Consider the following 57,671-nt stretch of genomic DNA (forward strand, 5'->3'; position numbering starts at 1 on the left):
GCAAAATCCATTATCGGATTGTTGAAGATAAGACTGAAACTTAAATGGAAGTTGAAATACAACGCTATCATGTGTGCCACTACTAATGTTTGTTATTGAATCACATCGATAAGCTCATCAGGATAAGCCGCATATCAATGGTGAAGGGTCAGGTAAGTTTACCCTCGCCATTGATATGCGGCTTTTTTTCATACATATTGCTCATTCGTGTTATATCTGTTATACTTGATATATAACAGATAACAAAAAGAAGGTGAACCCTTGATTATTCAACTGGATATGCAATCCGAACTTCCCATCTATTCGCAACTTGTTTATCAAATTATTGAAGGCATTGCTAGTGGTGAGTTACAGCTAGGTGAGGCGTTACCTTCGGTTCGGAATTTGGCAGCAGATATCGGTGTTAACCTTCACACCGTCAATAAGGCTTATACCCTACTCAAGCAAGATGGATACATTCTGGTTCATAGACAAAAGGGAGTTGTAGTGAACCCTGATGGAATGCCTGGTTTAACGGATGATTTTTTGAAAAAGCAGCAAAGAGAATTAAGACCGATTATTGCCGAAGCGATCTGTCGCGGAATGACCAAAGAGGAACTATCTGCGGTGTTAGACCAAATGTATGACGATGTAAAGATGGGTCACAACAAAGAATAAAGAATCAAGGGAGTGTGTTATGTATGCAGCTATTTAATATATTACCTATCATTTTAATCTTTGCCCCATTAGCCTTACTTCTATCCTTTGCACCATATCTGACAAGGGAAACCATTAGCTTTGGGGTTACGGTAAGTCAATATAATTACTACACACCCACCTTACGTAAGCTAAGGAGTACGTTTGCTAAAGTAAGTCTGATCGGAAACGGGATGATTATACTTATCTGTCTGTATTTTCTCCGATCAGCTAATGAAGATTCTACTGCAATGATTACCGGTGTTAGTACAATGATATTTATTGTGTACTGGGCAGCACTACACATCTTATTCCATTTCAAGATGAAAAAGATCAAAGGAACACTTACAACTGTAGAAGCACCTCAAAGAGTTAAAATCGATACCACCTTCCGCCAAAATAAACTCACCTATTCCAACTATTGGTTTCTCGTTCACATGGCTATTATTGTAGCTATTGCAATCATTACGATCCTGAATTATAAGGCACTCCCTAACGCCATTCCCATAAAATATGATCTTCAGGGCCATGTCACTTCCAGTGTACCTAAAACCTACCTCTCGGTACTGGCTATTAATCTTGTACAGCTAGGAATCATTGCACTTCTGATGTTGGTGAACTGGAGTATTAAATCAAGCAAACAACAGCTTACTACGTCTAATCCTGGCCAATTTGCTGCTGAGAATATTCAATTCCGCCGTAAATGGTCCCTATTTACGCTTGTAACAGGCTTACTTCTTACCATTTTATTTGCCTTCATTCAGATCAATATGTTCGTCCCTAATCTGGTCTTGTTAACAGCTATTAGCCTCATCACTCCTGTGGTGATCGTATTAGGTGTTGTATGGCTGTCTCTCACAGGCAGACAAGGCGGTGGGAAAATTCGTAATCAACAAAAGGATCACGAACGATCTAAGGAGCAGCCTGTGAATGACGATGATTATTGGAAGCTTGGGTTTATTTACTTCAATGCCAATGATCCTTCTTTAACCATAGAAAAGCGTTATGGAATAGGTTGGACGATTAACTTCGCTCGTCCACTATCTTGGGTCCTGTTGTTATTCATCATTGCTATTGTTGTTATAAGTATAGTTCTGAGCCAATAAATGCTCATAGATCTATGCATATGATAGATAAAATGATTAGGAGGAATTATTACAATGAACAATTGGAAAAAGCTATTACTTTCTCTTACTTTCGTAGGTCTCATCCTTCCGGTGACACCCATCTCAGAAGCTGCTGAAAAATCTGCTGGTAGTGAAAATCTTGTTCCTATTCGTGAGATTGCAGAAAAGAATGGGGCAGAGGTATCTTGGCAACAAAAGACAGGCGAAATCACAATACGAAAAAGTGAGCTTACGATTATAGTTAAGGTAGGAGAGAAACAGGCGATGGTGGATGGGCAAGCCATATCCTTAAACAATCCTGTTCAGTTAACGAAAGGAACTACCTATATGGATGGGGCATTTCTTTCCGAGACGCTGAAGGCAGCACCTGAGGACAGATTCATTTCACTTATTAGTGAGGGCGATGGCAAGGAGGCTGCCAAGTATGTTCATACCTCTGTGAGTGGAGTGTTGTCACCCACGTTGTTGAGCCAGCTGTGGGGAGCTTTAGAAGGACAAAATGGCAAAATTACAAGTGAAGCCATAGCTATGCATGTAGAAAATAATACAGTGCATCGCAATGTTACCTATACGTTCAAAACAGAGCTGACTCGTTTGAATATTACGGTCAGAATGAATCATAACGGACTTGTGGATGATTTGCATATTGCCGCCGCTACGCCAGATGTGTATCAAAAACCAAGCTACGACGACCCATCTGCCTATACAGAACAAGCCATTACGGTTGGTCAGGGTGATTTGGCTTTGCCAGGGACATTAACTTTGCCCAAGGGAGAGGGACCTTTCCCGGTTGTCATTCTGGTACACGGATCTGGGCCTAACAATCAAGATGCTGCCATTGGTGGTGCAAAGCCATTTCGCGATCTTGCGGTAGGTTTAGCTTCACAAGGAGTTGCTGTATTAAGATACGATAAGGTCACGTATGAGCATACCTATAAGGTGGCTTCACAGCCTAAATTCACATTAAAACAAGAGAGCGTAGATCAGGTAAATGATGCAGTGGAATTCCTTAAAAAGAATGCACATATTGATTCTACAGCGATTTTTGTAGCTGGACATAGTCAAGGCGGGTTTGCAATGCCATTAATCATTGCTGAGGATAAACAACATGATATTGCAGGAAGTATTCTACTTGCTGCACCAAGTAGTAGCTTCGTGGATGTGCTTACCGAGCAGCAGGACGAATTGGTAGAGCGGATGAAGCAGCTTGGTTTAGACACGGAGATGATTCAAGGACAAGCCGATTTTTATAAAAATGTGACTGCGATGGTTAAAGATCCAAAATACTCTGTAGATCATCTTCCTGAGGCGTTTCCACTTCAACCTGCTTATTGGTGGTTTGAGCAGAGAGATTATGTGCCTGCGGAACTGGCTAAAACACAAAATAAACCTATGCTTGTTATACAAGGCGAAAATGATGTGCAAGTGTCTATGGATCAATTCCAAACCTGGAAATCGTCGCTTCAAGGTCATTCCAATGTAACGTTCAATAGCTATCCAAAGGTAAATCATCTTTTATCCAGCTATGATGGACTTTCAATCGGTCAAGAGTACGCTGAGCCATCTAATGTCTCCAAAGCCATTATCGATGATATTGCAAAGTGGGTATTAAAATCTAACTAAAAACGGGAGTTCCATTCTTGGTTGAATGATAAATTGGAGAAGTGTCGGATGGGGCGAGATATATAAGAAGAGCACTTACCGATATAGGCAAGTGCTCCTTTTCTTTTTTTACAAATTTGCTTTATTTAGACCAATTGGACTCTTTCTCGTCTTCATCGGTATAATCAGACATGGTCAGTGGTTCCTTGGGAACAACGGCCACTTTGTAGAACCGATTTTTATCTTTTTCCAGCAAAACAAAAATTAGATTCTCGAACTCATATTCTTCCTGTTCGTTCATCTCGGGACGATGGCTGTAGAGCCATCCACCAATGGTGTCCCACTCATCTGCATCCAGGCTGGACATAAACATGTCGTTCACCTTCGATAAGGAAACCTTACCATCCATAATGACATAGTTCTCATTGATGACTTGAATATCTTCCACTTCGTCTGCGTCGAACTCGTCGCGAATCTCACCAACAATCTGCTCAAGTACATCCTCGATGGTTACAATTCCGGAAGTTCCGCCATATTCATCGACCAGCACGGCGATATGTACGCCATCCTTCTGCATTTTCTTGAGCAAGTCCTTCACAGGAGTTGTTTCGTGAACAGCCGATACAGGCTGGATCAGGGAGGATAGATCGACAGGTTCATCGTTTCCGTAAAGTTCCAGGAAGAATTGTTTCGTATTAATGATACCGATGATATCGTCTTTACTCTCATTAACTACCGGAAAACGGGTATATTGTTCCTCACGAATGATCTCCAGGTTTTCCTCATTTGTTCTATTCACATAAAGGCAGACCATATCGGTCCGGGGTACCATGATTTCTTTGGCTAACATCTCATCAAAGGCAAAGATCCGGCTTACATAACCGAACTCGGCTTGGTTGATTTTACCACTTTCAAAGCTCTCATTAATAATGATCTGCAACTCTTCTTCGGAGTGTGCATCTTCATGCTCGGAAGCAGGTTTGATTCCGAACAGTTTCACCAGTTGGTTCGCTGAGCCGTTTAACAGCCAGATAAAAGGATACATAATTCGGTTAAACCAGATGATAGGTGTAGACGTCAGCAGTGCAACAGTCTCGGCTTTCCGGATTGCAATCGTTTTTGGAGCGAGTTCACCAACCACAACATGCAGATACGTGATGGAAGCAAACGCGATAACAAACGATAAGAATGAAGAAACCGCCTCAGGAATTTGCAAGCTTTCAAACACAGGGTGGAGAATCTTCTCTACCGTCGGTTCACCCAGCCAGCCCAGTCCCAGAGATGTGATCGTGATTCCAAGCTGGCAGGCAGACAAATATCCGTCCAGATTGGCAACAGCTTGTTTAACAGCCAGCGCACGCTTGTTTCCTTCTGCAATCATTTGGTCGATCCGGCTCGGTCGAACCCGCACTAGAGCGAATTCCACTGCAACAAAAAACGCCGAAAGTCCTATCAAAAAAGCAACCATTACTAAATTTAACGCATACCTCTCACTTTCCATTCACTGCTCTTCTCCTTTAGGTAATAAGTTTTTAACGATTATTATATCTAATTTTACGTAAGAAGACCACCTCCAGACAAAGAAATGAGGAAGAGTCTGGAAGGTGGAATGAGCAGATTGGCGTCACAAAGCGAATCTGCTCCATCATTAAACTGATATGTAGAAGGTAACACAGTCAAAATATACAATGAACAAAGTAGAAATCTGAATTTCCAGAATCAAGTATTCCGTCTGCTTATGTAAAGTTTTATCTAAGTAAACGTTACGAATAGGGGGTACAATGGGTATCTATGATTAGCTGATTACATAATCGTCAAAGCTGTGTAGGTGAGAGAAGGGCAAGGTCATGAAGCTTGCTACTTGAGGAGGAAGCCAAATGTTCTGGCTGGTCATTATATTACTCGTATTTATTTTCCAGGCAGCCACAATTCTACTGCTGGAATTTCGTAATCCGGCTAAAGCTGTGGCTTGGCTGTTTATTTTGTTCTGCGTGCCTTTGATCGGTTTTGTAGTGTACTATTTCGTAGCGCAGGATTATAACAAACGAAAAAAACTTCGCAAAGGTGGATCGCGGATCTTCCGTGAAATGAAGGAAACGATCTGGGAACAAGCCCACATCATTGGAGATGTCGAACATATGCCTGGTGATCGTTTCAGCCACCAGCATCGATTGTTTAACCTGTTATCCCATCTGTCGGAGAGCCCGATTACAGGTTGTAATAACAGTACGGTGCTCACAAATGGTGAAGAGGCATTTGCGGCAATGCTGAGCGAAATGGAAAAAGCAAAGCACCATCTGCATGTGGAATTTTACATTTTCCGTGATGATGTGATCAGTACGAAGTTTCAGGATGTCATGATTCGCAAGGCACAGGAGGGCGTGAAGGTTCGGTTTATTTGTGACGGTCTCGGCAGTCACAAGATGAGCTGGAGTTTTATCCGCAAACTGCAGGATGCAGGTGTGGAGTTTCATTATTTTCTACCGCCACTGATTGCAACGATTGACCGAAGAGTCAACTACCGGAATCACCGTAAAATTGTTGTTGTGGATGGACAGGTTGGCTTCGTGGGTGGCATTAATGTAGGCGATGATTACCTTGGACGATATCCGGAGGTGGGTTTCTGGCGGGATACACATGTGCAGATTGAGGGAGATGCCGTATATTTCCTGCAAAGTACGTTCCTTAACGACTGGAAATTGGCTTCCGGTGAGCGAATTACCGAACCCCAGCTTGTGGAATTGTTTCCACCTCATATCTGTAGCGGGGAAGAACGAATTCAGATTCTGGCCAGTGGGCCGGATCAGGACTGGGATGCCATTCAGGAAATGTGTTTTGGAGCCATTTCGGTAGCCTGTGACCGGATTTACATTACCACACCTTATTTTATTCCTGATCCTGCCCTGTATGAGGCACTCAAAACAGCCGCTGTCAGTGGCGTTGATGTGAAAATTATCATTCCGTATCAATCCGATTCAAAGCTTGTTCATTTGGCATCCCTTTCATATGTAGAGGAACTTCTGCGAGCAGGTGTTGAGTTCTTCCAATATCGCAAAGGTTTTGTACATGCCAAAGTGATGATTGTGGATGAGTTGCTTGCAACGGTAGGCACGGCCAATATGGATATGCGCAGTTTTTTTTGCAATTTTGAGTTAACGGCTGTCCTGTTCGAGTGCTCTCCGATTCGTCGTTTGATCACTGACTTTGAACGTGATCTCGGGGAATGCAGTCAGATCAATGGGGAGGTATTTCAGAGGCGTTCACGACGGCAAAAAGGCGCAGAAATGCTTTCTCGGATGCTTTCTCCGCTTCTTTAGGCGATTTAGGGCAGATTTCTGAGGATAAGTTCACTTTTTGTGAATTTATCTTCTTTTTGCTAAGTATTTTGCGCAAATTTGATCTTTTATGATATAATAGATATATAATTTATGTCTTGGTGAAGGAGGGGAGTCTGCGGGAAAACAGGCTCCCTTTTGCTCTCTTTTGAAAGTGCAAACCGGGATGAAGACCATTTTGAATCCATTTTATATCGCCTTTAGATGCTTGTGCTTGTATAGCCAGGGTACATGTAGAACAGCAGTTTGCTGTTTTCTAGATGTAGATTCACCCTGAGTATTTAAATGATTTATAAAATGGATTCACACACTGATTTAACGGGGGGGATACCATGTCCAATGTAACGGTGAAAGAACTAACAGCCAAGCCAGCTGACCGCGGGGTCAAAAGCTCGGTGTTTACATTAAAGCTGCTGCAACGTATTGTGATGATTCTGATTGGTGCTGCACTAATGGCTGTATCACTTGAAATATTCCTTGTGCCCAATGGCGTAATTGATGGGGGAATTACAGGTATTTCGATTATGGTGTCAGAGCTAACACATCTGCCACTCGGAGTATTCCTGACCTTGCTCAACTTGCCATTCCTGATTCTGGGATACAAGCAGATTGGTAAAACATTTGCGTTATCCACGCTGCTTGGGATCGTGGTGATGTCCATCGGGACTGCGTTGTTGCACCGCGTGCCTGCATTAACACCAGGAGAGCCATTGCTCGGAGCCGTATTCGGCGGATTGATCCTGGGTGTGGGGGTTGGACTCGTGATTCGTTCAGGTGGTTCACTGGATGGTACGGAGATTGTCGCCATCTTGCTGAGTGAGAAATCACCGTTGTCTGTAGGACAGATCGTATTGTTCATTAACGTGTTTATTTTCGCAGGTGCAGGATTTGTATTCGGCTGGCCGAACGCCCTGTATTCCATGATTGCATATTATATTGCGATGAAGATGATTGATATTGTGAATGAGGGACTTGACCAGTCCAAATCAGTATGGATCATTAGTGATAAATATCGTGATATCGGTTCAGCCCTGACAGACCGTCTTGGTCGTGGTGTAACTTTCCTGGATGGAGAGGGCGGATTCAGCGGGGACGAGAAAAAGATCATCTTTGTCGTGATCACCCGTTTGGAAGAAGCGAAGCTTAAGACCATCGTTGAAGATTGGGACCCGCAAGCCTTTGTGGCTATCGGTAACATTCATGATGTGAAGGGCGGACGTTTCAAGAAAAAAGGTATCCATTAGCGATTGATATACGCATGAATGATAATAGCCGACACCCTTGTGATGAGGGAGTCGGCTATTTTTTCTTCAAATGTTTGAGAATGAGCTCCACCGGTTGGGGTTCAACAGCTGCGATTAAATCACCGGTTTGGTTCAAGCGTTCAATAATGTTCATCAGATGGTAATCCTGGATGGAGACGTTGCTTCTAACCTCGTCCCAGGTAAGGGGTGTAGAGACAGTGGCCCCGGATTTGGCACGTGGTGTATAGGGAGCGGCAAGGGTCTTGCCTCCATAATGCTGGAGATAGTCAAAATAAATGCGGTCTCCACGGTCCTTTTTGAGTCGTTCCAGTGTGAACAGATCCGGGTGCTTCTGAGTGACATATTTACCCACAAAATAACCGATCTCTCTCAATTCATCAAAGGTTACTCCTTGCACAATGGGAACGATGATTTGAACTCCTGTTGCGCCCGAAGTTTTGGGAATAGACCTCAGACCAAGGGAAGTCAGGGTTTCGCCAACGATGAGTGCAGCATGCATGATCCGCGGTTCATGTTCCTGAGAGGGGTCCAGATCAATCATCCATTCACTGGGCAGATGGCTTCCCACAGTATGCAGAGAAGGATGAAATTCAAGTGCGGCCAGATTGCCAAGCCATAACAATTCCGGAAGTCCATTCATGACCACATAGCGGATGCCGTCGTGAACTTCAGTCCGCACATAATCTGGTATAGGCTCAGGGGCATTCTTTTGATAGAAAAATGTCCCTCCAGCGCCGTGGGGATATCTTATCGTGGTGAGAAGTCGATTGCTCGTATACGTGAGCAGATAAGGAGCCAGAGCGGCCAGCTTTTGCAGATAGATGGCTTTGGTGACACCCGCATCCGGCCATAACAGCTTGTCCGGATTCGTTACCGTCAGTTCTGTGCCTTCTATTATGATGGTTCCCTGGATCTTGGGGGCCATATGTAACACCTCCTATACGTGTAATCAATCTTGGACTGAGTCATTGAAGAAGCTGGTTCGCCAGACAATCCTCACGGGTTACATCCGCGAAGGTCTGAATACTGGGATGGCGTAGAGTGTGATGATGAGTCAACTCCATATATTGCACTTTGACTCCTATTCGCGGTTCCACCCAGGTGGTCTCTGCACTGCGCTCGGGTACATTATGGAACGGTCTGTCCTGTCTGATCAAAGGCTCGACTTGATGGGTGAGTTCCCGCCACGTATTGGAGTTCAATTTGCCAGTCCCGACATGACCAATATAGACAAAATTAGGCCCATCATATACACCGACCGCGACGGCATTCACAATACCGCTCCGGTACGTGACTCCCCCGATCATGGCATATACATCATGCATGATTTTGACTTTCTGCCAGCGCTGGTCCTTGCCCTGTATGCCATAACTGCTGGTGAGATCCTTGCAGACAATGCCTTCCATCTGATGTTGTCTCATGACCGTAAGCAGGGAAGAGGCATCCAGCGTATTGGTGACCTCCTGAACATGGGGAGCGGTGTTAAGGACCTCGTGCAACAGGCGCTGTCGATCTGCCAAAGGCTGATCCGTCACCCATTTCCCCTCATAGAACAGGATATCAAATACCATATATGTGACCGGAATCTGATGTATGGCTTGGGCGATACCTTCGGGTCTGCTCATCCGATCCCGCCGAAGAACATGATAAAACGAAGGTTTTCCGGTGTCTGGGTCCAGCGCAATAACTTCTCCATCCAAAATATAAGAGGAGCCTGAACATAAATTGCGTGGTGTTACCAGCTCGGGATACTGTGCGGTTCGATCATGTAATCTGCGATTCACCAGGCGCAGCTCATGCCCGTCCTCATAGGCAAGCATGCGGACTCCATCCCACTTGACCTGGGCAATCCATTGCGGTCCTGTGGGTAAGGTATCTCTGGAGATGGGTTCGAATGGAATCAACGGTTTGAACATGGGGTACTCCTTTCTTGTCCGGAGCATTAGAGAAACGAACGCCCTAAACATCATGCGTCTTTTCGATCTCCATATTTTTTGAATTTAACTTGTCGGAGTAGTCGTTAGGATGCACTAATATGGACGGTCTTATAAAAAGCGAATGAAAAAGCCCGGGTATCCGATCTCTCTGTGATGTGGAGAAATCAGGTACTCGGGCTTATGTTATGAAATTATCCATAATGATCGTGTGTGTCCTAACAAAATCAATTGGCAGCGGTTAGACGTACACGGATGTTCTGTGGGTCTACCGTAAACCAGGCATCCTCCACTTGTGTAACGACTGCACCGGAATGACGCAATTGTTCAAGTGCCTGATCCAATTGTTCCTTTGAGGCGTACACAATGGTGAAGTAGTCAATTCCTGTAGCGTTATCTGGATTAGCAGGTGCATTCACTCCTGCCCAGATATTAAGTCCCAGATGGTGATGATAACCCCCAGCGGAAACAAACAGCGCAGACATGTTGGCGAAGTTGCCCACGATATCAAAACCGAGTATGCCGGTGTAATAGTTGCGGGCTTCTTCCAGGCTGCGGACGTGGAAATGTACATGACCAATAACGGTGCCAGCAGGCAGGCCATGCCAAGGTTCATTCTCCGATATGGCAAACAGGCTTTCCACATCTACAGGATCACTTGCCATTACGTAGTTATTGTCGCTATCCCGTTTCCAGGTATCACGTGCACGGTCCGCATAGATTTCAATTCCGTTCTGATCGGGATCGGAGATATAGAAAGCTTCGCTGACCAAGTGATCACCTTGGCCGATATCGATGCCGGATGCAGCCAGATTACGAAGAGCAAGACCAAGGGACTTGCGGTCCGGCAGCAAGATGGCGAAATGATACAAGCCAGCGTGTGAGCGTTCCGGCAGGGTAATTCCATCCGTGAGCTCTTCCAATCGCAGCAGGGACTGTTTTCCGTCGGCTGTCAACGTAGCCACTTTGCCACTCCGCTCAAGTAATTTTAATCCAACCACATCGGTATAGAACTTAATTGAACGCTCCAGGTTCATAATTCGGAGACTCACTTCACCCAGATGGGTTGTGGCAGGGATTTGATACGTTGTATTCATGATGGTTTCCTCCTGAGAATAGATAATATGGGTTCTCGTTTGATTGTGTATATGCGTTGAAAACGGATTATTTAATTGCATACTGTTGAAGCAGAATTAGAGGGTGACTGTATATTCATAAATAAGTTACTTTTCATAAGTTAATATAAAATATAAATCAGCTTTCGTCAATCGCATTTTGGAATTATAACTGGAGTTTTATTGACTAGTACTGCTTCAATCGTTCTGTAAAACAAAAAAATCCGACTGTGAAGCCGGATCGGAGTAGACCTCGTTACATGAGTCATATAACGGAATCGGTCTTGCCTTAGCGACATTCAAACTTTTGGTTTGGGTGTCGCCTTTTTTCTTTTGGCTGGTGCAGCAGGTGTATCGGATTCTCCTCCGGCAACCGCTTGAGCAGGTGTTTTTCGCGGTGCACGTTTCTTAGGCTTGGCCGTTGTTGTCCCAGGGTCAGCCGGAATAGGCTTCACAGCCTCGATACTTGCCTGCAAGGCAGCCATCAAATCCATCACATTGGCTTCAGGTTTGGCTGGAGCAATCTTGATTTCTTCGCCTGCCACTTTGTGCTGAATAAGATCCAGCAGTTTGCTGCGATAGTCATCGGTGTATTTACCGGGTTCAAAAGGTGTGGACAATTGATCAATCAGCAACTTTGCCATCGTGAGTTCCTTTTCATTCACGTTCTGCACTTCAGGCAAGTTGGGCACCTGGGAGACAGGACGAATCTCGTCCGGATAGAAAATCGTCTCCATGGAGAGGCAATCTTCCAGCACACGTATGGCAGCCAGACTGCTTTTGGAGCGAATGGAGATTTTGGCGATCCCAATTTTGCCGGTATCTCGCATCGCGTTCATCAACAACTGGTAGGCATTTCCCCCAGCCTGATCGGGCGATAGGTAATATGTTTTCTGAAAATAGATCGGATCAATCTCAGTCAAGTCGACAAAATCCAGTATGGTAATGGTTTTGCTGGTGGAATCATTCAACGCTTCCAATTCATCTTTCTCGAAGAGAACAAACTTTCCTTTTTCATATTCATAGCCTTTGGTGATCTCTTCCCACTTCACGTCCACTTCACAGGAGGGGCATTGACGAACATAAGCGAGTGGGCTGCCGCAGACTTTATGGATATAACGCATGGAGATGTCTTTGTCTTCGGTAGCCGAGAACATTTTGACAGGGACATGCACAAGGCCAAAACTGATTGCGCCTTTCCAGACGGTATGCATAGATCGGCTCCTTTCAAAAGGTTGTTCAAAAATTTCCGCTTTTGATTACGAATCATGCCTAGCGGCATGATCAGCATCGAATATGAAATTCAGCCGAAATGTCCGTTGCTCACGTAGTTTGCCTACGCTCCGCTACTCCATTTCTAGCTTTATTCCATCTTCTCGGTACTGAAAACCGGACTTTTTGAACACGGATTATATTCAATAGTATGGGCATCTGGTGCGAGGGATAATCGTCTTGTAGACGAACGAATTCGTATGGTTCGGCGAGACTCGGGGATGATAACAGAAACTTGTTTGGATTCCGACAGGAAGACGAGCATGGGATAGGTAGTTATTCTCGCAGCACATATGCCGGGAGGTGCAATATTGAAGAACAGACGTGATGAGGAAGAAGCACACAAGCATGCATTTTCTCCATATCCTCTTGCCGAAGCCGAAAGTGCTGAAGAATTCTATACACCTGCTACAGCTGTAAACTGGGAAGCGGTCACTTCGGAAGAATTGCCCCTTGATCGGGAGTCGTTCATGCTCGACATTGACCGGATGGTGAATGAAGGGTTAGGCGGGGGACAGGTTACGGAAGATAACGGTTATATTGGTGATAGCACAACAGACACCATGATTAGGGAAGACCACGAAGATCCGGAAGGGGAGTATGAATAAGATGATGGATGCAAAGCGGGCCAAAGCGATCTATGATTCGAAGGATACTATTGCTGTTACGCTGGAAGGTGATCCGGTCTGGATCGAGAGTGTGGATGAAGCCAATGGCATGGCAACCGTTCAGGTGGGCAGTAACCCGGGAAATACCCATACGGTACGTGTGGATCGTTTGGAGGAGTAGATACAAGTAGTATAGTTATTGAGGGATTTGAGAATGAATAAAAGCTGAAATTTATGCATAACACGGCCGGTACCGAGAGGTGCCGGTTTTTGGTTTTTCCTAGTGGGTGTCTGAAACTTCGAAGGAAGCGAGTTTTGTGACACGTCTAATAATGCATGTTATATTTCCGCTTGCCTCCTTGGATGTTGCGGGGGAAGAAAGGGACCGATATAATAAGGTTCAAAGTGAACTCAGGCGGCTGGACCGCCAAAGGTGGGGCGAATATTGAATCAGACGCACGAGCAGTGGGTGTATCAATCCCATGGCATTGCAGATACAGAAGCACTCGCTTCCGCACTCGCCAGACAGGCAAACGCCGGCATGGTGGTTGCTTTGGATGGTGATCTGGGCGCGGGTAAAACGGCATTTTCACAGAAATTTGCCTGGCATTTGGGTGTACGTGATGTGGTAAGCAGTCCCACATTCACGCTAATTAAGGAGTACGAAGGGCGTTTGCCTTTATATCACATGGATGTATATCGCATATCGCTGGAAGAAGCGGATGAGCTTGGACTTGATGAATATTTCTATGGAGCCGGAGTCAGTCTGGTGGAGTGGTCGAGTATCATTCCCGAATTGCTGCCGCAAGAGCATTTGCATGTGCAGATTGAAACAACGGGCCTGGAGGATCGAACGATTACACTGGATGGGTACGGCGAGACTTATGCAGCCATGTGCCGACAGTTCAGACAGAATGGGGTCAAATGATGATGGAAGATTTACAAAAAGAGCCGCGTCAGCGGTTTTTGGCGTTGGATACATCCACCGCAGTGATGGCAGCTGCGATGATGGAAGATCATGCGCTTCTGGAAGAACGCAATGAACGGGCTGAGCGCAACCATTCGGTACACGTTGTACCGGTGATGGAGCAGCTGCTGGCCGCCAGCAACACACAGCCAGGGCAACTTGACGGCATTGCCGTTGGCGTTGGCCCAGGCTCGTACACGGGCATCCGCATTGCGGTGACCGCGGCGAAGACACTGGCCTGGGCGTGGGACATCCCCGTAGCCGGGGTGTCCAGCCTTCAGGCCATCGCCTGGGGCGGCTGGCACAGCGGCCTTGCCGCCAAGGCAGAAGCTGCGGCAGAGGATGCCGCAGCAGGGGCTGGCGGAACGCCATCCGTGGACCAGGGCAGCACAGGTGCTGCCCCTGTCCACTGGATCGTTCCGCTTGTGGATGCACGGCGCGGTCAAGCGTGCACCGCGCTGTTTGCCTCCGCCGGGAGCGATGCGCCCCGGCGTCTGGCGCCTGATGCCATCCGCAAGATGGACGGATGGCTGGAAGCCCTTGCCGCCCGCATGGCGGAGACGGCGCCGGAAGAGCGGCCCGCAGCCGTCTGGATCGTCGGCGAGACGGGCCCTCATGCTGCGGCAGTGGCGGAGCTTCGCTGCCCCGCAGGAACGGCGCTCCAGCTCGTACCTTATGAGCTGGAAGGCCGCTGGGTTGGGCGCCTTGGCGCCGCCGCGCTGCTTACAGGTCAGCGTGATGACGTACATGCGCTGGTGCCGAACTACACCCAGTTGTCTGAAGCGGAAGCCAATCTGCTGCGCAAAGGCTAAAAGAGGTTGTTCAAAAAGTCCGCTTTTGATTACGAAAGATACCTGGTGGCATCATCAGCATCGAATATGGAATTCAGCCGAAATAAGCGGGAGGCTTACGAAGTATGTTTCCTTTGGAAACATTGTAGTTGCTCACGTAGTTTACCCTACGCTCCGCTACTCCATTTCTAGCTTCATCCCATCTTCTCGGTACTGAAAACCGGTCTTTTTGAACACGCACTAAAGGGGGAGGGGAAGCAGATGGACAATGTGGCGAATAATAAGCAGGAAGCAACGCTTCAGTTCAGGTTCATGACACTCGCGGATATTCCCGATGTGATGGAGATTGAACATGAGGCCTTTACCCTGCCCTGGACGGAAGAAGCATTTCAAAATGAATTGACACACAATCATTTTGCTAAATATATGGTGATGGAATTGGAAGGCAAGGCCATTGGCTATGCAGGTATGTGGACAATCATGGATGAAGCCCATATTACCAATATTGCAGTCAGAGGCGCGTACCGTGGACGCAAGCTTGGCGAAAAGTTACTGGATGAATTAATGAGCACAGCGGCTTATCTCGGGATGGAACGAATGACGCTGGAGGTCAGAGTCTCGAACAGCATTGCTCAGCGTTTATATCAGAAAAAAGGGTTTGAATCGGCGGGTCTTCGTAAAGGGTATTACTCCGATAATGGGGAAGATGCGATGATTATGTGGGCGAACTTGCCGTCTGCAGGCCGGAGCGGCGAAGAGGAAGGAAGCGTACTGGATTCATGAACGAAATTAATGAAAAAATAAATTCTGCACCATCCTACATTTTGGCGGTGGAGACAAGCTGTGATGAAACATCGGTAGCAGTAGTCAAAGATGGACGGGAAGTGCTGTCCAATCTGATCTCTAGTCAGATCGAGACGCATAAGGCATTTGGTGGTGTGGTACCTGAAGTGGCTTCACGTAAACACGTTGAAGTCATTACGATGATGCTGGAACAAGCGATCGAACAGTCCGGCATTCGTCCGCGTGATCTAAGTGCAATTGCCGTGACGCAAGGTCCGGGGCTGGTCGGTGCACTCTTGGTAGGAATCGTTGCGGCCAAAACGATGGCGATGGCGCTGGGCAAACCGCTCATTGGCACACATCACATTGCGGGGCATATCTATGCCAACCGACTTACTCATGAACTGCAATATCCAGCGATGGCACTGGTCGTATCTGGTGGACATACAGAACTCGTGCATATGGAATCCGAGGGTAAGTTCAAACTGATTGGTCGTACACGTGATGATGCCGTAGGCGAAGCGTATGACAAAGTAGCACGTGCACTGGGTTGTCCTTATCCGGGAGGCCCGCATGTGGACCGGATGGCGTCTGAAGCGGAGGATGTGGTGCCATTACCACGGGTATGGCTGGAAGCAGGTTCGTACGATTTCAGTCTCAGTGGTCTGAAGTCTGCTGTACTGAATGTACTCAACCAAGCCAAAATGCGCGGAGAAACCTTGGAGCCGTCTGCGGTTGCACGTGGTTTCCAGGAAGCTGTTGTTGAAGTGTTGGTGGAGAAAGCCGTTAGAGCAGTTCGTGAATATGGTTCACGTCAACTGTTATTATGCGGTGGTGTTGCAGCTAACCGGGGGTTACGCTCGGCATTACAGGAGCGATGCACGAAGGAAGGGCTTGAACTGTTAATCCCGCCAATGGAATATTGTACAGATAATGCGGCCATGATTGGAGCGGCTGCGTATCTGAAATGGCAGCGGGGAGAAATTGCTGAATTTGATGCGAAGGCAGATCCGGGACTTTCCCTGGAGGAATGGTCCGTTCAGTCCGTATAGGCAAGCAGTTTGAGATTAAGAGTTGACAACAGGGACGTAAAGAATGTATATTTAGTTACAAATTTAAACAGGAATTCAGATTCCTGAACTGATAAACGCGATGAACAGGAATAGTAAGGTCATTCCCGGTCTTAGAGAGCTGCGGTATGGTGCAACGCAGTCGAAGGAAACCTGAAACTCACCTGGAAGCGGAACGATGGAACACGGTGACTCCCCGGGAGAATCCGAAGGCCGATCATGGCCCAAAGTACATGGTTACGGGTTGCCTCCGTGAATGGGCCGTTGTTGGTAGGACCGTTATTACAAGGATCAACTGACGATAACTGAGGGGGCTTTCAGGCTGCTTCAAGTGATCCGGATATGCGAAAGCATTCAGGGGTTGTCTTGAATGAACAGGAAGGAAGTCAACAAGAGTGGTACCGCGAAGGTGAACAGCCTGTCGTCTCTTGCATTATTGCATGAGGTGGCAGGCTTTTTTGATTTTCAAAATAAGAATGAATGAAGTTAGGTCATATTATAAATGTGATGAACGGGAGCAGTAGAACGATAAAGCGCTCAGAGAGCTGCGGGGTGGTGCGACGCAGTGGCTGGAATCCTTCGAATCTCGCCCGGGAACGGAGTTGTGGAAGCGTGGGGACGATATCAATCGCCCAGTTGTCCTGATGGACAACAACATGTGTTACACAGCAACGGTTAACCCCCGTTATAGGGTGTTTCTCCGAATGCGAGTAGTGTCGTGCGTGCACGCACATCCAGCGAATTTCGGAGACGACGAGGTGGATGGAGTCCGGCGCAAGTCTGGCCCATCAAGCGAGAGTGGTACCGCGGAGGGATAATAACCCGCCGTCTCTTATATGAGATGGCGGGTTATTTGTGTTTGCTGCCGGCAGCAGGGTGGGCATGGGAAGAACCATATGGAGATTGAAAAGAGTCAGAAGGTCAGGGTGTAAGTCGACGTACACTCTGTCATGAGGGTAAGCAGGATCGGCAAAGAGTAATGGACATGGAACAACAAGTATAGGCACTGAACATTCAACAGGTATTAGTAATCACCAAGACTAAGCTACAAACAACATACACGTTTACAAACAAAATATATAACAACAGTGACGGCGATTAGCGGGTGTTCTGTGGCTCGTGGGTCGCAACGAAAATGTCTATAAAAATTTGATGGAGGTTGATGGATATGACAACGACTAATAACAAACGCATGATTGAAATTTTTGATACAACGCTGCGTGATGGAGAACAGGCACCAGGAGCAAGTCTGCAGCCCGAGCAAAAGATTGAACTGGCACACCAACTGGCTTCTCTGGGTATCGACGTCATTGAGCCTGGATTCCCGATCTCCAGTCCAGGTGAGTTCGCGGCGGTTCAGGCGATTTCGAGACAGTTGCAGAACGTGGAAATCTGCGGATTCGCGCGTGCGGTCAAAGGTGATATCGATGCAGCTGTTCAAGCAACAGCGGATGCAGCACGGCGCCGAATTCACCTGTTTATCTCTTCTTCGGATATTCATATCGAGCATCAACTGCGCCGTCCACGCAGTGAAGTGGTAGCTACCGCTCGTGAGATGGTATCTTATGCACGCCAGTTCACGGACATCGTAGAGTTCACAGCTATGGATGCTGCCCGTACCAAGATGGACGATTTGATTGAAATGGTTGAAGTCGCCATTGAAGCTGGAGCGAGCATTATTAATTTGCCGGATACGGTCGGTTATGCCCTGCCACATGAGTATGGCGAGATGTTCCGCCGGGTGCGTGAGGGTGCAAGAGGTGGCGATCAGGTTCGCTATAGTGCCCACTGTCATAATGATCTGGGCCTGGCCGTAGCCAATAGCTTGGCTGCGATTGCCAATGGGGCTAGCCAGATTGAAGTGACCATCAATGGTATCGGAGAACGGACGGGGAACTGTGCACTGGAAGAGCTGATTATGGCGCTGGAGACTCGGGGAGACGCAATTGGTGCAACGACGAACATTAAGTTGAATCAGCTGTATGAGACTTCACGTCAGATTAGCCGTGCGATGCACTTCCCGATTGCGTACAACAAACCAGTGGTGGGACGTAATGCATTCCAGCATGAATCTGGCATCCATCAGGATGGTCTGCTGAAGAATCGGAGCACCTATGAAATTATGGACCCGGAAGCGCTGGGTATTCCGCGCAGCATGATTATTTTGGGGAAACACTCCGGTCGTCACGCCCTGAAGGATCGGGTTCGTAAATACGGTTTTGAGCCGGATGAGCAACAGATGGAGCAATTGTATGAGGTTTTCAAAGAAACCGCAGACCAGCAAAAAGTGGTCAGTGACGACCAGTTATTACAGATGGTTAGCCAGACCATGAATATTCCTGCACAGGACTATGAACTGGTTGAATTGCAGGTGACAGCGGGCAGCATGACGGATCGAATGGCCGCCGTTCGCATTCGCACAAGCGCTGGAGAACAATCTTACTCCGCTGTTGGCGGGGGACCCGTGGATGCAACCATCCGTGCGATTGGTCAGAGCATTTCCGATGATATTGCATTTGTAGATATGGAGATGCATGCCTTGAGTGGGGGAGAGGGTGCAAGTGCAGAAGCTGTAGTTACCGTGGAGCGTGCAGGACGTGAGTTCCGGGGAACGGCAACACATAATGATATCGTCATGGCTGCCGGTCTTGCTTATGTAGCGGCTTGTAATGCTGCTGGGCTGAAGGCGGAGTCTTCCGAACATCATGAACAAGAAGCACATGCGTAAAACATCTTTGCCAGATCGTATCTACAGCGGTAATAGTAGCAATTGCAATTCGATGTAAATATGCATGGCATATAGTAAATCAATGACGGGCAGGCCTTGAACGACAAAGGTCTGCTTTTGTCTTATTATGGAGGAGCATTGAGGAGTGGAAGGATGCATTTGTCAAGGTGTGACTATAGTTATCCACATATCCAGTGAAAATTGTGGGTAACTAGGATAAAGTCAAACCAGTATAGTTTTCGAAACGAAAAGGGTTTAGGGGATAGAATGACTCCTTACTATCCACAAAGTTGTGGATAAAGTGGATAACTTGGTGGATAAATATGGTTTTTATGTGTAAAAGGCTATTCTACCGCTGTATAATTAAGCTTATTAATGTGCTTGCTATCTTGCTTTCTTGTGGATAAGTGTAAGGGGAAAGGGGATGAAAATATTTCTCTTCATTCGAGTAAATTTGACAAAAGTCAAAACAGCTTCCCTAACCTCCGTATGTTAGAGATCAATCTCAAGGAACATACAGAACATAAGGTGCATACCTTCAATACTCATCCGTAACAAACAAAAAGCTGATCCCAATAAGGAATCAGCCGGTGGAACAACTACTTGTATGGACGCGATCAAGCCATGGTCTGAGTCTGTGCAATTCGTCCTACTATTCCATAGCTAGTTCTTCCCAGTCCTCGTATGCTTTGGTGAGTTCTACTTTGTGTTTCTCCGATTGTTGCTGGAGTTCTTGCAGCTTCATATAATCCTGATAGATTTCAGGCAGAGCCATCTGTGCCTCAAGTTCGGTAATCTTTGTTTCCAGCTCTGCAATCTGTTGTTCCAAAGCATCCTGCTTGCGTTGACGGTTACGTTCTTCACGTTTCGCCTGTTTTTCCGCTTCGAATGAAGCCGCTCCGGATTTTTCGGTTGTGGCTGTGTTCAGATCGGATTTGGACGAGTTCTTGGACGAAACCTGACGTGCTTCAGCAGCTTCGCGTGCGATGTCCTCAAGCTCCTGTTTCTTCTCCACATAATCATCGTAATTACCGAGATATTGTTCCGTTCCGCCAGGATGAAGCTCGACAATGCGCTCAGCCATTTTGTTGAGGAAGTACCGGTCATGGGAGATGAACAGCAGGGTGCCTTCATAATCCATTAATGCCGCTTCCAGCACTTCTTTGGCAAACAGGTCGAGGTGGTTCGTAGGCTCATCCAGAATGAGCATGTTGGCTTCCTTCAGCATCAACTTGGAGAGAGAGACACGTGCTTTCTCACCGCCGCTGAGGGAGGAGATCTTCTTAAGCACATCGTCACCGCTGAACAAAAAGTTTCCCAGTACGGTCCGAATGCGTGCTTCTTCCATCCCGGGATAGGCACTCCACAGTTCTTCCAGAACCGTGTTGGACGGATTGAGCCCAGTCTGTTCCTGATCATAATAGCCGATCTGCACTTTTGTTCCCCATTGGATCTCCCCGGTCACCGGACGTAAACTTCCCGTAAGACACTTCAGCATGGTGGATTTACCAATACCGTTTGGTCCAATCAGAGCAACCGTTTCCCCGCGCCGCAGATCGAAGGATACGTTGCGGAACAATGGAGAAGCCTCGTCATAAGCGACGGACAGCTGATCCACTCGAAGCACTTCCTTGCCGGACATAACGGCGGTTTCGAAGGAAAAATGGGCTTTTTTCAAATCTCCCATCGGTTTATCAAGCCGCTCCATTTTGTCGAGGGCTTTACGCCGGCTTTGCGCCCGTTTGGTCGTCGAAGCACGTACGATGTTTTTCTGAACAAAATCTTCCATCTTGGAGATTTCACCCTGTTGTTTCTCATATTGCTTCATCTGAGTTTCATATTCGGCAGCTTTGAGCTCCATATAACGGCTGTAATTGCCCGTATATTTTTTGGAGCGGTGACGTTCGATCTCAACGATGGTTGTTACGAGGCGATCAAGGAAGTACCGGTCATGGGATACCACGAGCAGTGCGCCTGAATAACCTCTCAGATAATCTTCCAACCAAGTAAGGGTGGCTATATCGAGATAGTTGGTAGGCTCGTCCAGCATGAGCAGATCGGGTGCCTGAAGCAAAATACGAGCAAGCGCAAGGCGTGTCTTCTGCCCGCCGCTCAGCGTAGCAATGGGGGTGTCTGGCGAAAATTCGCCGAATCCCATCCCGTGCAGTACACTGCGAATGCGGGTTTCCATCTCATAACCGCCATGGTCCTTGAACCAGTCGGAGCGTTTCGCATAACGTTCCAGCAGGTCCGCATACTTTTTCTCGTCTTCCATCTGGGCAGGGTCGGCAATATCGCGTTCCATCTGACGCAAATCGGCTTCAGCCTGTGTCAGGTGAGCGAAGACGTTCATCATTTCTTCCCAGATGCTGCGATCGGATTGCAGCCCGCTGTTCTGAGCGAGGTAACCGAGCGTTGTTTCTTTGGATTTGAAAATCTGTCCTCCATCATAGGACATTTCACCGGCTACAATTTTGAGCAAAGTGGATTTTCCTGCACCGTTTACACCAACGAGGCCGATGCGCTCGCGTTCTAATATTTGTAAGTTCACGCCGTCCAGGATAGGATCGACACCAAAACGTTTGATAATTCCGGATACTTGCAGCAGCATAAAATTAAGTTCCTCCATAGGTCCAGTTCTTGATATGACAACTATATCCCAGTTTACATGAAATACAGAGCAATTGCACCGATTGGGAACGCATGGGGCATGTAGTCTTTTTGATCAATCAATGATAAACTGAAAGAAGGCATGTTATTACATGAGGATTTTGCAGAAAATGAATCATTTTAACCATTCAACAAGATGACAACTGGTCATAACATATAAATTGTTTTAAATGAGAGCTTTTTTCTACCTTCCCTATCAACAGGAGGTTATTCAAGGATATGCAGGATCATGCGGAACTGAAAAGTCAGCTTCGATCCAGACTGAGACAGAGCCGTGATCTGATGGATGCAGGCATGCGTCAGCAGGCAATGACTAAGATTAACGCTGGAGTGAAGCGGGAGCTGGATCGCCTTAGACGGGACAAGAGCAAGGTTGTGAACAGACCACTCGTTATATTCAGTTATTTGTCCTATGGAAGCGAAGCGTCCACAGCTTTTCTGTTTCAAGAGGGCTGGAATCATGGAGATGTGATGTTTGCACCAAAAGTGTTGGCGAATCCACCTCGAATGGAGCTACGGCGAGTGACCGGAGAACAGGATCTGGAGCCAGGCATATGGGGGATACCGGAACCCAAGGATTCCTGTGAAGTTCTGTCAGCTGAAGATTGGCCGGATATCGATCTCGTATGGGTACCGGGACTTGGTTATGACATTCATGGTGGACGCATTGGTTATGGTGGCGGTTATTATGATCGTTTTGCCGAGACGCTTGCAGCACAATGTGCGATGACGGAGAGGAAACCGTTGATGGCTGCGATGGTATTACCGGGTCAGCTACAGGATGAGATTCCGATGGACCTGCTCGATCTGCGGATTGATCTGTTGATAACAACCGAAGGTATATTACATATCGAATAAAGGGTTGTGATGTGATTGAGTTCAGAAGCGAACAACGGCCAACCTTCCGGTGGCAAACTGACCCATTTTAATGAACAGGGGCGGGCCCGGATGGTTGATATTTCGGGTAAGGAAATTACCGTACGTACGGCTGTGGCCGTAACCAAGGTGACGATGAATCCAGATACACTGGAAGCGATTCGGGAGGGCCGAATCGGTAAAGGTGATGTTCTGGCTGTGGCTCAGATTGCCGGGATTCAAGGCGCCAAGAAAACGTCGGACTGGATTCCGATGTGCCATCCACTGGCACTGACGGGTGTGGATATTCGTTTTCATGATAACGGAGTGGATGAATTACACATTGAAGTTACTGTCAAAACCGAAGGCAAAACGGGGGTTGAGATGGAGGCGCTCACGGCTGCCTCAGCTGCAGCACTGACGGTCTATGACATGTGCAAGGCCATGCAAAAAGATATGATTATCGGTCCAACCATGCTGAATTCCAAGAGTGGTGGCAAAAACGGTGATTACAGCCGATAGGCAATATTTATTTTCATAGAGGAGAAGGGTGATCTTTATGGTGTGGAGAACAGCAATCCTGACAGCCAGTGACAAAGGAGCCCGCGGGGAACGTGAGGATACGAGTGCACAAGTCATTCGGGAGCTGGTGGAAGAAGAGCTGGGTGGTCAAATCGTGGAGTACCGTATCGTTCCGGATGAACCCGATGAGATCATTGCGGCTTTGATTGAGATGACGGATTATTTTCACGCCGATCTGGTGCTGACTACCGGTGGCACGGAGCTGGCCATTCGTGATATTACTCCGGAAGCGACCCGGCGCGTAATTGAGAGAGAAGTTCCCGGGATGGCAGAGGCCATGCGGTACAGTGTAATGAGCAAAAACCGTTCTGCAATGCTGTTCCGTGGGGTATGTGGCATTCGTGGACGCACGCTGATTGTTAATCTGCCAGGTACACCAAAGGGTGTGCACGAACATCTGGCTGCCATTATGGATCAGCTTCCAGAAGCGCTGCTGATGGTTACGGGTCAGTTCAAGCAATAATCGAGCACGGACTCTGGGGCAAGATATCCGATTAGCCATGACCGTTGTTAGATTGTTCTAGTGACATCTCTTATTTGTGAATTTTGCGGGTTATGTAAGTGGTTACATCTATGGTATGATGGGCTTAAATTAAGAACGCAGCAGAGACATCTATGAACATCTGGCCGAGTATGCGCATCTTCGAAGCTTGAGACGAGGAGGAATATCAATGTTAAGTTCCATTGGACCAACGGGTTTTATTTTGCTGGCCGTGATTGCATTGTTGTTGTTTGGACCTAACAAACTTCCGGAACTGGGACGTGCAGTTGGGCGTACCTTCCGTGAATTCAAAGAGGGCGCTCGCGAGATTATCTCTGAGGATGACTCGTCCAATCGCAAAGAGCAGGAGAAGGCGAAACCGCTGGCGGCTGAGAGCACACCTGCAGACAAGCCTGCTGATAAACGCCTGCCGGAATAATCTTGACGGCAACGAAAGAGAAATCCCTTCCTGCCGGAAGGGTTTTGTATTTTAAGCTGGCAATAATGGGGGGCAGGCATGACGCAGCAAATGGAAGAAATGTCGATTACGGAACATCTGAGTGAGCTGCGGAAGCGGCTGATCTACGTATTAAGTATATTTGTGCTGGGCCTGATTGCAGGATTTTTTGTGGCGGACCCGGTATACCAATATCTGACCAAGGCAGAGTCGGCAAAAGGTTTTGTATTACATGCCTTCTCGTTCTGGGACGGGATAGGCATCTACATGAAGATTGCCGGTTTGTTTTCACTTATTATTACGTTGCCGTTTACGGTGTATCAGATCTGGAAGTTTGTTAGTCCAGGGCTAAAGCCGCGCGAACGAAAAGCAACGCTGAAGTATGTACCCTATGTATTTCTTTTATTTCTGACAGGTATGGCTTTCTCGTATTATGTTATATTTCCTATGGCACTTGCCTTCACAACAGCAATTACGGAGAAGATGGGGCTTGTGGAGACCTACGGGATGAAACAGTATTTCAGCTTCCTGTTTGGCATTGTGCTGCCTGTGTCCCTGTTATTTGAGCTTCCTTTACTTATTATGTTTCTGACAGGACTGCGGATTCTGAATCCAATTCGCCTTCGCAAGATGCGCAGAGTTGCTTATTTTGTCTTGATCTTCATTGCAGTGGTCATTACACCTCCAGACTTTATTTCCGATCTGCTGGTGATGATTCCCTTGCTCCTGTTATATGAGATCAGTGTGTTATTATCCGCAATCGTATACCGCAAGCAGCTTGCAGCCGATGAGGAGATCGAATCCCGTTACGTTCGTGCCGAGGATAAGAAACATGCGGGCTGAATGAGGATAAGCTGTAATGTGCCCGGAAAAGACGGTATGTTCTTATCCGGGCTATTTCTGTAGACTGCCGACCAAACTACAGGACAAGCAGGCATATTATGTTCAACAATGGATACAATGGGAAAGGGACTGTCTGCTAACGTTGCAGAAGGACTAAACAATTTCGTAGAATAAGATTAGTGAATTGCAGCATAGAACTAGCCACAGCGGGTGTAATTTGGCTATGTTTGTGTAAATTCAACGTAAATTCTCGCAGGAATTCGTCAAAAGGACTTGAAATCATGCTTCAAGTTGAGTATCATAAAGTTGGTTGTTAGCACTGAACACTGTCGAGTGCTAATACATATGGCTACAACCTACAATGTAACGTTATATAATTTCAAAAGGAGGCTATTTTTCATGATCAGACCTTTAGGTGAACGCGTATTGGTAGAACCACTGGAGCAAGAACAAACAACTTCTTTCGGGATCGTACTCCCGGACTCCGCCAAAGAAAAACCGCAAGAGGGTAGAATCATTGCAGTTGGTGCTGGAGTATTGAAAGACGGCGTACGTGTAGCTCTGGAAGTGAAAGAAGGAGATCGCGTTATTTTCTCCAAATATGCCGGTACAGAAATCAAATTCGAAGGTAAAGAATATTTGATTATGAAAGAGAGCGATATTCACGCGATTCTCGACTAATTCAAATTTAATCGGATAACCGAACCATATAGCACCACCATTTTCCAACAAAAACTAGGGAGGTTTTCTTAAGATGGCTAAAGACATTAAATTCAGTGAAGACGCTCGTCGCTCCATGCTTCGTGGTGTGGACGCATTGGCTAATGCAGTAAAAGTAACACTCGGTCCTAAAGGCCGTAACGTGGTTCTGGAGAAAAAATTCGGAAGCCCGCTTATCACTAACGATGGTGTAACCATTGCTAAAGAAATCGAACTGGAAGATGCATTCGAGAACATGGGTGCACAACTGGTTAAAGAAGTAGCAACGAAAACCAACGATGTTGCCGGTGACGGTACTACAACAGCAACTGTATTGGCGCAAGCGCTGATCACAGAAGGTCTGAAAAACGTAACTGCAGGCGCTAGCCCAATCGGTATCCGTAAAGGGATCGACAAAGCAGTTAAAGCTGCGGTTGCTGAATTGCAATCCATCTCCAAACCAATCGATTCCAAACAATCCATCGCACAAGTTGCAGCAATCTCTGCAGCTGACGAAGAAGTAGGCGAACTGATCGCTGAAGCTATGGAAAAAGTAGGTAAAGATGGCGTAATCACAGTAGAAGAATCCAAAGGATTCGCTACAGAGCTTGAAGTGGTTGAAGGTATGCAATTCGACCGTGGATACATCTCTCCTTACATGATCACTGATACGGACAAAATGGAAGCTGTTTTGGACAATCCGTACATCTTGATCACAGACAAAAAAATCTCCAGCACGCAAGACATCTTGCCATTGCTTGAGAAAATCGTTCAACAAGGCAAACCGCTGGTATTGATCGCTGAAGATATCGAAGGCGAAGCACTGGCTATGCTGGTTGTGAACAAATTGCGTGGTACATTCAATGCTGTAGCTGTTAAAGCTCCAGGATTTGGTGACCGTCGTAAAGCAATGCTGCAAGACATCGCTGCCCTCACTGGTGGCCAATTGATCACGGAAGAACTGGGTCTGGACCTGAAATCCGCTGTTGTGGAACAACTGGGTACAGCTCGTCAAATCCGTGTAACAAAAGAAAACACAATCATCGTTGACGGTGCTGGTAACAAATCCGATATCGATGCACGTGTTAGCCAAATCCGTACACAACTGGAAGAAACAACTTCCGAGTTCGACAAAGAGAAACTGCAAGAGCGTCTGGCTAAATTGTCCGGCGGTGTAGCAGTAATCAAAGTTGGTGCGGCTACTGAAACAGAATTGAAAGAACGCAAACTTCGCATCGAAGATGCCCTGAACGCAACTCGCGCAGCGGTTGAAGAAGGTATCGTATCCGGTGGTGGTACAGCGCTCATGAACGTATATAGCGCGGTTGCGGCTGTAGCTCTGTCCGGTGACGAGCAAACAGGCGTAAACATCGTCCTGCGTGCTCTGGAAGCACCAATCCGCACAATCGCAGCTAACGCTGGCGAAGAAGGTTCCGTAATCGTGGAACGTCTGAAAAAAGAACAAACGGGAATCGGCTTCAACGCTGCAACTGGCGAGTGGGTTAACATGATCGAAGCTGGTATCGTTGACCCTGCAAAAGTAACTCGTTATGCATTGCAAAACGCTGCTTCTGTAGCAGCAATGTTCCTGACTACTGAAGCAGTTATCGCTGACAAACCAGAACCAGCAGGTGCTGGCGGCGGAATGCCTGACATGGGCGGTATGGGTGGAATGGGCGGCATGATGTAATAAAGGTGTAAAAACCTTTAAAGCATCATGTGCCTAGCAGAGTGAATTCTCGTTACGATGTGACAAGAATTTGTGAAGCAGTCACTGATACAAATTATAAATAACACAAAAACCACTTCTTAGTAATTATTAAGGAGTGGTTTTTGTGTTGTTGAATATTGGTATAATCAAAGTCAGTATTAAGAGATATGGAGGGCATATATCATGAAACATATTAGAAAAATGATATTAGCAGTTTTGATGTCTGTTGCTGTTATTATCTTAATTTATAATTTCACTTCTGATTCCGAACGAAAATTTGTAAAAGTAAATGAAGTTAGTGATACTCCATTAACGACACTCACAGTAATCAATAATGAGGATTTCGCAGGTACTACAAATACGCATTGGTTTGATATTCCAACAGGGTTTAGTTATGTGAAAGTGAGTTTTAAAAACACGGGTTCGAAACACTTCACGTTCACGATCAATGAAGGATCTACTAGTGGAACCGCGATAACGTCTGGCAGTGTTCCAGCAGATGGAAAAGAGCATACATATTATAGTGACAAAGCATTGTCGACGGGTTCGTATTATGTAAGTACCTCTTCTGCGCAAGGGATGTCTGGCATATTGGATGTTTCTCTTGGAACTGATGTTAATTAAAGATTCGGTAATTCGCTCTAAATGCAGATTTGAAGCCCTGAGATTGAAACCTTGTTTCTATGATTTCGTATGTACTGTGATACATAGAGAGCTTATCAGCAACGACTTGAGGAGGAAATGATTTTGAGAAAGGGTACAAAGTGGACATTATGGATTCTGGGCTTGATGCTCGCTGCAATTTTTATCAACTTTTTTATGAATTTATATAGCTTTGCTTATGCACTGATTACCGTACTTATACTTGCCTTTATGGGCTGGGGATTCTTAGCAAAGTTAAAGAACGACGTTCGGCAGCATGAAGATCATCATCGAAGAGAGCACGAGTCTGCGATCGATGACATTGATCGATACACAAGATAGGTAACACATACATGATTTATCACACGTAACCTAGCTTAGATCTGATCTGATAATCTGGCCAATTGATTTATCGGCCGTTTATGGAGATTGATTTTTCAATTTTTGGTTATTTTATTGTATTGGAGGGATTTTATGAAATTATTTAAATTGCCATTGATTCTTTGTATTATATTAATTGTATCTATTTTGTCAGCTTGTGGTGCGGATGATAGGTTACACGGAAAGAGCGATAACTGGGATGTTTCTCTACAGAGATCAACAGGGAGCTATAGTATTACTTATATAGGTGATGAAAAGCGTATAAAAGATTTTGTGTTTGACCTTACCGGCAATAATATAGAACAACAGGGGAAAGCGCTTGAAGAACAAGAGGTACCATTCAGTATGTCGGGAACGGTTACTGAGGCGGAGAAAACGAAAGACCCAATTACCTTTAGAATGAGTTGGAACAATCAGAGCGAGATTGTAACTTTTGAGTAACTCTCGCATTCGGGAGGTGTTCATCATTGGTTTGGTGGCAATTACTGAATCACTCCTATAGTACTTATCACACGTCAGGCCGTTCCTTCATGGAGCGGCCTTTTTGCACAATCGTATCTCATTTCTCAACAGTTATTTTGAAAATCGAGTGATCATGATCCTGTACGCTGAAGCGATATTCCAATCCGTTGCGAACCGTCCTTCCATCAAAATCAGGCTGATTCACATCGCGATCCAATAGTCCGATATCCTGGATGACATCTTGTGCATCGTTATACGAGTACTCACTATTGGTTGTGAGAATGAGTGTGGCGATAGCAGTCAAAAGAATTCCACCTGTTGGTTTACGCGTATCACCAGTTCTGTATAACCTGACTTCCTGTATGCTCTCATCTGCATTCACTGCACCAACCAAGCGCAATTCGTCATTAAATACATACTCGAAAGAGCCAGTGCCCTGCTCGGAAGAGTCCAGTATATTCAAGCGGGTAATACTCAAACCATTCAGTCGGTATTTGCCTACAGCGCCATTAAACTTGTTTTTAAATTCATCGGCAGTCATGTGGAAGCCAGAGAGTTTAATCTGGGATGAAGGGGTCTGATCTATTTCAGACTGAGTAGAGTTCGAAGATAAAGTCAGCGTCCCATACAAACCTATTAAAGCAATCGCAAAACAGGCCGTCGTTAGAAAAATATATCTGATCGGCAACCTATTACCTTTGCGAATAGATAAGATCATCAGAATAAGAAATCCCACAAAAGTAATAAAGCCAAGAATGAAGAGAGTGGTAAACAGATATTGCAAATTCTCACCTCGTAATAGAGTAATAGCTGGTAAAAATCTTTCTTGCACCTCATTCATTATAATGTTCCCATGGAAAACTTCAAACTCTCACTACCCACTGCCCCAACAAAAAAAGCACTGCCGGCATACTGCCAGCAGTGCTTGCTTGGTGTTATACAGGTCTTACCGTAAAGGTGAAGTGATACGCGCGGTTGGCTGGCAAGGTGTATTCAGCGTGGGTACGTGCTCCCCAGCTGTCATCTCCGCCAACACCCATTTGTTTGTAATTGATGCGAGCGACAGTCTGCGTGCTTTGAGGTAATTTGTACACATGGTCGTTTGCTTCCAGTTCCTCCGGTGTCCACGGCAACGCATTAATTTCAAAGGGTATGGTGGCTTCAACATGAAGGCCAAGCTGACCATCCACTGACGCAATTTCAGCAAAGCGTACATCCGTTTTGTTACCACACTCTTGTGGTTTCAGATATGGAACAAATTGATCTCGAACCGCACCTGTGTAATAACCGAGACGTGCACTGGTCAGACGGTCTGCGTAGTTGTCATGCGGTCCTCTGCCGTACCAGGATATCGTATCCAGACTGTTATTCAGTTGCATCAGCATACCGAATTCCGGTAGATCAGGTAAGTCTACGCCTGGAATAAGGGTTTGACTGATTTCCAATATACCATCCACATCAATTCGGTATGTGATGGACAGCGTACATCCCGGATGTTGATCCCACGTATAATCGGTCGTCACGAGAATGCCTTGCTCGTCTGCATGGTGCTCGAAGCGAATTAATCTGTTGGTAGCGTGAGCATCTCTCCAGAACGCAGAACGCTCATTCAAGCGGTTCCCCAGATCATTGTCTGTCATGGCTCTCCAGAAATTTGGCCGAACAGGTGCGAGCAATTGTTCCTGATTGTTGATTTGATAGGACGTTAACGCGCCAGTGGCTGGATTGAAGCTCAAGTTGGCTTGGCCTGTAGTCACTTTCAATTCATCTTGCAGATCCTGTACCTGCAGCGCATTGCCTTGCCCTTGGTGTACCGGTTGGATTGGACGTAATCGCGGAGATACCACGAATTGATCCCAAGCAATCTCATGACCTACTCCTGCCCATTTGGTTGCCACTTTGGTAACCAGAGATACAGTCAGCACTGCTTCCTGGAACAGATCGGACGATGGCGTGTAAGGGATGCGGACTTCAGCCGATTCACCAGGAGGTACCGCGATGTCCAACGTGCCATTCTCTACAGACTTTCCATCGTGTGTTACTGTCCATACGAGCGAATATTCGCTCAGATCCGTGAACAGGAACTGGTTTCGGATGCGCAGCAGGCCGTCTTTGACATCAACGGTTTCCATACGAACGTTCTGATAACATTTCTTCACTTCTTCCAGCTTCGGTGTAACCGTCTTATCGGCCAGAATCAGTCCGTTCCCGCAGAAATTTCCATCATGAGGGGATTCACCGAAATCGCCGCCATAAGCATAATATTCTACACCATCTGCCGTAGTGGTACGAATGGACTGATCGACCCAGTCCCAGATGAAAGCACCCTGCAACACATCATATTTATCGAACAACTCCCAATACAGATGCAGACCTCCACAGGAGTTACCCATGGCATGGCTGTATTCGCAGATAATATAAGGTTTCTTCGGACCCTTCATGCGCGCGTATTGCTCCACATCTTGTGGGCTGATATACATTGTCGATTCAATATCACTTGCCGAATCAGAAGGGCGATAATGGAAGGTGCCTTCATAATGAACGAGACGGGTTGGATCGACTTGTTTCAGATAATCGTACATGGCGATGAAGTTATCGCCGCCGAAGGATTCATTACCCAGAGACCAGATAATAACAGACGGATGGTTTTTGTCCCGCTGGAACATCGAGTTACAGCGATCTATTACATTACTACGCCATTCCGGTTTACTCGCGGGAATATTGTTTTCATTCATTTCCTTTTGCCCATAGTACCAAGTACCGTGGGTTTCCAGATTCGTTTCGTCAATGACATAGAGGCCGTATTCATCACACAGTTCGTACCAGAGTGACTGATTCGGATAATGGGATGTACGCACCGCGTTAACGTTATAGGACTTCATCAGCTCGATGTCACGGATCATGTCTTCCCGCCCAATAGCCCGACCGGTATCCGGTGAAAATTCATGACGATTGACGCCTTTGAACACAATGCGTTTACCGTTGATTTGCATCAGGCCGTCCTTCAGTTCAAACTTGCGGAATCCGATCCGGCTGCGAACAGCCTCCAGTGTTTCACCCGATTCATTCTGAATGGACAGCACAAGTGTATATAGATGAGGGGTCTCGGCGCTCCATAGAAGCGGATTGATAACCTCTGCTGACAACTGGAATGAAAGTTCATCCACACCCTGGAAAGTAACGGCCGCAGTAAGGGGTTGCTTCAGTACAGTCTGCTGCTGTGCATCATAGAGCTGCGCCTGAACGGACAATCCGCTAGGGGGCTGCGCGGCATTATGGTTAAATAACTTCAGGTCCAGAAGTAGCTCCGCATCCTGATACGCGTCATCCAGTTCAGTACGAACAAAGAAATCGGCGATCTGAACTGGTGAAGGTGAATGCAAATATACACCACGGAAGATTCCGCTTAACCGCCAGAAATCCTGATTCTCCAGCCAGCTTGCATCACACCAGCGATATACCTCTACAGCGAGCTTGTTCTCACCTTCGGTCAGATACGGAGTGATATCAAATTCTGCTGGTGTGAACGTGTCTTCGCTATAACCGACCAGCTCCCCGTTCACCCATACATAAAAGGCCGATTCAACACCCTCAAAGTGCAGCAGGACAGGCCGGTCTTTCCAGTCTGCAGGAACAGTAAACGTACGGATATATGAACCCACAGGATTATAGGTTGTTGGTGCAAATGGTGGCTTCAGTTCAGGCTCACGCTCGACCCACGGATACGTCATATTTGTATATTGGGGATAATCGTAACCTTGCAACTGCCAGTTGGAAGGAACGGCGATCTCATCCCATTCACTGGCATCATAGTTGTTCTCATAAAAGGATGTAATCCGTTGCTCCGGTGTCTCCGCAAAGGCAAACTTCCACTGACCATTCAGTGATTCGTACCATGGCGATGCGCTGGAATCATTGGACAATGCTTCTGCTATAGATGGAAACGCTACCATAGAAGCATGTGCGGGTAGACGGTTTACTTGAAAAGTCTCGGGATTATTGTTCCATTCCGGGTATCCATTTGCCGGAGGGGTGTGTACCAGTTTCTTTCGCATAACAGCAACTCCTTCTGAAATGTTATAATATTGTCATTATAGAATTGAATGATGACTTAGAGAATAAAGAATATTGCCCATATGTATCACAATATGAAACTAACGATGGAGAAAGTGGTGTACTGGATGGATACCCGGATTTTTTTTGGTAAAACAGAAGAAGCTGCTCGCCTGCCGATCTATATGACCACGGTCGGTTACTGGGAACACCAATATGAAACTGAGCGTCCAGAGGGATTCCCGGATTATCAGATCCACCAGATTATTCATGGTCAGGGGAGACTGATTATACAAGAGGACGAGTATATCGTTGGACCGGGTGACGTTTTCTTTCTGTATCCTGATGTCCCGCATCGATATATGCCCATCAGTGATCGGTGGGAGCTGGCTTGGGTCTCGTTTCAGGGGAGAGAGGCCAGCCAGTTATTGTCATATGCGGGGATAACCGGCTCACGCGTATGCAGACTCAGGACAGCAACGCTGCTGCGTGGCCTGGAGCAACTTCTGGTTAGAGGAGAGAATGGAGGAGATACGGATTACGCAGATTACGATGTTGAATGCTCCAAACAATTATATGCCCTTCTGCTGGATCTGAAGCCACTACTCATCGCATCAGCCAATTATAATGATGAACTGGAGCGTTTGAAGCCTGTGCTGCGTTATATCGCAGAGCATCTGGATCGTTCACTTTCCCTGAAGGAACTGGCCGATGTGGCTGTGGTCTCTCCCCAATATTTGTGCAGGCTCTTTCAGAGGGCACTCCATACTAGACCTGTATTTTACGTGAACCAGGAACGGATCAATCGAAGCAAACAACTTATGTTCAGTGAGAGAGAGCTTCGAATATATGAAGTTGCTGATCGGGTGGGTTACGAGAATGCCAGTTATTTCTGTGCGATGTTCAAAAGGCATACAGGCATGAGTCCAGAACGTTTTCGCAAACTGCACGGGCTGAATTGAAAGTCTGAATGCTGGTATTCATTTTGAATTTTGATCTGTTATTCATCCTAATTTCAGTTTCCATTAAGGTTGGGAAGGTAAGATAAGTCCTGTAAACCCCTTCTCGTGTTAAATAGATGTGTGACTGGCCCTATCGGATTGTCCTCCGGTAGGGCACTTTTTTTCTTCATATCTTCGGTTGGTGGTATGATAGATGAATACATAATGTGTAACCAACTCTAGTGACCGGAGGATGGAATTGTGGATCACAGCTTGCACCCGTTGTTTAAACCTATTCAGATGAATGGAACGTACCCTAACAGTTATTATGTTGAGAAAATACCTGCTGCCGGTCTGATGGCTTATGTGGCCTGTTATTGGGAATCAGGATCTCTTCCGAACACATATGCGGATGTTGCTAAGAGAGAAGGTCCAGAGCGATCGATGACAACGGTACCTGCACGGGTATTGCCGGATGGTTGCACGGACATGCTGATTACATATGACCCAGTCTGTTCAGAGCACTCCTATGCTTACTGTGGCAATTATACACAGCCGTTCGCTGTGCCTGAGCCATCCGATGATGGTTCCCCTGCTGGAGACTACACCTTTGGTGTCCGGTTCTTCCCGGGTGGAGCGCATGTCTTCCATGGCATGCCTCTGGAGTGGTTTACGGATAAGCGAATTGCACTTCAGGAATGTTGGCCGGAGAAGCTGAATGAGCTTCAGGAACGGATGGCCGAAACGAATCGTTTTGCAGAGCGAGTAGAGGTTATGAATGCGTATTTGAGTCCGCTGTCGGTGCAGGCAAGTACATCTGAGAACGATCTGATGAAAAATGTGCTGCACCGTATCTTTATAGATGGGGGACGTATGAGTGTCCAAGAGCTGGCGATGCGTGAAGTGATCAGTGAACGGCAGTTGCATCGCAAGTTCTCGGAATGGGTCGGAATCAGCCCCAAGCGATTCAGTGAGGTGGTTCGTTTTCATCGTGTGCTGAGTGATATTCATCAGGGGAACACGGCAGACTGGGCAATGCTTGCCCAGAATCATGGATTTTTTGACCAAGCCCATCTGATTCGGCAATTTCGCAAGTTTTATGGAGAGACTCCGTTGACAGCAGCCAGGGAGTATGGCAGAATGTTGTCCGATTTGTACAATAGATCTGTAGCACCTTCGGTTATACTGAAGTCGTGAGAATAAAAGATAAGGGAGACATCATATATGAATGGAACATTGCAGATTCGGGATCACTTGTTAAATGAATTGGAAACAGGCGTACGGACGGGAGCTTCGTTAATTCGCTTGATCCGTTCGGAGGAGTGGTCTTATCGTCCACAGGAGAATATGCGTTCTTTGGTGGAGCTAGTGCATCATTTTATCCAGATTACCGCATCCGATCTTGCTATTATGCAGGAAAAAGGTGAAGCTGAGGTTGGTCTGGTGGAGAATAGTCTGTCGGGGATTGAGGATATCGAGAAGCTTGAAGCAACGTTATGGAGCAATTTCGAATCCTACAAAGCCTATATCACGGGATTGAGCGAAGATGACTTTTTGAATCGTTCAACGAAAGCTTTTTATATGGAACATGGTCACTTGCAGGTTCAATGGCAGATTGAAACGGTAACGCATGTATTCCATCACCGTTCGCAGCTGTATAACTATCTCAAGCAGCAGGGCCATGAACTGAACTTTTTCATGCTGTATGCGTAATTAAACTTGTTATATTTAAAGTAAGCTTAGTTGGCTCTACCGGATGGTCCGGTGGGGCCTTTTTTGCGTACAGTCGTCTATTAATCTATAAAGTCTATCAAAATTGGACATTATGACGCTGGTAATTCACCGTTGCTTTAATAGATTTCAAGCATAGAATACCGTATCAAAGCAAAAAGGAGGTGATTTCAATGGCCATCCTTTTACCACAACAGTTTTACAATCTTCCAGCCGGCGTAGGCAAGTCCTACTATGAAAACTTGGCTGGAGGTACCAATGCCAGCGCTACAGTGAACAACTTTGGACCTTTTCCAGTATCTCTCGTGATCACACGTGTTAATGCACCAGTAGTCACTTACGTTGTTCCTGTAAACAGCAGTCTTACCATTTCGGCAGGTGGAGTTCTGGTTTTTGCCTTATTAGCTAACCTTGGAGGCGCAGCTTCCGGAACAATTCAATTCGCCGTAGGAGATTTGTAATTGGTGTGAACTTGAATGGAATGGCCTCTGTCGGACATCTTGTCGGCAGGGGTCTTCTTTTTTAAAATGGATATACATAGGTTTAAAAGGGGATTTTGAGATAATAAAAGTTAATAAATTACTTGCCGCTTCCTAATTAAAATTATAAAAGAAATAACCCGCCATAGGTTGCCGTATGTAGTGGAGATCTGGCTTCACAGAATCTAGTATTTTACAATCGATATTATAAAGTAATAGATAGAATAGGTAAATTATTCCAAATGTGTGTTATAGTATATTTGGGTGGGAAATATAATATTTTGAATTTCTATGAACAAGAGGTGGAAAACAACTATGAAAAATAGAAACATAACAGGTATTGTAGTGGCCATAATTTATTGTGTTGTTCTTTATGTTTTTTTAACTGATGCCCCCCCTGGTGAAGCTCCAAATAATCCGTTTTGGATTTATTTATTGATTCCAATTGGAGCTATTGTAATTACGTCTCTTTTTGATTATGTGATCAAGTTCGATTTCTTCAGGAAAAAGAAGAAATAGAAGTAAAGAAAAAATTTCTAAAACATTTTTTGCGGGAGTTCTGCTCTCTACATCTATCTCACGACCAGCCTTTGCTCAGGATCAGGTAGATTTACCATCTTCTTTGCCAGTGTCACAAGTGGATAAAAGCCTCTTTAGATTAGTTGAAAGCACAACCAGTAATTCTGTAACTTTTACAGATGGTTCTACATTAGTTCAATATGACAATTACTATATTGCGACCGATTCAAATGGAGAAGATGAGTTGAAAATTACAAAAGTCGATGATAGCAATTAAAGTATGAAAATCTGCAAACCGGCGAAGTGAATTATGCAATCAAAAAAGTTAGACCCATTTATGAAGATCTCAGTTACGCTCCACAGGCATTAGCAGGAGATATCATGATTATACTGGATTTATTAATACTGTTTCGAAAATTCAGACTTGCCAACCTTATGGTTGTGGTACAGTAAATGAATTGTGATCTGTTAGTAATTGTAGATTGACGTTAGTTCCAACCTAGAACCCCCTTATTAAAAGATAGAAGGGGTGAAGTTAAGAAAAGATGTAAATTGAAAGTAAGAAATGAATATTGATAAAATTGTTACTCAACTTCCTCAGCTTAAATCACCTTGATATAGCTGGGTAAACCAGAAATCCATTCTTGTAGTAGACAAAAAACAGCCCATTTACACACCTTTCTTTTTTATGGTTGATCCACACTTCCATGATACCAAACAAGAGAAGTGTTTTTTTGTCACTAGAAACAGTACTGTTTAAATCTTCTTAGGCCCACAAGGGGGTTGACTCATTATTTTAAGTGCGAAAGTTGAGTAAATAATAAATGCGTATTACCTTTAAACTTTAACAGTGCCTTTATACAGGCTTGTTTACTTTGGCGGTCATTCGATTAATTTAAGGTATAGGCGGCACGCAGACTGGTGTTGGCATACAGGAGGTTAGTCGATGATGAACAGGACCATCTTATTTGAAACCAAACGGTTGGTATGTGGGACTTGGAACGAAGGAGATCGTGCGCTGGCGTTTGCATTGTGGGGCGATCATGAGGTTGCCAAGTGGATTAGCAGCAAGGGATTTCTGAGCGAGGATGAGGTAGAAGCGCGATTGACACAGGAGATTCAAAGGCAGAAGGAAGCGGGTGTGCAATATTGGCCCCTTTTTGAGAAAGAGTCGGAGGTGTTTGTCGGTTGCTGTGGCCTGCGTCCGTATTCTCCTGAAGAGGAGATCTATGAATTGGGGTTTCATCTAACCCGGGATCACTGGGGGAAAGGGTATGCCCAGGAAGCAGCGCGTGCGGTGATTGCGTATGCCTTTGACAAAATGAACGTGAAGGCACTGTTTGCGGGGCATCATCCGGATAATGAAGTGTCACGTCACATCTTGATCAAGCTGGGATTTGAGTATACAGGTGATGAACGCTATGAACCGACAGGGAAGATGCATCCATCGTATATGCTGCGAAAATAAGAAACCCCCGGCCAATGAAGGACAGGGATTGCGTGTTAGGCGATTGGGTGAGTCTTGATCCGAATACCATGTTGTTCTCAATCGGGCCTGTAGAAAGGACTGCCATAGGTCTATCTCCTTTTTATTGTCCAAAGAGGATATATGTTTCATGCTTTTTTTATTTCGCTTTCAGCTTCTATTAAGGTAGCAGAGGTATGATAACTCTTGTAAACCCCTTCTCGTGTTAAATAGATGTGTGACTGACCCCGCCGGGCGCCGGTGGGGTATTTTTTTGTTTTATTTTCAAATAAACAAAACTAAACAAAAACAAATAAAAGTATATTTCTGTGTTTATTATTGACTATCAAAGATAAACAAAGGTATAATGAATGTGAAATAAGGAACTTACTATGTACGTGGCAAGCCATTTGATTTTCAATATAAGGAGAGATTGATCATGAACGTGACCCTTACCAATGAAACAACGCAGGCTGCAGGTTTCCATATTCCATTTGTCCGTGAGATGGCTGAAATTACTCAACATATGTGGAAAAATGGCTGGGATGAGCGCAATGGTGGTAATGTCAGCTATCTGCTGGAGGAAGAGGAAGTAGCCAAATATATCGATATCCAGCATGTGATTCGCAAGATCAAACCCGCGTTTTCGGTGCAAGAGCTGGCAGGCAAGTATTTTATCGTGACAGCATCGGGTAAATATTTCAAAAATGTACTCGCTGATCCCGAAAGCAACCTGGGGTTGCTGCGTGTATCGCAAGATGGTCAGGAGCTGGAAGTGCTCTGGGGATTGGAGTCGGGGGCGAATCCAACAAGTGAATTACCTACGCATTTCATGAGCCATATTGAACGTCTGAAATTGGACCCGAACCACCGTGTTGTTATGCACAATCATGCGACTCATGTGCTGGCGATGACGTTTATCCACGAATTGGATGAGGCAAAATTCACGAAGACCCTCTGGCAGATGTGCACGGAGTGTGTGGTTGTATTCCCGGATGGGATCGGCATTATTCCTTGGATGATCCCTGGATCGAATGAGATTGGGCGCGAAACGGCTAAGAAAATGAAAGAATACCACGCGGTGATCTGGCCGCAACATGGCATCTTCGGAACGGGCACAACGATTGACGAGGCTTTTGGTCTGATTGAAACCATCGAGAAGGCAGCCCAAGTGTATATGCTGGTTGCTGGTCACGAGATCCGGCAGAGAATTACAGATGAGCAGCTGACCACACTGGCACAAGCGTTTGGTGTTACTCCTCGTCCCGGCATTCTGGGTAGTTAAAGGATGTTTTATTGCAATATAGTCAACGCATAAATCAAGGAAGTGGTCTTTGGTTCATTGAACCAAAGGCCATTTCCTTTTTTTTGGCGAACAATCGTCATTTTGGTTCAAAAAAGTTCAAATTGCTGAACAAGAATGGCTTTGTTATCGATTATTGAATCGTAGAATGCATTATCACGCGCTGGCGAATTTCGGGTGAAATGACGTATTGTCAATGGCTCTGCGATTTTGCATAATAACAATGCTTCACAGATGAGAGACGGAAGGAAGTTATGATCATGCTTGGCAAAATGAAGAGAATCTTAATAGGCAAGCCCATGAAATCGGCTGAACTGGATGGAGAAAAATTGGGGAAATGGAAGGCACTCGCCATCCTGTCCTCGGATGCCCTATCGTCCGTTGCCTACGGTACGGAACAGATTTTGCTGGTGCTCGTTGCGGCCGGATTCGCCGCCCTGTGGTACTCCGTTCCGATTTCCATCGCCGTGCTGGGATTACTCGTCATTTTAATTTTTTCATATCGCCAGACGATATTTGCTTATCCAACAGGGGGCGGCGCTTATATCGTAGCCAAGGATAACCTGGGTACAACATCCAGTCTGATTGCCGGAGGATCTCTGCTGGTCGATTATATTTTGACCGTTGCGGTAAGTTCGTCGGCAGGGACGGATGCGATTACGTCGGCTTTTCCTATGCTGCATGACTACAGTGTTGTGATTGCACTCATTATGATAGTTTTTCTAACGATTATGAATTTGCGGGGAGTAACGGAGTCAGCGTCTGTGCTGGCGATCCCGATCTATCTGTTTATTTTTTCAATTGCGGTTCTGATTATTTCGGGCGGAATCAAATTTCTTGCCGGGGGGATGGAAGCAGCTGCACCTGAATTCGGAACAAGTCTATCCCATGTGAGTATGTTTCTATTATTGAAAGCATTCAGCTCCGGTTGTTCGGCCTTGACTGGCGTGGAAGCGGTAAGTAACGCGATCCCGAACTTCAAGCAGCCTGCCGAGAAAAATGCCGCAGGTACGTTACTGCTCATGGGTTGTATATTGGGAGCCATGTTCATCGGCATCACCTTACTGGCTTATGGGTACGGAGTGAAGCCTGATCCCAAAGCAACGGTCATTTCCCAGATTGCTGAAGCAACATTTGGCAGGGGCACGATGTATTTTATCATCCAGGGTGTAACGGCACTGATCCTGTTCCTGGCAGCCAACACAGCTTATTCGGCTTTTCCGCTGTTATCCTTCATGATGGCAAAGGATAAATACATGCCGCATGCATTTATGGTCAGAGGAGACCGGCTTGGCTTCTCGAATGGTATTATTTTTCTCAGTGTGATGTCTGCGCTTCTGGTGGTTGGGTTCAAAGGAAATACGGAAAGCCTGATTCCGCTCTATGCGGTAGGGGTGTTCATTCCATTTACCCTGTCACAGCTCGGTATGATGATTCGCTGGATCAAAGTGAAGCCGTCTGGCTGGCAGATGAAGTTGCTGGTCAATACTGTCGGTATGCTGACTACATTATCGATTACCCTGATCTTTATTTTCACCAAGTTCACGCAGACATGGGTCATCTTTATCTTTTTGCCACTCGTTGTTTATGTGTTCATGCGTATTCACCGTCATTATTGCAACATCGCAGATGAGCTGCGGATTGATATTCAGGTCGATAAGCCAGCCAAGAAAGGCAATACGATAGTCATTCCTGTTGCGGGCATTACCCGGGTTGTCATGAATACGATCAGTTACGCCCAGACGATGTCGGATCACGTGGTCGCACTCTACATTGGCTTCGATGATGAGGCCATACGCAAGATGGAGCAGAAGTGGGAAGAGTGGAATCCAGGTGTTCGTCTGGTCGTGATCAAATCGAGGTATCGTAGCATTATGGGGCCGCTCAAGAAATTCATTGATACCGTAGAGTGGAAAACGGCCGAGACCGATCACATCACCATTCTAATTCCACAATTCATCACCAAGCACTGGTGGCAAAATGTACTGCACAACCAGACCAGCTTCATGATCCGGGCCTATCTGATCAATTACAAAGACGTGATTGTCACCACGGTGCCATATCATCTTAATCGTTAACTCGAACGGTTAATCGCTTCACCGGGGTTGGAAGATTTACAGATTATTGTAAAATGAGTCGCTTTTATTAATAGACAAACGTTCATATTCCATTTACACATCAAACCGCAGGGACATCTCCAAACAGGGGAGTTCTTGCGGTTTTTTGTCATGAAATCCGGTCTGGATACCGCTTTCGAATGGATACACATTTGCGTAAAGCCCCTTGTCTATGATTAACGTTACGTTGATTCAGAAAAGATTTTGTTGTGACATTCGACTCTTACACTAGATAACGTGGTGCTGAAGTTGATGTAACATTTCACACACACTGAATGCGTGAATCAAGGGGGAAGAAAATCCGATGAGTGAGCTTGATAACCGGATCAGCTTGCCCGCCGCCGCCAAACGGCGCGTATCCGGTACGAGTGAGCGTCGTACAGCCTCGCTGCGTGTGCAGCGAATGCGGGAGAATATGCTGGCCTATGGTTTCCTGGCACCATCGCTGCTTTTGTTTGCAGTGTTTCTGTTTTACCCGATGTTTAAGTCTGTTTATCTCAGTCTGCATTCCACAGATCCGACGGGGCAGATTGCGGCTTATGTAGGACTGTATAATTTCAAGGCCGTGTTCCAATCAGGACTGTTTATGCAAGGGATGAAAGTGACGTTACTATTTGTGCTATTTACAGTGCCTACGGGTATGTTGGCTGCTCTGATTTTGGCTGCACTGACTCACAACCGGTTCAAGGGAATGCGTGTGTTCCAATTTGTATTTTCTCTGCCCGTGGTGTTATCCGTCGGTTCGTCAGCGGTGATCTGGAAGTTTCTATTCCATCCGACCCTGGGCATGCTGAATTATCTGCTTGGCAAAGTAGGTATTGATCCAATTCCTTGGCTTACCAGCCCGGATTGGGCGTTAATCTCGATCTCCATCATGACAATCTGGATGAATCTTGGGTTCAACTACATTATTCTATCCAGTGGTTTGGCGGGCATCCCGGATGAGATCTATGAAAGTGCCAAGATTGACGGCGCAGGTCCAGTACTTACTTTTCGCAAAATCTCAATGCCGCTCCTGTCACCAACATTATTTTTTGTTACGGTCGTATCGATCATTGGCGCTTTTCAATCGTTCGGTCAGATCAACATTCTAACCCGGGGTGGCCCAATGGACAGTACGAATGTTTTTGTCTATTCCATCTATCAGGAAGCCTTCGTTAATTTCCGCTTTGGTACAGGTAGTGCACAAGCCCTGATCCTGTTCGTGGTAATTATGCTGCTGACCCTGATCCAATTCAAATGGGTAGAAAGGAAAGTGCATTACCAATGAGTGCGACATGGACCAAAACGCTGTTGTATGTATTACTGACGATCTGTGCAGCACTTGTACTGTATCCGGTGATGTACACCTTTTTCATGGCCGTCATGACGCCGGAAGATGCGAGCGCTTATCCGCCGCATATCATTCCAAATTCCATCGTTTTGTCCAACTTTAGCGAAGTATTTGATATCGTTCCGATCGGCCGATTTATCGGCAATACCTTCCTTGTCGCTGGCCTAACGACGCTTGGTCAATTGATTACAGCGAGTATGGCAGCCTATGCTTTTGCGAAAATGCAGTTCAAAGGCAAAAACGTCATCTTCAGCATGTTTGTCGCAACCATGATGATTCCATGGGAAGTGACGATGATCCCCAACTATCTGACAGTTCGCAGCTGGGGCTGGCTGGATAGTTACCAGGGGCTTACCGTGCCGTTTCTGGCAACGGCGTTTGGTACATTCCTGCTAAGACAGTTCTTCATGCAGCTACCCAAGGAATTGTTCGAGGCGGCGAGGATCGACGGTTGTGGTCATATTCGCTATTTCATATCGCATGTCTTGCCTTTGTCCCGTCCGGCACTTGGAACACTGGCAATCTATTCATTCCTTAGCATGTACAATTCGTATCTCTGGCCGCTGCTGGTGACAAACACACCGGAAATGAGAACCGCACAGATCGGAATCTCGATGCTGGAGTTCCAGGAATCCACAGCGTGGAATCTGGTATTTGCCGGAACAGCCATGGTCATTCTACCATCCTTACTGTTATTGATCTTCGGGTTGAAACAGCTTGTCCGCGGAATGGCCGCAGGCGCGCTGAAGGGGTGAGAGGGGTAAGGTTTCCAACTATTAAATTGAAATTGAAGTGGAAGTGGAAGTTTTAAAGGTTTTGGATTAAACATTGTATCTTCGTACAAGGTCTACGGTTTGGTTATCAGGAGCGAATAAACAAGGCTCGTGTCTTGAAATAAGATCTTAAGAGAGAAACCACGGTAGTAGTGGAGGGGACGAAATCGATTCTGAAGAAGCAAAGCGTTTGCCTTTATACACGGATTTTCCCCTCTAAAAGGGGATATAAAAAAATCCGGGGATAACAGCAATCAGAAGAACGATTCGTAACCGTAACGGCCACGCCGTGTCAATCTCCAGATTTATTCTGAAGCGAGCCATATAAAAGGAGAGCGATTATGAACAGATTTCGGTTGAAAAAAAGAGGTACATTTGCATTAATGCTGGCTGCACTCATGTTGGTCATTTCAGCTTGCGGAACAAAAGCTGAAACAAGCAGTCCGGCAAGTGGAGCACCAGCAGAAGCGGCCGCAGCTGAAACAACACAATTGACGTGGTGGCATTCCATGTCTGGCGCTGGGGAGAAAGCCATTAACCAACTCGCTTCCGACTTTAACGCTAGCCACCCCGACATTCAGGTGAAACCCATCTATCAAGGGAAGTACGATGAGAGCTTGAACAAACTCAAAGCATCCATGGGCTCAGACAGCGGTCCAGACATTATCCAGGTCTACGAGATCGGTAGCAAGTTCATGATTGATTCGGGCATGATTACGCCAGTACAACAGTTCATCGACAAGGATCAGTTTGACCTGTCCCAACTGGAGCCAAACATCATAAGATATTACACCATCGATGGCAAATTGAACGCGATGCCGTTTAACACATCGAACCCGATCCTGTACTACAACAAGGATATGTTCAAAGCTGCAGGTCTGGACCCGGAGAACCCGCCAAAGACGTATGAAGAGTTTGAGCAAGCGGCAAAAGCATTGGCGAAAGACGGTAAGCCAGGTGCATCCATGGCGATCTACGGCTGGTTCATGGAACAATTCTTTGCGAACCAGAATGCAGATTATGTAAACAATGGAAACGGAAGAACTGAGGCAGCAACAGAGTCTCTGCTGAACTCCGAAGCTGGAGTGAAGACATTAACGTGGTGGAAAAAGATGATTGACGAGAAAACCCTCTCCAATCTGGGACGTAGCACAGACGATACAACAGCAGCATTTACCGCTCAGCAAATCGGTATGACCCTGGATTCTACGGCTGGCCTGCGTAAAATCGTAGAAGGTTCAGGTGGCAAGTTTGAACTGGGAACAGGCTTCCTGCCTCGTCCAGCGGATGCCAAAGAAGGCGGCGTTGTGGTGGGTGGAGCAAGCTTGTACATCATGAACAACAAATCCGAAGCACAACAGCAAGCGGCATGGGAGTTCATCAAGTACTTGGCTACACCAGAGGTACAAGCGAACTGGAGTGTTGCGACAGGATACTTCCCTATTACGACAGCAGCCTACAATGAGCAAGTATTAAAGGATAATATGGCGAAGTACCCGCAATTCCAGACAGCAGTCGATCAATTGCACGCTTCTGCGGATTCGACAGCAACATCCGGGGCATTAATGGGTGTATTCCCGGAAGCGAGACAACTTGTCGAAGGAGCGATTGAAACCGTCCTGAATGGACAAGGTACACCACAGGAAGCATTGGATACAGCAGCTAAACAAATTACAGACAAGATTGCGCAATATAATAGTACGGTGAAGAAATAATTTAATTCATATCAGTGTTGAATGCAGTGATTAAGCTGCATTCAATTTTTTTATTTTACTAAAAAGAAAGACTAACATTTTTTGTTAATGATTCCGAAAATAGAAGTAGGAAGCCAAAAAGGTATCCCAATAAATAGAATCATGGAGAGAAATAGACATAATAAAAATAAGAAGGAGTACAAGTGAATGAAAAGAGTAACGGTTCTAATGATGGCATTTATGTTGTTGTTTGTTTCAAGTGTTTATGCGGAGGAACTTAAAGTTAAAGATATTGAACTCATCCCTAATACTACAGTTTCGGTCGGTGGTAAGATTAATCTTAATATAGTTGTTGTGTATGATGACGAAAATTCAATACATAGCGATAACGATCCATACTACAGAAGAAATACAGGTCTTACAAAAACAGATTATACGATCAGTGAACCTCATATACTTCAAGTGCTGAGCACTGGGATGGTAAAGGTAATAGGTGTAGGTTCTTCAACAATTACTGTTAAAGTCGAAAATGTTGAAAGATCAGTTACTATTTCAGGTAGCTTGGATGAAGCAATTGATGGAGGATACATAAAAAATGGTGTGACTCTTGTTCCGATGAAAGAGGTATTCAAGGCACTGGGAGGGAGTGTTAGTTACATTGCTCAACAGGACGCCTTCGAGATTAAAGTTGGTTCTACGAAACTAACTCTCCCGAAAACGGGAACAAAAGCAACGTTAAATGGAGAGCCATTAACTCTCAAGTCCCCGCTGCTTGTTCAAAATGGCGTAACTTTGTTTCCTGCTTCTGTTCTCTCAGATGCTCTGGGTGGAACTGTGACTTATAACTCTAAAGCTAAGCAGATGCAAGTATCCATTGGTAAAGGTAAAATGACTATTAATATTGAACAACCTCAAAAACAAAACAGTGTAACAGGAACAACTCCAACAAAAGGGAAACTTTATGCTGTGCCAGCTACTGGAGATATGAAAGGGTGGAGCATTCTCAAGGGTCATCCTTACGAAAAAAGCATCCGTGTGTACTTCAAAATCAATGGGTCAAATGTACAAATATATACTAAGGATATAAGGAAGGTAGATCTGAATAAAAAAGTAACATGGACCGATTTAGAGGGGAAAAAACACACAAATACGGTAAAACAGTTGTATACTGTTTTTGGGGAATTAAGTAATGAATATACTAGTGACATACTATATAAAATGTTTGGAAAAACATATTCAGACTGGATCGGGTCAACTTCACTGAATGCAGATCGATACGTTGACCAGTACTTGGAGCAACAAGGATTAATTGAACCCTATGGAAGTAATATTACTTTGACACCAGACACAGAAGTGTATTGAAAACCGTCTGTAACATTTCGAAAAAGTGAAATTAGTATCATTTTTCATATTTTATATTATCCCACAAGAAAGTCTCTGAGAGTAATTGGAGATGTTCTTGTGGTTTTTTTTAACATTCTATTAACTCATACTGATTTTGCGCTTAATAGTTCTCTTTTATACTCAGTTAATGTGGTGATCTAAATTGATCCGTACATATCGTTTTATCATGTGAAAATGCATGTCTCAAGACTCAGTTTTTAGTGGGTTTAAAGAAATGAGTACTGTCACTAAATGTCGAATTCGTATATATATTCATTGTGAATGTTAATTTAATTGACGTTAAATAATCGTATATCTAACACTTATATAACTTTAATAGGCTTAATAACGTGTTTTTAGTTAAAAGTTAGTACTATTTATTCATTATTATAGAGATTTGCTTAGGGGATGTGATATAAGTGTTCTTTTTTCTTTCATAGATAAGAATTATTGTTTACACGAGTCTGTTATTCAGTTATCTTATATTTGAACTAATGTACATGCTGGATGAACAAATGATTGCCAAGTTGAAAACATGGGGGTAGGACGAATGAACAACAAGCAAGTGAAACGTTGGGCACAAGGGTTTCTGGTTTTCGTTCTTGTCGTTACAGGTGCGGCACCAATCGGTGGATTAAGTCGTACCGCATATGCTGATGAGGAAAGTTTAGTAACGGAAGAGCCGCAAACAAGTGATCAGGAGACATCCATACCGGATGCTGTCCCAACTGAAGAATCGTCAGACCTAGAGTCACCGAATAACGAAGATGATGATATGGATGAAACTAAAAGTGAGGAACCAGCTGAGACGGATAATGCAGAAGTGCAGGAAGCAGAAGGGACTTTAATCATATCCATTGCTGATGCACGAGTACTTGCGCCAAATACAAATGTAGCCGTTTCAGGTGTCGTAACGTACAGTGAACTCTCCGGAGAATTCACGAATTATTATATCCAAGACGAAGAGGCTGGCATTGTAGTCCGAGCGAAAAATCAAGTTGACGTGGGGGATCGCATTGAAGTGTATGGTCCAATTACTCACTACAGCGGACTCGTCCAGATTGAGAAGGATAAGTCAGGTTTTACCGAAGGATACATGAAGGTCACTGAGCAAAATGTAACACTCCCCGGACCCAAAAATATGGTGTCCACAGACTTTGTCAGACCAGCAGACCAAAGTAACAAAGGTCCTGGCGAAAAGTATGAGGGAATGTTTGTCGAAGTAAGAGATATTCAGGTAACACGGGGCAGTAGTTCGACGTTTTACGCTACGGATAGCCATGGTGCTGAGATGACGATTTACGCCAAAAACTCTCCTACCGCGCTAACTGTCGGCAAAACCTACGAATATGTGCAAGGTGTTCTGACCTTCAACAGTAATTACGGATTAGAGCTTTTGCCTAGAACAGCCGCAGATGTTGTAGAAAATAGCCTGTCTGTGATGGCAAGTGTTCCATCTGGCGGGATTCCCCGAAACAATGAAGTCACATTAACCTCTCCAGCCAAGGATGCAATTGTACATTACACAACGGACAATACAGAGCCTACTTCTTCTTCCACCGTGTATAGTAGTCCAATAGTGATTGATCAAGACATCGTAATCAAAGCCGTTGCCATTCTTAATGGACAATCCAGTGCAGTGTACACCTTTACGTATCAAGTACTTCCTGATAAAGAAAACGTGCGTATCCATGATATTCAGGGCGCAGGACATACCTCTGTTTTTAACGGATACGATGTTAAGGATATCGAAGGTATAGTTACCTCCGTCAGTACAAGCAGTTTTTACATGCAAGAGCTTCCGGATGAGATGGACGGTGATCATCGGAAATCCGAAGCCATTCAGGTTTATAAACCGAGTCATGGAGTTATCGTCGGCAACCAGGTGAAGGTATCCGGCAAAGTTACGGAATATGGGGCGGTTAACGAATTAACCACCACGCAAATTACGGCGAGTACCATTGTAAGAGTGTTAGAAAAAGTCGATCTACCTGTACCTGTGAAGTTGGGTGTCAATGGACGAATCATTCCAACAGTCATTGACTCGGACTCTTTTGTAGAATTTAATCCCGAGACGGATGCTATAGATTTCTATGAAAGTCTGGAAGGCATGCGTGTTGAACTGGAAAAGCCTGAAATTATAGGTCCTTACTCCAGTCAACCGGGTCTGGCCGTTGTTGTGGATAATGGTGAGAATAATTCACTTCGCACACCTAACGGTGGTGTTATTCTGACCGATAACAAGAAAGATATGAATGAGAGTGATCTCAATCCGCAGCGTCTATTTATCGGCAAGAAACCTTCCAAAGCAGTAAAAACAGGCGATAAGTTGGATGGGAATGTAATCGGAGTAATGACATACTCTAGCGGCAATTTCAAGGTGAGTCCTGAAGGGAATTTACCAGCAGTTATCCCGGGAGAAACGAAACAAGCGACTACTTCCATTGAACAAGCGGCAGATAAACTGACCATTGCTACGTTTAATGTGGAGAACTTCAGCAAAAAAGATTCAACACGAGCCAATAAAATCGGTAAAATCATCGTGGATAATCTGAACACGCCAGACATCATTGGCATCATGGAAGTTCAGGATAACGATGGCGATGCTGACACGGGCACAACAGCGTCCAATGAGAGTTTTCAGACGCTAATTGATGCAATCAAAACGAACAACGGACCAACATATCGATATAGTGAGATTTCTCCGGAAAATAACAAGGATGGCGGGGCACCTGGTGCCAATATTCGTGTAGGGTTCCTTTATCAGCCGAACCGTATATCGTTGGCTAATGGTATCGGAAAAGGAAATGCTACGACAGCGATCACAGTCAAAGCTGACGGCAGTCTCTCCAATAATCCGGGTCGTATTGCACCGGAGGACGAGGCATTCGCCAGCTCTCGCAAACCGCTCGCAGCGGAATTCGAATTCAATGGTGAACGTGTAGTGGTGATTGCCAATCACTTCAATTCCAAAGGTGGGGACCTGAAACCTTTTGGAAGTATACAGCCTGCAACTCGAAGCAGTGAAGTTCAACGTGCGAAGCAAGCTGCATTGGTAAATGGGTTTGTGAAAGAGTTACTGAACAAAGACCCTGAGGTAAATGTCGCTGTACTCGGTGATTTCAATGACTTCCAATTCTCAAATACCTTGAACATTGTTGAAGGTAATGAACTGGACAATCTGGTAAACGAACTACCAGAGAATCAACGGTATTCCTACATCTATGATGGAAACTCTCAGACACTGGATCACATTCTGGTGAGTAAAAATCTAACTGAGACAGCAACCATCGAAGTGGTACATGTGAATGCCGATTTTGAGACAGCGGATGGACGGGTGAGCGACCATGATCCACTACTCGCACAATTAAGTATTGGAGATCCAGTGGAAGAAGGGGACTTCAACCTGCGCGTTCTTCACACGAATGATACGCATGCGCATCTGGATAACATCCCGCGCCGAGTAACGGCAATTAAGGAAGCTCGCAATGATAACACTTTGGTGCTGGATGCAGGGGACGTTTTCTCAGGCACATTGTACTTCAATCTGTTTAACGGTCTGGCTGATCTGGAGTTCATGAACATGATTGGATATGATGCCATGACTTTTGGTAACCATGAGTTTGATAAAGGTCCAAGCGTACTGAAAGCATTTATTGAGAAAGCAGAGTTCCCGTTTGTGAGTGCTAATATTGATTATTCAAAGGATGCGAGTTTGAGCGGTTTGTACAACAATAGCATCGGTAACCCGGCTGATAAAGCCGAAATCTATCCGGCGATTATTACGGAAGTGAAGGGTGAGCGAGTCGGTATTTTCGGACTGACGACACCGGACACGGTATCTCTTTCTTCACCAGGAGATGACTTGAAGTTTGCGGATTACAAGGCAAGTGCACAAGCAACTGTACAGATGCTGCAAAATGAAGGTATCAATAAAATCATTGCTTTGACTCACCTTGGCTACTCAGAGGATCTGAAATTGGCTGAAGCTGTAGAAGGGATCGATATTGTGGTAGGTGGTCATTCACACACCATTCTGAAGGAACCGATTGTTGTAGGCAGCCAGGATGAGCCGACATTGGTTGTGCAAACTGGGGAGTATGATGTCTCTCTTGGTCAATTGGATGTTACGTTTGATGAAGCAGGTATTTTGAAGAAGTGGAACGGCAAATTGCTAAGTCTGGATGCGAAAGATGCTGCCAACCAATTCATCTATGCTGATGATGTGGAAGCTGCAAACAAGTTGCAGGAATATGCGCCTCAGCTGGAACAATTCAAGAAAACGGTTATAGGTAAAACAAATGTCTTCCTGGATGGAGAACGTGGCGCTGTGCGGAAACAGGAAACCAATTTAGGAAACCTGATGACAGACGGTATGCTGGAGAAAGTGAAATCCATTGTGCAGGAAAACGACGTCAAAGGATACGTGGCGATCCAGAACGGCGGTGGCATTCGCGCTTCATTCCAGACAGGTGATATTACGCTGGGCAATCTCCTGACTGTGATGCCATTCGGTAATAACCTGTCTGCGTTGAAAATGACAGGCAAGGAAATTACAGCCGCACTGGAAAATGGTGTTAGTGGTGTGGAAACGGGAGAAGGACGTTTTCCGCAAGTAGCGGGTATGCGTTTCTACTACGATTCCACGAAACCAGGCGAGAAAATTGATGCAACGACCAATACCGTGACCCAAGTGGGTCAACGTGTGGTCAAAGTTCAGATTAAGAATGCAGATGGAACATACACGGATATTGATCCGAACGGATACTATATCGTCGCTACCAATTCATTCATGGCTAACGGTGGAGACTTCTATCGTGCTATGAGAACGGCAAAAGATGATAATCGATTCTACGAATTAAATCTGGTCGATTATGAAGTCTTCCATGAACATCTGGACCGTGTAGGTACAGTTGATCAAAAGACAGAAGGACGCAGTACCGATCTAAAAGGCACGCCACTCCCTGGGGACGGAAATGGAAGCAATCCTGGTAATGGTGGCGGGAATAATGGAAGTAATCCGGGCAGTGGTAACAGTGGTGGAGGATCTACAACACCTACTCCGACTGTAACTCCAACCACACCGACTACACCAACCAATCCTACAAACCCAACTACGCCAACCGTTCCGGGTAATGGAGGAAATCCTAATCCAACTACTCCGGTCGTAGACCTGAAGGACATCGGAAATCACTGGGCAGCTGCTGCCATTGGACAGGCCATTTCCCGGGGAATTGTGAACGGATATCAGGATGGTAATTTCCGTCCGAATGCACCAGCCACACGTGCCGAATTCATTGTTATGTTGGGAAGAGCATTTGAACTTCCAGCCAGCAACAAAGCATTGACCTTTAAGGATGCTGCTGGAATACCTGCATGGCCACAATCCTTTATTGCACAGGCAGTGGATCAAGGGATCATTAGTGGGTATACGGATGATACGTTCCGTTCATCGGGCAAAGTATCGCGGGTAGAGATGACAGTTATGCTCGTCAGAGCACTCGGCCTCCCGGTACAGTCGAATCCGACACTGAGTTTTGCGGATGCAGATAAAGTACCTGCATGGGCTGTTCCATATATCGCTGCTGCATATGATGCAGGACTGGTAAAGGGAACCGGCAAAAATAGGTTTAATCCCCTCGCTGAAGCAACACGTGCTGAAGTGGTAACCTTGTTATTGGCGGCAAGCGAGTTACAAAAGCAATAAAACGCAAGATACCAACGGTTTAGAACAGCTTGCAGAATTCCATCTGCAAGCTGTTTTTTTTACTAGGGCGTGTCTGAAAACTCCGAAGGAAGTAGATTTTGCCGAATTTTCGTTCAAAGCAAGGAAGTTTTCTGCAGGCGTGCCGGGGCACGTCAAGTGAAAGTGACGCAGCAGGGGGCGAAAAGGCGGTGAAAGATGCACTTCAGCGAGTTTTGAGATACGCCCAATTAATGCCTGTTAATTTTCACCAAGCGAAGGTATAGTAGACAGGATTATATTGAAGGAGTGTTGACGACATGCAAGAACAACCCGTTTTAATCGCGCTATTTGCCATAGCGGCAGGAATTTTTAGTTTGCTCGGTGGTATCAACAATTGGGATTGGTTTATGAAGAGTTTCAGAGCAGGGATTTTTGTGAAGACTATTGGAAGACAGGGCGCAAGAGTGGTATATGGTATTCTCGGTGTTGTCATGATTGTCATTGGTGTACTACTGTTACTGATCGGATAGATATTGGAAATAAACGAACTCACCAAGTATCATCTACATACGATGTTCATGAGCGAAGGCGAAGTAAGAGGATATGTGAGAAGAGTCAAATGGAAAAAGCGTGTGAAAGCGTAAATTAGCAGTATGCAGTATGGCCAGGATAGAATATCAAATCAAATAGCATGCCTGAAAAAATCATAGTCAAAACAAAAAGACCACCGAAAAATTTCGGTGGTCTTTTTACCAAATTCAGGTTTATCCATCTCAATCTGGTTTAATTATCTTTTAAGTCTTCTACAGAGTTGATATCCATATACGTTGGAACAACCAGACCCTGCTTGACTCCAGTCATACTGACAGCGATATCTTCGATCTTGTCTCCATATGTTTTCCAGTAGTCTCCATGTGTAAGCGGGAGCCATACGGCTGGAGAAGCATCGATATCACCTGCTGCCAAGCCTGCCCACATGGGTCCAGCTTCAACTTGTAGTGCTTTGACGGTGTAACCGAGATCTGTCTCCAGCACATACTTCATCAGGTTGGTACTCGCAATTTCAGAGTCCCATGCAACATAACCGAGACGCAAATTGTCACCTTTAACAGGGGTTAACCCTTTGGTCCACTCTTCAATTTGGTCCGGATGTTTTTCTGCATAAGTCTTGGCAGCTTCTTCAGGCGAAACGCCCTTTTGAATGTCTACCATGATTTCACTCATTTGATCCGCAGTCCAATTAAAACGAGAGAAGAACTCATAGGCAACGGGATGATCTTCTTTGATTCCCTTACGTCCAACCGTGTGAACTTCCTCTGCATCGCCGAAAATCAAGTCGGGGTCGTCCAGATACTTCAGATCATACTGATTGAACATCCAGTGTGGAGTCCAACCCGTAACGATGATTGGTTCTTCATTTTTATAAGCTTTGTCCAGCGATGCAGTCATCGCGGCTCCAGAGCCTTCAATCAGATTCCAGTTAGACAAATCATAATGCTTAATGGCGTTTGCAGTGGCCTTCATCAGACCTGCACCTGGATCAATACCAACAATCTGGTGATTAACCTCTTCGCCCACATTAGCACTTGCCGATGGAGTGGAAGAAGCGGCACCTGTCTCCAGATCTGCAATCGAATTGACTTCAGTCATGTAACTAGGAACCACGAGTCCTGTACGTACACCTGTCATATTGGCCCCCAGATCGTCTACCTGGTCTTTGTAACGTTCCCAGTAGTCAGCGTGTGTCAATGGCAGCCAAGCTGCTGGAGAGGCATCTACGTCGCCTGAGGCAACACCCGTCCACATTGGTCCGGCTTCGACTTGCAGAGCGTTAACTTTATAACCCAATTCGTTTTCCATCACATATTTCAGCAAGTTCGTACTTGCGATTTCGGAATCCCAAGCCACATAGCTTAGTTTGAATGCATCACCGTTCACTGGAGTCAGACCTTTGGTCCACTCAGCAATCTGATCGGCATGTTTCTCAGCATAAGCTTTAGCTGCTTCTTCTGCGGATGTGCCACCCTGGATAGCAGTCATCATTTCACCCATTTCATCCGAGGTCCATTGGAAACGGGACAGGAATTCAAACGCAACAGGGTGATCTTCTTTCAGACCTTTACGGGCGATGGTGTGAATTTCTTCAGCATCACCGAAAGATTTCTCAGGGTCTTCCAGATATTTTAGATCATATTTGTTGAACATCCAGTGTGGAGTCCAACCTGTAATAATGATTGGATCTTCATTTTTGATCGCTTTGTCCAGCGTGGCCGTCATGGCTGCACCAGAGCCTTCAATCAGAGTCCAGTCAGTCAATTTATAGTCTTCGATCGCTTTTGCAGCGGACTTCATGATACCAGCCCCTGGATCGATACCAATAATCTGATAGTTCACTTCTTGACCTACAGCATTGGCTGCTGAATTGTTGCCACCAGCGGAAGTTGTGCCACCAACGAAGTATTGTGAGAAACCAGCTACAAGCACAAGGAATGTTGCCGCAGCAGTGATCCATGCTTTTTGCTTTGATGTAATGCTTGAGTTCTTTTTGCGACCTGGCATAAAAACATTTTGTGTAAAACGGTCCAGAACAATCGCGAGTACAACAACGGCCAGACCGGCTTCAAAACCTTTACCGATTTGCAGTTGTGTTACGGCACGATAGACTTCCGCACCAATACCTTGTGCACCAATCATGGATGCAATAACAACCATGGACAGTGACAGCATGATGGTCTGATTAATACCGGACATCACGGTAGGCAAAGCGAGTGGAAGTTGTACTTTGAACAACTTTTGCATGGAAGTTGAGCCGAATGCATCAGCTGCTTCAACCAATTCGCCAGATACCTGTCTGATACCCAGGTGAGTCAGACGAATCGTTGGCGGAATCGCAAATATAACAGACGCGATAACACCTGGAACGACACCTAGACTAAAGAATGTAACCGCAGGCAGCAAGTAGACAAATGCAGGCATCGTCTGCATGAAGTCAAGCAGCGGTGTAATGATCCGCGCCGCAGTTTTACTGTATGCGAGCCAGATTCCGACAGGTACACCAAGCAGGATCGAAACCAATCCTGAAGTGATAACCAGACCGAGTGTGTCCATCGATTGGGACCAGTATCCCAAGTTATCTACGAGCAAGAACCCGATAACCGTAAATAGTGTCAGTGGGAGTCGTCCTACGAGGAACGCAAGAACACCCAATATGGCAATGAACAGGAGTGGATGGGGCAGCAAGAACAGCCCGGAGAAATATCCGACAACCGCTTGAATAACGGTGGAAATTACATTAAACAATCCGGAGAGCGAGGAGCTCATCCAGTCAACTATGGATTCAATCCACGACGCTAGTGGTATTTTGGGAATCATTCACAAGTTCCTCCTTTACTGCAACTTCACCGCTAAGTGCACCCAGCAGGGCACCGCGGACGATAACACCTTGCAGACGGCCATTCTCACCAACAACAGCGAGAGGCACATGGGCTGAACTTACAATTTCGAACAATTCATGAATCAGGGTCTCAGGCGACACAGTAGGCCCGTCCGTGATCAGAATGTCTTTTAATACTTTGTTTTCACGCATCGCACGAGAAGCGTCTTCTGCTGTAATGACACCAAGCAGCTTCTTCGAACGGTCAATGACAAACAGGTTGGAAACGCCACTTTCGCGCATTAATTCGAGGGCAACACGAGGTCCGCGGTCAAGCGTGATTGTTTCAGGGCGACGCATTACGTGAGATGCTGTAAGGACCTTGGACAGATCCACGTCTTCGACGAAGCGGGCCACATATGAGTTGGCCGGTTGAATCATGATTTCTTCCGGTGTACCGATCTGCACAACTGCGCCGTCTTTCATGAGGGCAATACGATCGCCGATGCGCAGCGCTTCGTCCAAGTCATGGGTAATGAAAATAATCGTCTTTTTCATTTTATCCTGAAGCTCGATCAACTCATCCTGCATATCACGACGAATCAATGGATCAAGTGCACTGAAAGCTTCATCCATCAGTAGTACTTCCGGGTCATTGGCAAGTGCACGCGCCAAGCCGACACGTTGCTGCATCCCGCCACTGAGTTCATCTGGCATTTTGTCTTCCCAGCCCTTAAGGCCAACCAGCTCAAGTGAGGTTTTTGCCTTCTCCCGGCGTACTTCCTTATCTACTTTTTGTATTTCCAATCCATACTCCACATTATCAAGAACGGTACGGTGCGGGAATAACGCAAACTTCTGGAAGACCATGCTAATCGTTTTCCGGCGCACTTCGCGCAATTGTTCTTTGTTCATCTTGCGTAGATCCTTACCATGGACCAGAATTTCTCCGGATGTTGGTTCAATCAGACGATTGAACATCCGAACCAGTGTGGATTTACCACTCCCGGACAGTCCCATAATAACGAAAATCTCGCCTTCCTTAATGTCCATGTTGACCCGGTTGACACCAACCGTTATCTGTTTTTCTTTGGCCAACTTTTCTTTACCCCAACCTTGCTCCAGTAATTGCAGACCTTGCTCGGTTTGGGGTCCAAACAATTTACTTACGTTTTTCACTTCAAGTATGGTCATGTTTTCACCCCTTCTGATGTGTTGTGCACTTCGAACGGCTTTCAGCATCCATAAGCCCATACACTTATGCGCCCAGCCACGAAATCCGGTAGTTGTTGCTTCGCTTCCCGTCTTTCTGGGTAACGAGTTTAATACTAACAATACTTAACCAGTATATCAACCGAATAAACAGTACATAATGTTTGTACAGTAAAAACTGTACAAAGTTTTTCGTCCAAATACTCCGTCATTCTCCTTATTCTGGCTAATAAGGCAGCTTTACATTTGACATTGCTTTTCCTACAATAGAAAATGAGCTGAATTGAAGCTGAATTTTTTGGTTAAAAGATAGTCATAGGCAATTGTAGCCTGGTAAAGTTCCCATTTTCATACATTGGGTGAATGAAAGCCCTCTGGCATATATGATGTCCGGCCGAGAGCTTTCCCATGTAAGCAGGACTTTTAAAGTGTTGCAATGATTTCGCCAAAGACTGTGGAATGTTCAGAATGGAGGTTGCAAGCATGGGCTTGGACCATTTACAAGAGGAACAGCAGGCAACCGTGCTGAAGATTCGTAAACGCGTCATTGAAGC

The 57,671-nt window shown here is 45.7% G+C and carries 48 protein-coding genes and 2 other annotated features (2 of these 50 running past the window's edge); of the genes, 38 read left to right on the top strand and 10 right to left on the bottom strand.

The window, feature by feature from the left end:
* From NST33_RS06435 to NST33_RS06450, 4 genes are all read left to right on the top strand, one after another.
* Positions 1 to 44 carry the final stretch of an AI-2E family transporter gene (locus NST33_RS06435; RefSeq protein ID WP_260632581.1) on the top strand. 1,030 nt of this gene lie to the left of the window's left edge, so 44 of the gene's 1,074 nt are visible here — the last part of the coding sequence; its start codon lies beyond the left edge, outside the window; it ends in the stop codon at positions 42 to 44.
* 217 nt (positions 45 to 261) lie between these two features.
* The gene (locus NST33_RS06440; protein ID WP_036611299.1) at positions 262 to 657 is read left to right on the top strand and encodes a GntR family transcriptional regulator; all 396 of its coding nucleotides are present in this window, start codon (positions 262 to 264) and stop codon (positions 655 to 657) included.
* A gap of 23 nt (positions 658 to 680) precedes the next feature.
* Entirely contained in the window at positions 681 to 1,781 is a 1,101-nt protein-coding gene (locus NST33_RS06445) for a DUF5808 domain-containing protein (protein ID WP_221819127.1), read from the top strand.
* A 54-nt stretch (positions 1,782 to 1,835) separates the two neighbouring features.
* Positions 1,836 to 3,425 carry a stalk domain-containing protein gene (locus tag NST33_RS06450; RefSeq protein WP_339307255.1) on the top strand — a complete coding sequence of 530 codons (1,590 nt, stop codon included), beginning with the start codon at positions 1,836 to 1,838 and terminating at the stop codon, positions 3,423 to 3,425.
* A 121-nt stretch (positions 3,426 to 3,546) separates the two neighbouring features.
* Here NST33_RS06450 and NST33_RS06455 read toward each other — a convergent pair whose 3' ends face one another.
* Positions 3,547 to 4,905: a hemolysin family protein gene (locus NST33_RS06455; protein WP_076209623.1), complete on the bottom strand. Its 1,359-nt coding sequence runs from the start codon at positions 4,903 to 4,905 to the stop codon at positions 3,547 to 3,549.
* Positions 4,906 to 5,281: 376 nt separating this feature from the next.
* Here NST33_RS06455 and cls point away from each other — a divergent pair, with 376 nt between their 5' ends.
* Entirely contained in the window at positions 5,282 to 6,721 is a 1,440-nt protein-coding gene (gene cls, locus NST33_RS06460) for a cardiolipin synthase (protein ID WP_221819129.1), read from the top strand.
* A 350-nt stretch (positions 6,722 to 7,071) separates the two neighbouring features.
* Complete coding sequence (locus tag NST33_RS06465; RefSeq protein WP_076209625.1) at positions 7,072 to 7,983, top strand: YitT family protein; 912 nt, start codon at positions 7,072 to 7,074, stop codon at positions 7,981 to 7,983.
* Positions 7,984 to 8,038: 55 nt separating this feature from the next.
* On the opposite strand, the gene ligD is transcribed toward NST33_RS06465, so the two are convergent.
* The 4 genes from ligD to NST33_RS06485 form a co-directional block, all read right to left on the bottom strand.
* On the bottom strand, positions 8,039 to 8,929 hold the full coding sequence (ligD, locus tag NST33_RS06470; RefSeq protein ID WP_339307257.1) for a non-homologous end-joining DNA ligase: 891 nt from the start codon (positions 8,927 to 8,929) through the stop codon (positions 8,039 to 8,041).
* A 40-nt stretch (positions 8,930 to 8,969) separates the two neighbouring features.
* Positions 8,970 to 9,920 (bottom strand): RNA ligase family protein, encoded by a 951-nt coding sequence (locus tag NST33_RS06475; protein WP_339307259.1) that lies wholly within the window; start codon positions 9,918 to 9,920, stop codon positions 8,970 to 8,972.
* Between the two features lie 245 nt (positions 9,921 to 10,165).
* On the bottom strand, positions 10,166 to 11,035 hold the full coding sequence (locus tag NST33_RS06480) for a VOC family protein (RefSeq protein WP_339307261.1): 870 nt from the start codon (positions 11,033 to 11,035) through the stop codon (positions 10,166 to 10,168).
* A 317-nt stretch (positions 11,036 to 11,352) separates the two neighbouring features.
* The gene (locus NST33_RS06485) at positions 11,353 to 12,267 is read right to left on the bottom strand and encodes a Ku protein (protein ID WP_017690092.1); all 915 of its coding nucleotides are present in this window, start codon (positions 12,265 to 12,267) and stop codon (positions 11,353 to 11,355) included.
* A gap of 369 nt (positions 12,268 to 12,636) precedes the next feature.
* Here NST33_RS06485 and NST33_RS06490 point away from each other — a divergent pair, with 369 nt between their 5' ends.
* From NST33_RS06490 to NST33_RS06520, 7 genes are all read left to right on the top strand, one after another.
* Entirely contained in the window at positions 12,637 to 12,933 is a 297-nt protein-coding gene (locus tag NST33_RS06490; RefSeq protein WP_186327780.1) for a hypothetical protein, read from the top strand.
* Positions 12,934 to 12,937: 4 nt separating this feature from the next.
* Entirely contained in the window at positions 12,938 to 13,114 is a 177-nt protein-coding gene (locus tag NST33_RS06495; protein ID WP_145321463.1) for an H-type small acid-soluble spore protein, read from the top strand.
* 264 nt (positions 13,115 to 13,378) lie between these two features.
* Entirely contained in the window at positions 13,379 to 13,861 is a 483-nt protein-coding gene (tsaE, locus tag NST33_RS06500; protein ID WP_211084337.1) for a tRNA (adenosine(37)-N6)-threonylcarbamoyltransferase complex ATPase subunit type 1 TsaE, read from the top strand.
* On the top strand, positions 13,858 to 14,712 hold the full coding sequence (tsaB, locus tag NST33_RS06505; protein ID WP_339307263.1) for a tRNA (adenosine(37)-N6)-threonylcarbamoyltransferase complex dimerization subunit type 1 TsaB: 855 nt from the start codon (positions 13,858 to 13,860) through the stop codon (positions 14,710 to 14,712). Before tsaE ends, tsaB begins: the two co-directional genes overlap by 4 nt.
* Positions 14,713 to 14,952: 240 nt before the next feature.
* The gene (gene rimI, locus NST33_RS06510; protein ID WP_036668955.1) at positions 14,953 to 15,474 is read left to right on the top strand and encodes a ribosomal protein S18-alanine N-acetyltransferase; all 522 of its coding nucleotides are present in this window, start codon (positions 14,953 to 14,955) and stop codon (positions 15,472 to 15,474) included.
* Complete coding sequence (gene tsaD, locus NST33_RS06515) at positions 15,471 to 16,526, top strand: tRNA (adenosine(37)-N6)-threonylcarbamoyltransferase complex transferase subunit TsaD (protein ID WP_339307265.1); 1,056 nt, start codon at positions 15,471 to 15,473, stop codon at positions 16,524 to 16,526. The genes rimI and tsaD overlap by 4 nt, the downstream gene beginning before the upstream one ends.
* Positions 16,527 to 16,617: 91 nt before the next feature.
* Positions 16,618 to 16,976: a binding site (T-box leader), on the top strand.
* Between the two features lie 66 nt (positions 16,977 to 17,042).
* Positions 17,043 to 17,380: a binding site (T-box leader), on the top strand.
* A gap of 332 nt (positions 17,381 to 17,712) precedes the next feature.
* On the top strand, positions 17,713 to 19,272 hold the full coding sequence (locus tag NST33_RS06520; protein WP_310338404.1) for a 2-isopropylmalate synthase: 1,560 nt from the start codon (positions 17,713 to 17,715) through the stop codon (positions 19,270 to 19,272).
* 652 nt (positions 19,273 to 19,924) lie between these two features.
* Here the strand turns inward: NST33_RS06520 and NST33_RS06525 are convergent.
* Positions 19,925 to 21,883 (bottom strand): ABC-F family ATP-binding cassette domain-containing protein, encoded by a 1,959-nt coding sequence (locus tag NST33_RS06525; RefSeq protein WP_339307270.1) that lies wholly within the window; start codon positions 21,881 to 21,883, stop codon positions 19,925 to 19,927.
* A 278-nt stretch (positions 21,884 to 22,161) separates the two neighbouring features.
* Between NST33_RS06525 and NST33_RS06530 the strand changes: the two genes are divergently transcribed.
* The 10 genes from NST33_RS06530 to NST33_RS06575 all read left to right on the top strand — a co-directional run bounded on the left by NST33_RS06530 (position 22,162) and on the right by NST33_RS06575 (position 29,034).
* Complete coding sequence (locus NST33_RS06530; protein WP_339307272.1) at positions 22,162 to 22,800, top strand: 5-formyltetrahydrofolate cyclo-ligase; 639 nt, start codon at positions 22,162 to 22,164, stop codon at positions 22,798 to 22,800.
* 15 nt (positions 22,801 to 22,815) lie between these two features.
* Complete coding sequence (moaC, locus tag NST33_RS06535) at positions 22,816 to 23,319, top strand: cyclic pyranopterin monophosphate synthase MoaC (protein WP_339307274.1); 504 nt, start codon at positions 22,816 to 22,818, stop codon at positions 23,317 to 23,319.
* Positions 23,320 to 23,356: 37 nt separating this feature from the next.
* Positions 23,357 to 23,842: a MogA/MoaB family molybdenum cofactor biosynthesis protein gene (locus tag NST33_RS06540; protein WP_017690080.1), complete on the top strand. Its 486-nt coding sequence runs from the start codon at positions 23,357 to 23,359 to the stop codon at positions 23,840 to 23,842.
* A gap of 208 nt (positions 23,843 to 24,050) precedes the next feature.
* Positions 24,051 to 24,299, top strand: a complete 249-nt coding sequence (gene tatA / locus NST33_RS06545) for a twin-arginine translocase TatA/TatE family subunit (protein ID WP_036611264.1) — start codon at positions 24,051 to 24,053, stop codon at positions 24,297 to 24,299.
* Positions 24,300 to 24,377: 78 nt separating this feature from the next.
* Complete coding sequence (tatC, locus tag NST33_RS06550; protein ID WP_091033760.1) at positions 24,378 to 25,160, top strand: twin-arginine translocase subunit TatC; 783 nt, start codon at positions 24,378 to 24,380, stop codon at positions 25,158 to 25,160.
* 399 nt (positions 25,161 to 25,559) lie between these two features.
* A complete protein-coding gene (gene groES / locus NST33_RS06555; protein WP_017690077.1) occupies positions 25,560 to 25,841 on the top strand; it encodes a co-chaperone GroES in 282 nt (93 codons plus the stop codon).
* Between the two features lie 73 nt (positions 25,842 to 25,914).
* Entirely contained in the window at positions 25,915 to 27,549 is a 1,635-nt protein-coding gene (gene groL / locus NST33_RS06560; RefSeq protein ID WP_036611259.1) for a chaperonin GroEL, read from the top strand.
* 204 nt (positions 27,550 to 27,753) lie between these two features.
* Positions 27,754 to 28,194 (top strand): hypothetical protein, encoded by a 441-nt coding sequence (locus NST33_RS06565; RefSeq protein WP_221819140.1) that lies wholly within the window; start codon positions 27,754 to 27,756, stop codon positions 28,192 to 28,194.
* A 117-nt stretch (positions 28,195 to 28,311) separates the two neighbouring features.
* A complete protein-coding gene (locus NST33_RS06570; RefSeq protein ID WP_260632582.1) occupies positions 28,312 to 28,554 on the top strand; it encodes a hypothetical protein in 243 nt (80 codons plus the stop codon).
* A 132-nt stretch (positions 28,555 to 28,686) separates the two neighbouring features.
* Positions 28,687 to 29,034: a hypothetical protein gene (locus NST33_RS06575; protein WP_221819142.1), complete on the top strand. Its 348-nt coding sequence runs from the start codon at positions 28,687 to 28,689 to the stop codon at positions 29,032 to 29,034.
* A 118-nt stretch (positions 29,035 to 29,152) separates the two neighbouring features.
* Here NST33_RS06575 and NST33_RS06580 read toward each other — a convergent pair whose 3' ends face one another.
* Together NST33_RS06580 and NST33_RS06585 are read right to left on the bottom strand one after the other, a co-directional pair.
* Positions 29,153 to 29,887: a hypothetical protein gene (locus NST33_RS06580; protein ID WP_339307277.1), complete on the bottom strand. Its 735-nt coding sequence runs from the start codon at positions 29,885 to 29,887 to the stop codon at positions 29,153 to 29,155.
* Between the two features lie 103 nt (positions 29,888 to 29,990).
* On the bottom strand, positions 29,991 to 33,110 hold the full coding sequence (locus tag NST33_RS06585; protein WP_339182739.1) for a glycoside hydrolase family 2 TIM barrel-domain containing protein: 3,120 nt from the start codon (positions 33,108 to 33,110) through the stop codon (positions 29,991 to 29,993).
* 93 nt (positions 33,111 to 33,203) lie between these two features.
* Between NST33_RS06585 and NST33_RS06590 the strand changes: the two genes are divergently transcribed.
* The 14 genes from NST33_RS06590 (at position 33,204) to NST33_RS06655 (ending at position 53,062) form a co-directional block, all read left to right on the top strand.
* On the top strand, positions 33,204 to 34,070 hold the full coding sequence (locus NST33_RS06590) for an AraC family transcriptional regulator (RefSeq protein ID WP_253506325.1): 867 nt from the start codon (positions 33,204 to 33,206) through the stop codon (positions 34,068 to 34,070).
* Positions 34,071 to 34,310: 240 nt separating this feature from the next.
* Positions 34,311 to 35,246, top strand: a complete 936-nt coding sequence (locus NST33_RS06595) for a helix-turn-helix domain-containing protein (RefSeq protein WP_221819145.1) — start codon at positions 34,311 to 34,313, stop codon at positions 35,244 to 35,246.
* 27 nt (positions 35,247 to 35,273) lie between these two features.
* The gene (locus NST33_RS06600; protein ID WP_221819146.1) at positions 35,274 to 35,762 is read left to right on the top strand and encodes a DinB family protein; all 489 of its coding nucleotides are present in this window, start codon (positions 35,274 to 35,276) and stop codon (positions 35,760 to 35,762) included.
* 191 nt (positions 35,763 to 35,953) lie between these two features.
* Positions 35,954 to 36,241: a hypothetical protein gene (locus NST33_RS06605; RefSeq protein WP_101314123.1), complete on the top strand. Its 288-nt coding sequence runs from the start codon at positions 35,954 to 35,956 to the stop codon at positions 36,239 to 36,241.
* Between the two features lie 333 nt (positions 36,242 to 36,574).
* Positions 36,575 to 36,778, top strand: coding sequence for a hypothetical protein (locus NST33_RS06610; protein ID WP_221819147.1), 204 nt, complete (start codon positions 36,575 to 36,577; stop codon positions 36,776 to 36,778).
* A 946-nt stretch (positions 36,779 to 37,724) separates the two neighbouring features.
* Positions 37,725 to 38,246, top strand: a complete 522-nt coding sequence (locus tag NST33_RS06615; RefSeq protein WP_221819148.1) for a GNAT family N-acetyltransferase — start codon at positions 37,725 to 37,727, stop codon at positions 38,244 to 38,246.
* A 436-nt stretch (positions 38,247 to 38,682) separates the two neighbouring features.
* Positions 38,683 to 39,528 carry a rhamnulose-1-phosphate aldolase gene (gene rhaD / locus NST33_RS06620; RefSeq protein WP_221819149.1) on the top strand — a complete coding sequence of 282 codons (846 nt, stop codon included), beginning with the start codon at positions 38,683 to 38,685 and terminating at the stop codon, positions 39,526 to 39,528.
* Between the two features lie 278 nt (positions 39,529 to 39,806).
* Complete coding sequence (locus NST33_RS06625) at positions 39,807 to 41,624, top strand: APC family permease (RefSeq protein ID WP_036669004.1); 1,818 nt, start codon at positions 39,807 to 39,809, stop codon at positions 41,622 to 41,624.
* A 343-nt stretch (positions 41,625 to 41,967) separates the two neighbouring features.
* Positions 41,968 to 42,933 (top strand): sugar ABC transporter permease, encoded by a 966-nt coding sequence (locus NST33_RS06630; protein WP_221819150.1) that lies wholly within the window; start codon positions 41,968 to 41,970, stop codon positions 42,931 to 42,933.
* The gene (locus NST33_RS06635; RefSeq protein WP_221819151.1) at positions 42,930 to 43,751 is read left to right on the top strand and encodes a carbohydrate ABC transporter permease; all 822 of its coding nucleotides are present in this window, start codon (positions 42,930 to 42,932) and stop codon (positions 43,749 to 43,751) included. Before NST33_RS06630 ends, NST33_RS06635 begins: the two co-directional genes overlap by 4 nt.
* 359 nt (positions 43,752 to 44,110) lie before the next feature.
* Positions 44,111 to 45,484: an ABC transporter substrate-binding protein gene (locus NST33_RS06640; protein WP_221819152.1), complete on the top strand. Its 1,374-nt coding sequence runs from the start codon at positions 44,111 to 44,113 to the stop codon at positions 45,482 to 45,484.
* 186 nt (positions 45,485 to 45,670) lie between these two features.
* Positions 45,671 to 46,825, top strand: a complete 1,155-nt coding sequence (locus NST33_RS06645; RefSeq protein ID WP_221819153.1) for a copper amine oxidase N-terminal domain-containing protein — start codon at positions 45,671 to 45,673, stop codon at positions 46,823 to 46,825.
* 571 nt (positions 46,826 to 47,396) lie between these two features.
* On the top strand, positions 47,397 to 52,553 hold the full coding sequence (locus NST33_RS06650) for a 5'-nucleotidase C-terminal domain-containing protein (protein WP_221819154.1): 5,157 nt from the start codon (positions 47,397 to 47,399) through the stop codon (positions 52,551 to 52,553).
* Positions 52,554 to 52,849: 296 nt separating this feature from the next.
* Positions 52,850 to 53,062 carry an immunity 17 family protein gene (locus tag NST33_RS06655; protein ID WP_076216916.1) on the top strand — a complete coding sequence of 71 codons (213 nt, stop codon included), beginning with the start codon at positions 52,850 to 52,852 and terminating at the stop codon, positions 53,060 to 53,062.
* Positions 53,063 to 53,315: 253 nt separating this feature from the next.
* Here NST33_RS06655 and NST33_RS06660 read toward each other — a convergent pair whose 3' ends face one another.
* Both NST33_RS06660 and NST33_RS06665 read right to left on the bottom strand, forming a co-directional pair.
* The gene (locus tag NST33_RS06660) at positions 53,316 to 55,904 is read right to left on the bottom strand and encodes a glycine betaine ABC transporter substrate-binding protein (protein ID WP_221819155.1); all 2,589 of its coding nucleotides are present in this window, start codon (positions 55,902 to 55,904) and stop codon (positions 53,316 to 53,318) included.
* Positions 55,870 to 57,099, bottom strand: a complete 1,230-nt coding sequence (locus NST33_RS06665) for a glycine betaine/L-proline ABC transporter ATP-binding protein (RefSeq protein WP_105597692.1) — start codon at positions 57,097 to 57,099, stop codon at positions 55,870 to 55,872. The genes NST33_RS06660 and NST33_RS06665 overlap by 35 nt, the downstream gene beginning before the upstream one ends.
* A gap of 501 nt (positions 57,100 to 57,600) precedes the next feature.
* On the opposite strand from NST33_RS06665, the gene NST33_RS06670 reads away from it, so the two are divergent.
* On the top strand, positions 57,601 to 57,671 hold the start of the coding sequence (locus NST33_RS06670; RefSeq protein ID WP_221819156.1) for a GbsR/MarR family transcriptional regulator. It continues 505 nt past the right edge of the window; the window shows 71 of its 576 coding nt (coding positions 1-71); its start codon is at positions 57,601 to 57,603; the stop codon falls past the right edge of the window.

Origin of the sequence: Paenibacillus sp. FSL L8-0435 (assembly GCF_037965655.1) — a bacterium.
Taxonomy (GTDB): Bacteria; Bacillota; Bacilli; order Paenibacillales; family Paenibacillaceae; genus Paenibacillus.

Bases quoted from the DNA above. Each gene is read 5' to 3' on its own strand.
- NST33_RS06445 (WP_221819127.1), top strand. From the start codon at position 681: ATGCAGCTATTTAATATATTACCTATCATTTTAATCTTTGCCCCATTA.
- NST33_RS06450 (WP_339307255.1), top strand. From the start codon at position 1,836: ATGAACAATTGGAAAAAGCTATTACTTTCTCTTACTTTCGTAGGTCTC.
- NST33_RS06455 (WP_076209623.1), bottom strand. From the start codon at position 4,905: ATGGAAAGTGAGAGGTATGCGTTAAATTTAGTAATGGTTGCTTTTTTG.
- cls (WP_221819129.1), top strand. From the start codon at position 5,282: ATGTTCTGGCTGGTCATTATATTACTCGTATTTATTTTCCAGGCAGCC.
- NST33_RS06465 (WP_076209625.1), top strand. From the start codon at position 7,072: ATGTCCAATGTAACGGTGAAAGAACTAACAGCCAAGCCAGCTGACCGC.
- ligD (WP_339307257.1), bottom strand. From the start codon at position 8,929: ATGGCCCCCAAGATCCAGGGAACCATCATAATAGAAGGCACAGAACTG.
- NST33_RS06475 (WP_339307259.1), bottom strand. From the start codon at position 9,920: ATGTTCAAACCGTTGATTCCATTCGAACCCATCTCCAGAGATACCTTA.
- NST33_RS06480 (WP_339307261.1), bottom strand. From the start codon at position 11,035: ATGAATACAACGTATCAAATCCCTGCCACAACCCATCTGGGTGAAGTG.
- NST33_RS06485 (WP_017690092.1), bottom strand. From the start codon at position 12,267: ATGCATACCGTCTGGAAAGGCGCAATCAGTTTTGGCCTTGTGCATGTC.
- NST33_RS06495 (WP_145321463.1), top strand. From the start codon at position 12,938: ATGGATGCAAAGCGGGCCAAAGCGATCTATGATTCGAAGGATACTATT.
- tsaB (WP_339307263.1), top strand. From the start codon at position 13,858: ATGATGATGGAAGATTTACAAAAAGAGCCGCGTCAGCGGTTTTTGGCG.
- rimI (WP_036668955.1), top strand. From the start codon at position 14,953: ATGGACAATGTGGCGAATAATAAGCAGGAAGCAACGCTTCAGTTCAGG.
- tsaD (WP_339307265.1), top strand. From the start codon at position 15,471: ATGAACGAAATTAATGAAAAAATAAATTCTGCACCATCCTACATTTTG.
- NST33_RS06520 (WP_310338404.1), top strand. From the start codon at position 17,713: ATGACAACGACTAATAACAAACGCATGATTGAAATTTTTGATACAACG.
- NST33_RS06525 (WP_339307270.1), bottom strand. From the start codon at position 21,883: ATGCTGCTGCAAGTATCCGGAATTATCAAACGTTTTGGTGTCGATCCT.
- NST33_RS06530 (WP_339307272.1), top strand. From the start codon at position 22,162: ATGCAGGATCATGCGGAACTGAAAAGTCAGCTTCGATCCAGACTGAGA.
- NST33_RS06540 (WP_017690080.1), top strand. From the start codon at position 23,357: ATGGTGTGGAGAACAGCAATCCTGACAGCCAGTGACAAAGGAGCCCGC.
- tatA (WP_036611264.1), top strand. From the start codon at position 24,051: ATGTTAAGTTCCATTGGACCAACGGGTTTTATTTTGCTGGCCGTGATT.
- tatC (WP_091033760.1), top strand. From the start codon at position 24,378: ATGACGCAGCAAATGGAAGAAATGTCGATTACGGAACATCTGAGTGAG.
- groES (WP_017690077.1), top strand. From the start codon at position 25,560: ATGATCAGACCTTTAGGTGAACGCGTATTGGTAGAACCACTGGAGCAA.
- groL (WP_036611259.1), top strand. From the start codon at position 25,915: ATGGCTAAAGACATTAAATTCAGTGAAGACGCTCGTCGCTCCATGCTT.
- NST33_RS06565 (WP_221819140.1), top strand. From the start codon at position 27,754: ATGAAACATATTAGAAAAATGATATTAGCAGTTTTGATGTCTGTTGCT.
- NST33_RS06570 (WP_260632582.1), top strand. From the start codon at position 28,312: ATGATTTTGAGAAAGGGTACAAAGTGGACATTATGGATTCTGGGCTTG.
- NST33_RS06575 (WP_221819142.1), top strand. From the start codon at position 28,687: ATGAAATTATTTAAATTGCCATTGATTCTTTGTATTATATTAATTGTA.
- NST33_RS06585 (WP_339182739.1), bottom strand. From the start codon at position 33,110: ATGCGAAAGAAACTGGTACACACCCCTCCGGCAAATGGATACCCGGAA.
- NST33_RS06590 (WP_253506325.1), top strand. From the start codon at position 33,204: ATGAAACTAACGATGGAGAAAGTGGTGTACTGGATGGATACCCGGATT.
- NST33_RS06600 (WP_221819146.1), top strand. From the start codon at position 35,274: ATGAATGGAACATTGCAGATTCGGGATCACTTGTTAAATGAATTGGAA.
- NST33_RS06605 (WP_101314123.1), top strand. From the start codon at position 35,954: ATGGCCATCCTTTTACCACAACAGTTTTACAATCTTCCAGCCGGCGTA.
- NST33_RS06610 (WP_221819147.1), top strand. From the start codon at position 36,575: ATGAAAAATAGAAACATAACAGGTATTGTAGTGGCCATAATTTATTGT.
- NST33_RS06615 (WP_221819148.1), top strand. From the start codon at position 37,725: ATGATGAACAGGACCATCTTATTTGAAACCAAACGGTTGGTATGTGGG.
- rhaD (WP_221819149.1), top strand. From the start codon at position 38,683: ATGAACGTGACCCTTACCAATGAAACAACGCAGGCTGCAGGTTTCCAT.
- NST33_RS06625 (WP_036669004.1), top strand. From the start codon at position 39,807: ATGCTTGGCAAAATGAAGAGAATCTTAATAGGCAAGCCCATGAAATCG.
- NST33_RS06630 (WP_221819150.1), top strand. From the start codon at position 41,968: ATGAGTGAGCTTGATAACCGGATCAGCTTGCCCGCCGCCGCCAAACGG.
- NST33_RS06635 (WP_221819151.1), top strand. From the start codon at position 42,930: ATGAGTGCGACATGGACCAAAACGCTGTTGTATGTATTACTGACGATC.
- NST33_RS06640 (WP_221819152.1), top strand. From the start codon at position 44,111: ATGAACAGATTTCGGTTGAAAAAAAGAGGTACATTTGCATTAATGCTG.
- NST33_RS06645 (WP_221819153.1), top strand. From the start codon at position 45,671: ATGAAAAGAGTAACGGTTCTAATGATGGCATTTATGTTGTTGTTTGTT.
- NST33_RS06650 (WP_221819154.1), top strand. From the start codon at position 47,397: ATGAACAACAAGCAAGTGAAACGTTGGGCACAAGGGTTTCTGGTTTTC.
- NST33_RS06655 (WP_076216916.1), top strand. From the start codon at position 52,850: ATGCAAGAACAACCCGTTTTAATCGCGCTATTTGCCATAGCGGCAGGA.
- NST33_RS06660 (WP_221819155.1), bottom strand. From the start codon at position 55,904: ATGATTCCCAAAATACCACTAGCGTCGTGGATTGAATCCATAGTTGAC.
- NST33_RS06665 (WP_105597692.1), bottom strand. From the start codon at position 57,099: ATGACCATACTTGAAGTGAAAAACGTAAGTAAATTGTTTGGACCCCAA.